At 69.6% G+C, this 55,561-nt stretch carries 56 protein-coding genes and 2 tRNA genes (2 of these 58 running past the window's edge); 42 read left to right on the top strand and 16 right to left on the bottom strand.

Going from position 1 to position 55,561, the window contains the following annotated elements; translation table 11 throughout:
* The 8 genes from proB to ACFO6V_RS10860 form a co-directional block, all read left to right on the top strand.
* A protein-coding gene (gene proB / locus ACFO6V_RS10895; RefSeq protein WP_377135124.1) for a glutamate 5-kinase crosses the window boundary here: on the top strand, positions 1–1,128 show its 3' portion. Its footprint begins 36 nt before the window's first position; only the last 1,128 of its 1,164 coding nucleotides appear in the window; its start codon lies off the left edge, out of view; the stop codon is at positions 1,126–1,128.
* 239 nt (positions 1,129–1,367) lie between these two features.
* Positions 1,368–2,720, top strand: coding sequence for a glutamate-5-semialdehyde dehydrogenase (locus ACFO6V_RS10890; RefSeq protein WP_377135122.1), 1,353 nt, complete (start codon positions 1,368–1,370; stop codon positions 2,718–2,720).
* A 125-nt stretch (positions 2,721–2,845) separates the two neighbouring features.
* Positions 2,846–2,998 carry a hypothetical protein gene (locus tag ACFO6V_RS10885; RefSeq protein ID WP_165827280.1) on the top strand — a complete coding sequence of 51 codons (153 nt, stop codon included), beginning with the start codon at positions 2,846–2,848 and terminating at the stop codon, positions 2,996–2,998.
* Between the two features lie 44 nt (positions 2,999–3,042).
* A complete protein-coding gene (gene nadD, locus ACFO6V_RS10880; protein ID WP_377135119.1) occupies positions 3,043–3,657 on the top strand; it encodes a nicotinate-nucleotide adenylyltransferase in 615 nt (204 codons plus the stop codon).
* On the top strand, positions 3,650–4,870 hold the full coding sequence (locus ACFO6V_RS10875; RefSeq protein WP_377135116.1) for a hypothetical protein: 1,221 nt from the start codon (positions 3,650–3,652) through the stop codon (positions 4,868–4,870). The genes nadD and ACFO6V_RS10875 overlap by 8 nt, the downstream gene beginning before the upstream one ends.
* A complete protein-coding gene (gene rsfS, locus ACFO6V_RS10870) occupies positions 4,867–5,304 on the top strand; it encodes a ribosome silencing factor (protein WP_357448398.1) in 438 nt (145 codons plus the stop codon). The genes ACFO6V_RS10875 and rsfS overlap by 4 nt, the downstream gene beginning before the upstream one ends.
* The gene (locus ACFO6V_RS10865; protein WP_377135114.1) at positions 5,301–5,966 is read left to right on the top strand and encodes a histidine phosphatase family protein; all 666 of its coding nucleotides are present in this window, start codon (positions 5,301–5,303) and stop codon (positions 5,964–5,966) included. The genes rsfS and ACFO6V_RS10865 overlap by 4 nt, the downstream gene beginning before the upstream one ends.
* A gap of 137 nt (positions 5,967–6,103) precedes the next feature.
* Positions 6,104–6,176 (top strand) — tRNA-Ala (locus ACFO6V_RS10860).
* 696 nt (positions 6,177–6,872) lie between these two features.
* Here the strand turns inward: ACFO6V_RS10860 and ACFO6V_RS10855 are convergent.
* Positions 6,873–9,878 (bottom strand): AfsR/SARP family transcriptional regulator, encoded by a 3,006-nt coding sequence (locus tag ACFO6V_RS10855; protein ID WP_377135112.1) that lies wholly within the window; start codon positions 9,876–9,878, stop codon positions 6,873–6,875.
* A gap of 493 nt (positions 9,879–10,371) precedes the next feature.
* Here ACFO6V_RS10855 and ACFO6V_RS10850 point away from each other — a divergent pair, with 493 nt between their 5' ends.
* From ACFO6V_RS10850 to ACFO6V_RS10785, 14 genes are all read left to right on the top strand, one after another.
* Positions 10,372–11,340 (top strand): ATP-grasp domain-containing protein, encoded by a 969-nt coding sequence (locus tag ACFO6V_RS10850; protein ID WP_377135110.1) that lies wholly within the window; start codon positions 10,372–10,374, stop codon positions 11,338–11,340.
* Complete coding sequence (locus ACFO6V_RS10845) at positions 11,337–12,509, top strand: AMP-binding protein (protein WP_377135108.1); 1,173 nt, start codon at positions 11,337–11,339, stop codon at positions 12,507–12,509. Before ACFO6V_RS10850 ends, ACFO6V_RS10845 begins: the two co-directional genes overlap by 4 nt.
* The gene (locus ACFO6V_RS10840; RefSeq protein WP_377135106.1) at positions 12,502–13,869 is read left to right on the top strand and encodes a hypothetical protein; all 1,368 of its coding nucleotides are present in this window, start codon (positions 12,502–12,504) and stop codon (positions 13,867–13,869) included. The genes ACFO6V_RS10845 and ACFO6V_RS10840 overlap by 8 nt, the downstream gene beginning before the upstream one ends.
* 5 nt (positions 13,870–13,874) lie before the next feature.
* Entirely contained in the window at positions 13,875–15,179 is a 1,305-nt protein-coding gene (locus tag ACFO6V_RS10835) for a phenylacetate--CoA ligase family protein (protein WP_377135104.1), read from the top strand.
* A gap of 7 nt (positions 15,180–15,186) precedes the next feature.
* Positions 15,187–16,881 carry a prenyltransferase/squalene oxidase repeat-containing protein gene (locus ACFO6V_RS10830; RefSeq protein ID WP_377135102.1) on the top strand — a complete coding sequence of 565 codons (1,695 nt, stop codon included), beginning with the start codon at positions 15,187–15,189 and terminating at the stop codon, positions 16,879–16,881.
* 7 nt (positions 16,882–16,888) lie between these two features.
* The gene (locus tag ACFO6V_RS10825; RefSeq protein WP_377135100.1) at positions 16,889–17,317 is read left to right on the top strand and encodes a hypothetical protein; all 429 of its coding nucleotides are present in this window, start codon (positions 16,889–16,891) and stop codon (positions 17,315–17,317) included.
* Positions 17,314–17,607 (top strand): acyl carrier protein, encoded by a 294-nt coding sequence (locus ACFO6V_RS10820; RefSeq protein ID WP_377135098.1) that lies wholly within the window; start codon positions 17,314–17,316, stop codon positions 17,605–17,607. Before ACFO6V_RS10825 ends, ACFO6V_RS10820 begins: the two co-directional genes overlap by 4 nt.
* Positions 17,608–17,633: 26 nt before the next feature.
* Entirely contained in the window at positions 17,634–18,602 is a 969-nt protein-coding gene (locus tag ACFO6V_RS10815) for an acyl-CoA synthetase family protein (RefSeq protein ID WP_377135095.1), read from the top strand.
* Positions 18,602–20,092, top strand: coding sequence for an aromatic amino acid ammonia-lyase (locus ACFO6V_RS10810; protein ID WP_377135093.1), 1,491 nt, complete (start codon positions 18,602–18,604; stop codon positions 20,090–20,092). Before ACFO6V_RS10815 ends, ACFO6V_RS10810 begins: the two co-directional genes overlap by 1 nt.
* Positions 20,092–21,381, top strand: a complete 1,290-nt coding sequence (locus tag ACFO6V_RS10805; RefSeq protein ID WP_377135091.1) for an MFS transporter — start codon at positions 20,092–20,094, stop codon at positions 21,379–21,381. Before ACFO6V_RS10810 ends, ACFO6V_RS10805 begins: the two co-directional genes overlap by 1 nt.
* Complete coding sequence (locus ACFO6V_RS10800) at positions 21,371–22,762, top strand: ATP-grasp domain-containing protein (protein ID WP_377135089.1); 1,392 nt, start codon at positions 21,371–21,373, stop codon at positions 22,760–22,762. Before ACFO6V_RS10805 ends, ACFO6V_RS10800 begins: the two co-directional genes overlap by 11 nt.
* The gene (locus ACFO6V_RS10795; RefSeq protein ID WP_377135087.1) at positions 22,752–23,477 is read left to right on the top strand and encodes an MBL fold metallo-hydrolase; all 726 of its coding nucleotides are present in this window, start codon (positions 22,752–22,754) and stop codon (positions 23,475–23,477) included. Before ACFO6V_RS10800 ends, ACFO6V_RS10795 begins: the two co-directional genes overlap by 11 nt.
* Before the next feature lie 54 nt (positions 23,478–23,531).
* Positions 23,532–24,665: a 3-deoxy-7-phosphoheptulonate synthase gene (locus ACFO6V_RS10790; RefSeq protein ID WP_377135085.1), complete on the top strand. Its 1,134-nt coding sequence runs from the start codon at positions 23,532–23,534 to the stop codon at positions 24,663–24,665.
* Positions 24,666–24,734: 69 nt separating this feature from the next.
* On the top strand, positions 24,735–25,457 hold the full coding sequence (locus tag ACFO6V_RS10785; protein ID WP_377135083.1) for an SDR family NAD(P)-dependent oxidoreductase: 723 nt from the start codon (positions 24,735–24,737) through the stop codon (positions 25,455–25,457).
* Between the two features lie 215 nt (positions 25,458–25,672).
* Here ACFO6V_RS10785 and ACFO6V_RS10780 read toward each other — a convergent pair whose 3' ends face one another.
* Entirely contained in the window at positions 25,673–27,343 is a 1,671-nt protein-coding gene (locus ACFO6V_RS10780) for an alpha/beta hydrolase (RefSeq protein WP_377135081.1), read from the bottom strand.
* 233 nt (positions 27,344–27,576) lie between these two features.
* On the opposite strand from ACFO6V_RS10780, the gene ACFO6V_RS10775 reads away from it, so the two are divergent.
* The 3 genes from ACFO6V_RS10775 to ACFO6V_RS10765 all read left to right on the top strand — a co-directional run bounded on the left by ACFO6V_RS10775 (position 27,577) and on the right by ACFO6V_RS10765 (position 29,531).
* Positions 27,577–28,203, top strand: coding sequence for a superoxide dismutase (locus ACFO6V_RS10775; RefSeq protein WP_377135079.1), 627 nt, complete (start codon positions 27,577–27,579; stop codon positions 28,201–28,203).
* Positions 28,204–28,324: 121 nt separating this feature from the next.
* Positions 28,325–28,397: transfer RNA gene (locus tag ACFO6V_RS10770), tRNA-Ala, on the top strand.
* Positions 28,398–28,643: 246 nt separating this feature from the next.
* Complete coding sequence (locus ACFO6V_RS10765; RefSeq protein WP_377135077.1) at positions 28,644–29,531, top strand: HAD family hydrolase; 888 nt, start codon at positions 28,644–28,646, stop codon at positions 29,529–29,531.
* Positions 29,532–29,542: 11 nt separating this feature from the next.
* Here ACFO6V_RS10765 and cyoE read toward each other — a convergent pair whose 3' ends face one another.
* On the bottom strand, positions 29,543–30,493 hold the full coding sequence (cyoE, locus tag ACFO6V_RS10760) for a heme o synthase (protein ID WP_377135075.1): 951 nt from the start codon (positions 30,491–30,493) through the stop codon (positions 29,543–29,545).
* A gap of 183 nt (positions 30,494–30,676) precedes the next feature.
* Between cyoE and ACFO6V_RS10755 the strand changes: the two genes are divergently transcribed.
* Together ACFO6V_RS10755 and ACFO6V_RS10750 are read left to right on the top strand one after the other, a co-directional pair.
* Positions 30,677–31,324, top strand: coding sequence for a GyrI-like domain-containing protein (locus ACFO6V_RS10755; RefSeq protein ID WP_377135073.1), 648 nt, complete (start codon positions 30,677–30,679; stop codon positions 31,322–31,324).
* Positions 31,296–32,606 carry an MFS transporter gene (locus ACFO6V_RS10750; RefSeq protein WP_377135213.1) on the top strand — a complete coding sequence of 437 codons (1,311 nt, stop codon included), beginning with the start codon at positions 31,296–31,298 and terminating at the stop codon, positions 32,604–32,606. The genes ACFO6V_RS10755 and ACFO6V_RS10750 overlap by 29 nt, the downstream gene beginning before the upstream one ends.
* A 27-nt stretch (positions 32,607–32,633) precedes the next feature.
* Here ACFO6V_RS10750 and ACFO6V_RS10745 read toward each other — a convergent pair whose 3' ends face one another.
* The gene (locus ACFO6V_RS10745; RefSeq protein WP_377135071.1) at positions 32,634–33,488 is read right to left on the bottom strand and encodes a LysR family transcriptional regulator; all 855 of its coding nucleotides are present in this window, start codon (positions 33,486–33,488) and stop codon (positions 32,634–32,636) included.
* A 103-nt stretch (positions 33,489–33,591) separates the two neighbouring features.
* Between ACFO6V_RS10745 and ACFO6V_RS10740 the strand changes: the two genes are divergently transcribed.
* From ACFO6V_RS10740 to ACFO6V_RS10725, 4 genes are all read left to right on the top strand, one after another.
* Complete coding sequence (locus ACFO6V_RS10740) at positions 33,592–34,317, top strand: glutamine amidotransferase-related protein (RefSeq protein WP_377135069.1); 726 nt, start codon at positions 33,592–33,594, stop codon at positions 34,315–34,317.
* A gap of 29 nt (positions 34,318–34,346) precedes the next feature.
* A complete protein-coding gene (locus ACFO6V_RS10735) occupies positions 34,347–34,874 on the top strand; it encodes an RBBP9/YdeN family alpha/beta hydrolase (protein ID WP_377135067.1) in 528 nt (175 codons plus the stop codon).
* Positions 34,875–34,961: 87 nt separating this feature from the next.
* Positions 34,962–36,155, top strand: a complete 1,194-nt coding sequence (locus ACFO6V_RS10730; protein ID WP_377135065.1) for a sulfotransferase family protein — start codon at positions 34,962–34,964, stop codon at positions 36,153–36,155.
* A 115-nt stretch (positions 36,156–36,270) separates the two neighbouring features.
* On the top strand, positions 36,271–36,897 hold the full coding sequence (locus ACFO6V_RS10725; RefSeq protein WP_377135062.1) for a DUF6518 family protein: 627 nt from the start codon (positions 36,271–36,273) through the stop codon (positions 36,895–36,897).
* Here ACFO6V_RS10725 and ACFO6V_RS10720 read toward each other — a convergent pair.
* A complete protein-coding gene (locus ACFO6V_RS10720; protein ID WP_377135060.1) occupies positions 36,894–37,496 on the bottom strand; it encodes a TetR/AcrR family transcriptional regulator in 603 nt (200 codons plus the stop codon). The two genes, ACFO6V_RS10725 and ACFO6V_RS10720, sit on opposite strands and share 4 nt — an antisense overlap.
* 107 nt (positions 37,497–37,603) lie before the next feature.
* Between ACFO6V_RS10720 and ACFO6V_RS10715 the strand changes: the two genes are divergently transcribed.
* Positions 37,604–38,491 carry an alpha/beta fold hydrolase gene (locus ACFO6V_RS10715; RefSeq protein WP_377135058.1) on the top strand — a complete coding sequence of 296 codons (888 nt, stop codon included), beginning with the start codon at positions 37,604–37,606 and terminating at the stop codon, positions 38,489–38,491.
* 155 nt (positions 38,492–38,646) lie between these two features.
* Here ACFO6V_RS10715 and ACFO6V_RS10710 read toward each other — a convergent pair whose 3' ends face one another.
* On the bottom strand, positions 38,647–39,813 hold the full coding sequence (locus ACFO6V_RS10710) for an epoxide hydrolase family protein (protein ID WP_377135056.1): 1,167 nt from the start codon (positions 39,811–39,813) through the stop codon (positions 38,647–38,649).
* A gap of 90 nt (positions 39,814–39,903) precedes the next feature.
* Between ACFO6V_RS10710 and ACFO6V_RS10705 the strand changes: the two genes are divergently transcribed.
* The gene (locus tag ACFO6V_RS10705; protein ID WP_377135054.1) at positions 39,904–40,851 is read left to right on the top strand and encodes a helix-turn-helix transcriptional regulator; all 948 of its coding nucleotides are present in this window, start codon (positions 39,904–39,906) and stop codon (positions 40,849–40,851) included.
* 6 nt (positions 40,852–40,857) lie between these two features.
* On the opposite strand, the gene ACFO6V_RS10700 is transcribed toward ACFO6V_RS10705, so the two are convergent.
* Positions 40,858–41,226: a MerR family transcriptional regulator gene (locus tag ACFO6V_RS10700; protein ID WP_377135052.1), complete on the bottom strand. Its 369-nt coding sequence runs from the start codon at positions 41,224–41,226 to the stop codon at positions 40,858–40,860.
* 161 nt (positions 41,227–41,387) lie between these two features.
* On the opposite strand from ACFO6V_RS10700, the gene ACFO6V_RS10695 reads away from it, so the two are divergent.
* Complete coding sequence (locus ACFO6V_RS10695; protein ID WP_377135050.1) at positions 41,388–42,890, top strand: mannitol dehydrogenase family protein; 1,503 nt, start codon at positions 41,388–41,390, stop codon at positions 42,888–42,890.
* Positions 42,891–42,989: 99 nt separating this feature from the next.
* On the opposite strand, the gene ACFO6V_RS10690 is transcribed toward ACFO6V_RS10695, so the two are convergent.
* Positions 42,990–43,931 (bottom strand): sugar-binding transcriptional regulator, encoded by a 942-nt coding sequence (locus tag ACFO6V_RS10690; RefSeq protein ID WP_377135048.1) that lies wholly within the window; start codon positions 43,929–43,931, stop codon positions 42,990–42,992.
* 187 nt (positions 43,932–44,118) lie between these two features.
* Here ACFO6V_RS10690 and ACFO6V_RS10685 point away from each other — a divergent pair, with 187 nt between their 5' ends.
* The 5 genes from ACFO6V_RS10685 (at position 44,119) to ACFO6V_RS10665 (ending at position 48,957) form a co-directional block, all read left to right on the top strand.
* Positions 44,119–45,468, top strand: coding sequence for an ABC transporter substrate-binding protein (locus tag ACFO6V_RS10685; RefSeq protein WP_465264110.1), 1,350 nt, complete (start codon positions 44,119–44,121; stop codon positions 45,466–45,468).
* Entirely contained in the window at positions 45,465–46,412 is a 948-nt protein-coding gene (locus ACFO6V_RS10680) for a carbohydrate ABC transporter permease (protein WP_377135044.1), read from the top strand. The genes ACFO6V_RS10685 and ACFO6V_RS10680 overlap by 4 nt, the downstream gene beginning before the upstream one ends.
* Before the next feature lie 2 nt (positions 46,413–46,414).
* Positions 46,415–47,284, top strand: a complete 870-nt coding sequence (locus tag ACFO6V_RS10675; protein WP_377135042.1) for a carbohydrate ABC transporter permease — start codon at positions 46,415–46,417, stop codon at positions 47,282–47,284.
* A 201-nt stretch (positions 47,285–47,485) separates the two neighbouring features.
* Positions 47,486–48,295 carry an endonuclease I family protein gene (locus ACFO6V_RS10670; protein ID WP_377135040.1) on the top strand — a complete coding sequence of 270 codons (810 nt, stop codon included), beginning with the start codon at positions 47,486–47,488 and terminating at the stop codon, positions 48,293–48,295.
* 164 nt (positions 48,296–48,459) lie between these two features.
* Positions 48,460–48,957: a nitroreductase/quinone reductase family protein gene (locus ACFO6V_RS10665; RefSeq protein WP_377135038.1), complete on the top strand. Its 498-nt coding sequence runs from the start codon at positions 48,460–48,462 to the stop codon at positions 48,955–48,957.
* 8 nt (positions 48,958–48,965) lie between these two features.
* On the opposite strand, the gene ACFO6V_RS10660 is transcribed toward ACFO6V_RS10665, so the two are convergent.
* The 7 genes from ACFO6V_RS10660 to ACFO6V_RS10630 form a co-directional block, all read right to left on the bottom strand.
* The gene (locus ACFO6V_RS10660) at positions 48,966–49,772 is read right to left on the bottom strand and encodes an anti-sigma factor (RefSeq protein ID WP_377135036.1); all 807 of its coding nucleotides are present in this window, start codon (positions 49,770–49,772) and stop codon (positions 48,966–48,968) included.
* Entirely contained in the window at positions 49,769–50,293 is a 525-nt protein-coding gene (locus ACFO6V_RS10655; RefSeq protein WP_357445433.1) for a sigma-70 family RNA polymerase sigma factor, read from the bottom strand. Before ACFO6V_RS10655 ends, ACFO6V_RS10660 begins: the two co-directional genes overlap by 4 nt.
* Before the next feature lie 24 nt (positions 50,294–50,317).
* Complete coding sequence (locus ACFO6V_RS10650; protein WP_377135033.1) at positions 50,318–51,001, bottom strand: YceI family protein; 684 nt, start codon at positions 50,999–51,001, stop codon at positions 50,318–50,320.
* Positions 51,002–51,113: 112 nt separating this feature from the next.
* A complete protein-coding gene (locus ACFO6V_RS10645) occupies positions 51,114–51,644 on the bottom strand; it encodes a cysteine hydrolase family protein (RefSeq protein WP_377135031.1) in 531 nt (176 codons plus the stop codon).
* A 119-nt stretch (positions 51,645–51,763) separates the two neighbouring features.
* Positions 51,764–52,270, bottom strand: coding sequence for a hypothetical protein (locus ACFO6V_RS10640; RefSeq protein WP_377135028.1), 507 nt, complete (start codon positions 52,268–52,270; stop codon positions 51,764–51,766).
* Entirely contained in the window at positions 52,267–52,812 is a 546-nt protein-coding gene (locus tag ACFO6V_RS10635) for an RNA polymerase sigma factor (RefSeq protein WP_377135026.1), read from the bottom strand. The genes ACFO6V_RS10640 and ACFO6V_RS10635 overlap by 4 nt, the downstream gene beginning before the upstream one ends.
* Before the next feature lie 184 nt (positions 52,813–52,996).
* Positions 52,997–53,572 carry a shikimate kinase gene (locus tag ACFO6V_RS10630; RefSeq protein WP_377135024.1) on the bottom strand — a complete coding sequence of 192 codons (576 nt, stop codon included), beginning with the start codon at positions 53,570–53,572 and terminating at the stop codon, positions 52,997–52,999.
* A gap of 77 nt (positions 53,573–53,649) precedes the next feature.
* Here ACFO6V_RS10630 and ACFO6V_RS10625 point away from each other — a divergent pair, with 77 nt between their 5' ends.
* Both ACFO6V_RS10625 and ACFO6V_RS10620 read left to right on the top strand, forming a co-directional pair.
* Positions 53,650–54,027 (top strand): hypothetical protein, encoded by a 378-nt coding sequence (locus ACFO6V_RS10625; protein ID WP_377135022.1) that lies wholly within the window; start codon positions 53,650–53,652, stop codon positions 54,025–54,027.
* 49 nt (positions 54,028–54,076) lie between these two features.
* A complete protein-coding gene (locus ACFO6V_RS10620) occupies positions 54,077–54,547 on the top strand; it encodes a GNAT family N-acetyltransferase (protein ID WP_377135020.1) in 471 nt (156 codons plus the stop codon).
* Between the two features lie 49 nt (positions 54,548–54,596).
* Here ACFO6V_RS10620 and ACFO6V_RS10615 read toward each other — a convergent pair whose 3' ends face one another.
* Complete coding sequence (locus tag ACFO6V_RS10615; protein WP_377135018.1) at positions 54,597–54,821, bottom strand: hypothetical protein; 225 nt, start codon at positions 54,819–54,821, stop codon at positions 54,597–54,599.
* A gap of 88 nt (positions 54,822–54,909) precedes the next feature.
* Here ACFO6V_RS10615 and ACFO6V_RS10610 point away from each other — a divergent pair, with 88 nt between their 5' ends.
* Positions 54,910–55,561, top strand: partial view of a DUF429 domain-containing protein gene (locus ACFO6V_RS10610; RefSeq protein WP_377135016.1) — the 5' portion only. It continues 44 nt past the right edge of the window; 652 of the gene's 696 nt are visible here — the first part of the coding sequence; it begins with the start codon at positions 54,910–54,912; its stop codon lies beyond the right edge, outside the window.

Raw genomic sequence — 55,561 nt, 5'->3', positions numbered from 1 at the left:
GCCCCGAGCGCCCGGTCCGTGATCGCCGACGCCCGGCGCGTGGTGGTGAAGATCGGCTCGTCGTCCCTGACGGGCCCGGACGGGCACCTCGACGTCAGGGCGCTGCGCGGGGTCGTCGAGGTCCTCGCCGCACGGCAGGCCGCCGGAGCCCAGGTCGTGCTGGTCACCTCGGGTGCGGTCTCGGCGGGCATCGGCCCGCTCGGTCTCGGCTCGCGGCCGCGCGACCTCGCGACGATGCAGGCGGCGGCGTCGGTGGGGCAGGGTCAGCTCGCAGGCCGGTACCAGGAGGAGTTCGCGGCGTTCGGGATCCAGATCGGCCAGATCCTGCTCACCGCCGAGGACACCGTCCGCCGCGCCCGCTACCGCAACGCGCAGCGGGCGCTCGAACGCCTGCTCGCGCTCGGCGTCGTGCCGGTCATCAACGAGAACGACGCGGTCACCACCGACGAGCTGAAGTTCGGCGACAACGACCGCCTGGCCGCGCTCGTGTCGCACCTCGTGCGGGCGGACGCGCTGCTGCTGCTGACCGACGTCGACGGCCTGCACGACGCGCCGCCGTCGCGCCCCGGCGCCCGGCGCATCCCGCAGGTCGACGACCTCGCCGAGATCGCGGGCGTCGAGGTGACCGCGCGCGGCAGCTCCGTCGGCACGGGCGGCATGGTCACCAAGCTGGAGTCGGTACGGATCGCCACCGGCGCGGGCGTCCCCACCGTGCTGACGCTCGCGAGCAACGCGGCGGCCGCCCTCGCCGGGGACGACGTCGGTACCTTCTTCTCCGCCACGGGACGCCGCACGTCGGCGCGCCGGCTGTGGATAGCGCATGCGGCCCGCACGGAGGGCCGCCTCCACCTGGACGACGGCGCCGCGCGTGCGGTGCTCGGCGGCCGCGCCTCGCTCCTGCCCGCCGGGATCACGAAGGCGGAGGGCCAGTTCGACGCGGGCGACCCCGTGGAGCTCGTCGGGCCCGACGGCACGGTGGTCGCGCGCGGGCTCGTCGCCTTCGACGCGAGCGACCTGCCCGCGCTCCTGGGGCGCTCCACCTACACGCTCCGCGAGGAGCTGGGGGAGGGTTACGACCGCGTGGTCGTGCACCGGGACGACCTGGTGCTCGACCGGCCCCCGGGCTGACCGGACGCACCGCCTGACGGGCCTGCCGGCTCGAGATCGGTCCGTTGCACCCGGTCCGTCGTCGACTTCGGTCCCTTGCCACGAGATCGGTCATTTGATTGACCGATCTCGTGGCAAGGGACCGATCTCGCCGAGTTCGGTCCCCTGCACAGCGTCTCCCAGGACGTCCTGGCCGAGCCGCCCGTCCGCACCACGGATTCGCGCTCCGTGATCGGGCCCGTCCGACGTACTCTCGACGCATGACGACAGTGAGCCAGGACGAGGCGACACGTACCGGAGGCGACACTCCCGGGGCAGCCACGCCGCCGCCGTCGGGCGCCGCGGAGGTGGACGTCACCGCCGCGGTGCGCGACGTCGCCCGGCGCGCGAAGGTCGCGTCGCGCACCCTCGCCACGGCGAACCGCATGACCAAGGACGCCGCGCTCGGTGCGATCGCGGGTGCCCTGGTCGGCGCCGCGGACCGGATCGTTGCCGCGAACGCCGAGGACCTGGAGCGGGGGCGCGCGAACGGGATGTCCGACGGGCTCCTGGACCGCCTCGCGCTGACCCCGGAGCGGATCGCGCAGATCGCCGACGCGCTGCGCGACGTCTCGGGCCTGCCCGACCCGGTCGGCGAGGTGGTGCGCGGGCAGACCCTGCCGAACGGCCTGCGACTGCGGCAGATCCGGGTGCCCATGGGCGTCGTCGGCATGATCTACGAGGCCCGGCCCAACGTCACCGTCGACGCCGCGGGCCTGGCGCTGAAGTCCGGCAACGCGGTGATCCTCCGCGGGGGGAGCGCCGCGGCGGCGTCGAACGAGGTGATCGTCACGGTGATGCGGGACGCCCTCGTGGCGCAGGGCCTGCCGGCCGACCTCGTCCAGACGATCGACGCCTACGGACGGGCCGGCGGCGTGGCGCTCATGCGCGCCCGCGGCCTGGTGGACGTGCTGATCCCGCGGGGCGGCGCCGACCTGATCCAGACGGTGGTCCGCGAGTCCCTGGTGCCCGTGATCGAGACCGGCGTCGGCAACGTGCACGTCTACGTGGACGCCACCGCCGACGTCGCCATGGCCGTGGCGATCGTGATGAACGCCAAGACCCAGCGGGTCGGCGTCTGCAACGCCGCGGAGACGCTGCTCGTCCACGAGGACGCCGCGGCCGGCTTCCTCCCGGCGGCGCTCACCGCGCTGTCCGACGCCGGTGTGGTGCTGCACGGCGACCCGGCCGCCATGTCCTTCGCCCCGGCCGGAGCCGACATGGTTCCCGCGACGGACGAGGACTGGGCGACCGAGTACCTCGCGCTGGAGCTCGGCGTCCGGGTGGTGCCGTCGCTCGACGAGGCGATCGAGCACATCCGCACCTGGTCCTCCGGGCACACCGAGGCGATCGTGACGCGTGACATCGCGGCGGCCGACAAGTTCGTCGCGGAGGTCGACTCCGCTGCGGTGATGGTGAACGCGTCCACCCGGTTCACCGACGGCGGCGAGCTCGGCCTGGGGGCCGAGATCGGCATCTCCACGCAGAAGCTGCATGCTCGTGGTCCCATGGGACTGACCGAGCTCACCACCACGAAGTGGGTGGTGACGGGGGACGGGCACGTCAAACCGTGACGGTCCGTCGGCGTCCGGAGATTTCCCCAGGATCTCCTTGCGGCCCAGTGCCACGATGTACAGGCCGCAATTCGTCCGTGAGAGACTAAAGCCCACCTGAGCACGTCCGACTGGGAGGAACCCCCGTGCTGCACAACGCTGTCCTGGCCGCCGAGGCCGCTACGGAGCACGCCAACGAGCCGATCGCACCGATCGTTCTCGGCCTGATCGCCTTCGGCTCCCTCGTGGCCGCGCTGGTCGTCACGTACGCGTTCCGCAACGTCGGCAACCGACACTGATCCGCCTGACGGGAGCCTGACGACCAGATGAGTGCACCCACGATATGAGTGCCCCTACTGGGAGCAGGCCGCGCATCGGGGTGATGGGCGGTACGTTCGATCCCATCCACCACGGCCACCTCGTGGCCGCCAGCGAGGCGGTCGCCCACCTGGGGCTGGACGAAGTCGTCTTTGTCCCCACGGGCCGACCAGGATTCAAGCAGGAGCAGCGGGTCACCCAGGCCGAGCACCGCTATCTGATGACGGTGATCGCGACGGCGTCCAACCCCCGCTTCACGGTGAGCCGCGTCGACATCGACCGAGCGGGCCTCACCTACACGGTGGACACCCTCCGGGATCTGCGTCAGCAGCGGCCGGAGGCGGACCTCTTTTTCATCTCTGGTGCGGACGCCATCCAGCAGATTCTTCGGTGGAAGGATGCCGAGAAGCTGTGGGACATGGCACACTTCGTCGCTGTCACACGGCCAGGGCACAAGCTCTCCGTTGACGGGCTTCCTCGGGACGGCGTGACGACGCTCGAGGTGCCTGCGCTAGCCATCTCCTCGACCGACTGCCGTCGTCGGGCCGAGGAGGGGTTGCCGGTCTGGTATCTGGTGCCTGACGGCGTGGTCCAGTACATCGCCAAGCACGGACTGTATCGAGGTCTTCACGATGAGTGACAACAATGGTCGTCCCATGACGCGCCGCGAGATTCGCGAGCGTGAGGCTGCCGCTGCGGCCGCAGCCGCCGGTGGTACCGGTGGCAGCGCCTATCCGCCCCAGGGCGGGCAGCAGCAGCCTCCGCACCGTGGCGCGCCCGCGCCCGAGGGCGGCGGCTGGTCGCCGCAGACCCCACCGGTCGCCCGTCCCCCGCAGGCGACGGGTGGCTCGCGCGGTGTGGACGCGACCGGTCGCCTGACCCCCGTGCAGCAGCCCGGCGGCAACCCGCCGCCGTACGCCCCTGGTGCGCCCGGGCAGGGCCGGCCGGGTGCCGCGCCGTCCGGTCCCGGTGGCCAGGGCGCCCCGCCGGCCGGCCCCGGTGGCTTCGCTCCCGGTCGTGGCCAGCAGGCTCCGGTTCCCGGTGGCCCCGGCCAGCACGGCCCGGGCGGACAAGGCCCGCAGGGCGGGCCGCCCAGCCCGTTCGGTGCTCGCCCGTCCGCTGCCCCGGTGCCGCCCGCCCCGCAGCAGGGTCGCTCGGGGAGGTTCGGCGGGCAGAACGCCCCGCAGGGCCCCGGTCCTGGCATGCCCCCGGCTGCCGGTCGCCCCGGCGACCCCGGCCAGACGTCGCAATGGGGCCCCCCTCCTTCCGGGCCCACCCAGTCGCCCTCGGGCCCGCCGTCACCGTTCGGGGCGCGACCCGGCGCGCCGGCCGGCCTCGGCCAGCAGCGTCCCGGGAGCCTCGCCCCGCCGGCCGGAGGGCCGTCCAGCGGTCCGATGGCCAGCGGCGCGCCCGCGCCCGCACTTCCCTGGGAGTCGGGTGCTGCCTCGGCGGCCCCGCAGTCGCTGCCGCCGGGCGGCGCGCCCCAGGCCCCCGGTTCCCCGTTCCCCGGACGTCCCGGTGCGGGCGGCCCTGGTGGCCCGGGCTCCGGACCGGTGGGCGGTCCCGGACAACAGTTCCCGGGTGCACCCGGTGGCCAGTTCCCTGCCGGCCCTGCCGCGCCGTCCCGCACCTCCCGCCGTGAGGTGGAGGAGGAATGGGACGAGGAGGAGGACGAGGGCCCGCAGTACACCTGGCTGCACTACATCATCCTGGTGGTCGTGGCGTTCGTGCTGGGCCTCCTGATCTGGAACCTGGTGCTCAAGGGCGACAGCGGCAATGTCACGGACGCCGCCGCCCTGCTGGGCAGTCTGCCGGGCAGCTTGCCCGGCTTCAACGGAGGAGATGCGGCATGACCGCTACGGAGCGGGCCACAGAGCTCGCGATCATCGCTGCGCGAGCCGCGAGCAGTGTCAAGGCGCAGGAGATCATCGCGCTCGACGTGAGCGAGCAGCTGGTGCTCACCGACGTGTTCCTCATCGCGTCCGGCGCCAGCGAGCGTCAGGTCTCGGCGATCGTCGACGCGGTCGAGGAGCAGCTCTTCAAGGAGGGCGTCAAGCCGATCCGCCGCGAGGGCAAGGCCCAGGCGCGGTGGGTGCTCATCGACTTCGGTGACGTCGTCGTGCACGTGCAGCACGCCGAGGACCGCACGTATTACGCGCTCGAGCGGCTGTGGAAGGACTGCCCGGCGATCGACCTCCCGGAGGACGCCCAGGGCGGCGGCGACACCGGCGAGTACAGCGACCCCGACGACGGTGCCATCTACCTGGCGGGGGACTCGCGCCGGTGACAGCTGGGACGGTAGTGCTGCTGCGCCATGCGCGCACCGCGTACAACGCGGGACTGCGGCTGCAGGGTCAGATCGACATCCCGCTCGACGAGGTCGGGCGGTGGCAGGCAGAGCAGGGCGCCACGGCCCTCGCGGCGTCGCACAAGGCTTCCCTCGTGGTCGCCAGCGACCTGGGGCGTGCCTCGGACACGGCAGCCGCCTACGCGCGGCACGTGGGCCTGGAGGTCGTGACCGATGCCGGGCTGCGCGAGCGCTCGTTCGGCATCTGGGAGGGCATGACCGACGCCGAGATCGCGGAGCGCTGGCCTGACGAGCACGCGGTCTGGCGGAGCGGCGGGGAGCCCCCGGTCGAGGGGGTCGAGCCGAAGGACGTGGTCGCCCGCCGGATGGAGGAGGCGGTGCTGCGGCACGCCGAGGCGCTGAGCGCGGGGGAGACCCTGGTGGTGGTCTCGCACGGTTCGGCGATCACCCAGGCGATCACGCGGCTGCTGGGCCTCGACCCGGCGACCTGGCGCGGGCTGCACGGCCTGCACAACGTGCACTGGTCGCACCTGCACGCCTCCGCCCCGGGCGCGGCACCGGCATGGCGGCTCGTCGCGCACAACGTGGGCGCCGGATACCCGCTCGACACCTGGCAGTCAGGGCCGGAGGCCCGGCAGTAGGTGCCTGGTTCTCCGGTGTGGTTGTCGGCGTGGTTTCCGGCGTGATGGAACGCACGCAGGTTTTGATTTGGTCCCTGGCGTCGGTCTGCATAGACTAACCACGCTCGCCCGGCCGGATGGCTGGGGGAGACCAATTCGGGGCTGTGGCGCAGCTGGTAGCGCACCTGCATGGCATGCAGGGGGTCGGGGGTTCGAGTCCCCCCAGCTCCACCGGTGTGATGAGTCGGGACATCGTTCATAGATGTTCCGACTCATTGCTTTATGACGGCATGGACCACGGCCTGGCCCGAAGGGCTGTTGGCGCTGATCAGGCCGTGGAGGGCTGCAGAGCTGCCGCCCGGCTCCTGAGCGTCTGGCCCGCGAGTTCCTCGAACGTATTCTGCGGCCGGGCAACCCCGACATGACCTTGCTTGCGCGAGCGTGGTCGGAAGACGAGAAACGACGGCGGCGGGCGTGTCGCTCCGGTGGCGCCGGTAGAGCGTTCCACGCGCCGTCGAGGTCGGAGATCGCCGCTCGTTGTCAGGCGAACCACCTTGCCCACCAGGATGCCGCCGAAGCTGAACCGGGACAGGAATCGATCGGGAAGGAACCGGGAACGTCGCCGTCCAGTGTGGCTACACGAGGGAACGCCGCAAGAGGCGCTCATCGTTCGCGGATCATCTGGGGGGACATAGAAGTATGGACAACTATGTGGCACGAGTGCTCGGTACGGTGGCCGGACTAATTTTGGTGATCGGCGCTGTCGTGACGTCGCACACGACGGCGTCCGACCTACAGGCGAACAACAGCGGACCGGCAGTGATCACACCAGAAAATCCTCTCCAGACACCGGTCTCGCCTCGGTGACGGGCCGAGAGCCAGCTGAACCCGCAGGCTCTCGGCCTGTCACGGAGGCAGGCTTTGCGGTCAGCCCTCCGCAGCTATCCGCTGCTCCGCAGCGACGGACTTCGCGCCCAGCGCTTCGGCTACTGTTGCCAGCCCTTGGTGGGCCGCTGCTTCGTCAGCACGGAATTTCATTGCTGCTGCCAGCTTTCGCGCGTCGCCATACAACGTGCGCGCCGTGTCGTAGTCCTGCCAACCCACGTACAGGCTCCCGAGCAGATTCGACACCCTCACGAGTCGTGCTCGCGAGTTGCTCGACCGAGCCATCCGCAATGCACGGGCTGCCAGGTCACGGGAGTCCGCTTCCCTCCCGAGCCGTTGTTCGACGGTTGCCGAGAGCGCTGCCACCAGGCCCACGTCACCCAAGCTCGACGTCTCGTCACACAGGTCGTGCGCCAGCGCCAGGGTCTGCCGCGCCTCGCCGTACGACTCAAGGCCAATCTGAGCAAGGGCAAGATCGGCCGTCGCCATCAGCTCGTTGTCCCGATAGCCGATCGCTCTACTTGCGACGATTGCTTCCCGTGCCGCAGTCGCTGCTTTCTGGTACAGGCCCTGGCGCTCATAGAGCGTACTGAACGTCGTCAGGCACTCGGCTTCCGTTCGTGGGCTTGGGATTTCCTGCGACAAGACGATCGAGTGCTGCAGGACCGTCAGGGCTTCGGTGTACTGCCCGAATTCCGTCATGAGCAGTCCCATGATCAGGCCGCTGTGCGCCTCGATGCTGCGGTCATGAATGCTGATCGCGACGTCGCGAGCTTCGCTGGCAGCCTGAAGGCTCTCCTCGATCCTCCCGAGCTTCCAGCATGCCGAGCTGAAGTTCGACAGCGTGACACAGAGCACCTCCAGCTCGCCAAGACGCCGTGCCGCGGTCAACGCATGCTGTCCGACGTCCCAGAGATCATCCAGCCGTCCATGGGTATTCAGGTGGAAGTTGAGGTTGCGTGCCAGGATCACCGCATGCCAGTCCCGCTCGCGCTCGACGGCGAGTGCCACGAGCGCGAGCAGTCCCCGGTGCTCGCGCTCGAACCACGCACCTGCCTGAGCAGGCGTCTCGATCGGGGGGAGTTCTGCTGTGAAGTTTGTCGGGGTGGGAAAACGCCGCGCCCTCCCAGGGAAGAGCACGTCGCACGCAGCGTCCGTAGAGTTGGCGTAGTAGTCGAGCAGTCGGTCGATGGCCGCCGCTCCGTCGTCCCCCGCACCACCCACGCTGTGCGCGAAGTTCCGAACCAGGTCATGGAAGGCGTAGATGCCGCTTCCAGGCTGCTGGAGCAGATTCGCGTCGACGAGCGACTCCAGGACATCTTCCGTGTTCTGTGCGCGCATACCCAGCAGCGCGGCGGTCGAATGGAGATCCATCGTCGTTCCCGGGTGAATCCCAAGGATCCGCAGTGCACGACGGTGCGCTTCGGGCATAGCCACATACGACAGGTGGAGGGTCGCCGCAACGCTCCGCTCGTTCGAGCGGAGCTCGGTGAGTCGCCGGCCCTCGTCACGTAACCGGTCCACCATGTAGCGGATGGTCCAGCCGGGCCGACTCGCTACCCGAGCGGCAGCGATCCGCAGCGCGAGCGGCAAATGACCGCAGAGGTCCGCGAGCTCCCGTACCTCAGGTAGTTCGTCCTGAACCCGCTCTGCTGGAAGGATTTCCCCGATGAGGGCCACACTCTCCTCAGGTGACATGTGATCGACTGAGATCCATGCAGCGCCGTCCAGATCCAGGAGCTTCGCCCGACTCGTGACCAGCACCAGGCAACCTGACGAGGCTGGGAGCAGGTGTTGCAGCTGCTGGGTGCCAGCGGCGTTGTCGAGAAGGATGAGCAGGCGCCGGTCGGCCAGGAGTGACTGCCACAGGCCGGACCGAGCTTCGATGTTGTCCGGGATCCGATCGTCAGGAAGCCCGACGGCGCGCAGCAGAACGTTCAGCGCAGCCATTGGCGCGAGCGGCGCCACACCAGGCGTGAATCCTCTGAGATCTACCGCTAGCTGACCATCAGGAAAGTGTTCGCCTACCCGGTGCGCCGCCTCGATCGCCAGGGACGTCTTCCCGACCCCGCCCATACCGTCGATCGCGATGATGCGCGGAGAACGGCCAGCAGGCACTGTGCCGCTATTCATGAGCGCCAGCAGCCTGGCCAGCTCCTTCGAACGACCGGTGAAGTCGCGAAGGCTCGACGGCAGCGTCCTGGCTCGCAGGAACGGCCGATCGCGGACGTCAGCTGACGACTTGGCGGCGACGGGCACAGGCGGTGAGGGTTCGCCGAGGTCCGGGTCCGCATTCAGGATGCTCGCGTGCAGGTCTGCGATCCGGATACCTGGATCGATCCCCAGAGTGTCACGGAGCAGCTCTCTGATCCTGGCGTACTCGTCGAGTGCCTCTGCCTGTCGGCCTGTCCGATAGAGCGCCAGCATGAGTTGCGCCCGAAGGGTCTCGCGAAGTGGGTGCTCGGCGATGAGTGCACGGAGCTCCGGGATGATCGGACCGCACTCGCCGAGGCTCAGGCTCAGCTCAAAGACCTGCTCCGCTGCACTCAGCCGACGTTCGTCGAGGGCCGTCGCCGCAGCCCTGATGACAGGTGCGTCAACTCCGGATACGGCAGCTCCCCTCCAGAGGGAGAGCGCCGACCACAACGCGTTGACGGCAGCTTCCTGCGCGCCGTCCTTGAGGGCTGCCCGGGCGGCGCTCATCCGCTCATCGAACTCCAGAAGGTCCAGCCGACACCTCGTGACGTCCACCCGATAGCCCGGGCCTTCCGTGACGATCACGGCGTGCCCGCACGGAACCCGCTTTCGCAGCGATGCGGCGGCCTTCCGGATCTGATGTGCCGCCGTGCTGGGTGGATCCTCGTCCCACACCGCGTCGACGAGCCGGTCGAGAGAGACGACGTGGCCGGGCTCGAGCAGCAACATCGCGAGGACTCGACGTTGGACGGGCCCACCGATCGAGAGCTGTACATCCCCGACCCGGGCGACTAAAGGCCCGAGTACGCTGAACGCCACCTGTGGGCGCGGCGAGCTATCAGTCTGCGACATGGCCCCTTTTCTCCCTCATGCCGAGATTGCGAGTCGGACGGTTTCAGGACGCCATCGAGCGCGGGGCAGGTCGCGCCGGTCACTGATATCCCTCTGACCTGCCCAGGAGACCTGCACGTTACACGAAGGGTGTGGGCCGAAACCGGGTATTGCAGGCTCGTGCAATCGCTCCCCGGCGTCCACAGAGCCAAGGTCCTGCGGGTATGCGTGCGGTGATGACCTCGTAGGACCGGGCTTTGAGATCCCCGGTTCGCCCGCGCTGGGAACTTGCCCGGTATCGGGATGGGACGGGATCGGGAACGGTCTCGGCGACCGTGAGTCCGTCGCTCGATCACGTACAGGCGGCGTCCGACGATCACAAACGAGGTTGCAACGTGACACTCCTCATGTTTCTCGGCAGACCGCAGTCGTGCGACCGGGCCAGGCACACGAGTCCCGACCGACGTGACCGCCGCATCTCGCCGACCGCGTGCGAACGCGGGATCTGATGGGTATGCGGATCCTCTTCGTCCTCCCGGATCGGGGCAGCGCCCAGGACCGAGATTGGGAGAACACCACGTTCTGGCCCGTATACCGCGCCGCGGCGCTACGAGCTGGCTTCGACCTCGACATCGTCGTGCCTGAGCACATCCAGTTTGCTGAGGGTGAGGCCCGATGGCGGGGAGAGTCGCTGTTGCCAGAGCGGGACATCTTCGTGTACAGCACACGCGCCAACCCGACCCATAGCGTCGATCTGTGGAACGGCATGAGCGCTGTCCGCACCCTTGAGGTGCTCGGGTTCTGGACAGCGATCCCGCTTGAGAGCGCCATCCTGCTCAACGACAAGTACGCGACGGTCGAAGCCCTGCGCGACTCGCCAATCTTGACCATCCCTTCCGTCCGCATCACCACCGGCCGTGATACGCCCCGGTTGGACCTGCAGTCGCTGGTCCCGGACGAGTGGTTTCCGGTCTTCGTCAAGCCTGCGTCGTGGGGTCGAGGCCTCGGGTGCATCTCATGTCCTGATCCAGCGTCCTTGGAAGGTGCGTTGGGGCTCGCCTCCGGCAGTGGTGCTCCGGTCGTGGTCCAACCGCGGATCAGAGATGTCGTCGCAGACACGCGGGTCGTCGTCGTCGAGGGAATGGTCGTCTCGGCGTACGACCGGGTCCCTGCGGCTGAGGGGGGTGTCGGCAATGTCAGTAGGGGTGCTTCCACGCGCCTCCGGACAAAACTCGAGCCGGAGGTCGCCGAGCTCGCCTCCTTGGCATACGAACGGTTCAAGCTGCCGTATCTGTGCATCGACCTGCTCAGGACGGGCGATGGACAGGTCTGGCTTGCCGAGTGCGAGCCGGACGGGGCGATCGCCGGGCTCTTCGAGCACGGCGACGAGGCCGATCGAGTGCTCAGCGCCCGTCTTGCCGCGTACTCGCGTGCACACGCCAGGCACCTTGATGCGCGCAAGGCACAGGACGTGACCGTATGACGTTCACCCCTTCCGCGATCGGCAACGTCGCAGGCAGCGACGTCGCGCGGATCCTCAGCGGCATCGGCTCGGCGAGCACGCTCGCAGACGCTGAGCCATGGACCTTCGTCGAGCTGCAGGACGCGGCGGCCAGGTCCGCCAGTCGGCAGGGGCGTCTCGTCGTCGCGAGCGGCGGGACGACGGGTCTCCCGAAACTGACCGTCATCAGGGGCGACATGGGAATTCCTCAGCTCCTCCGACTCTGGTCGCCGTTGAGGTCCGACGATGTCCTCCTCAACCTGTTCTCACCGGGGCGCCTATGGGGTGCTCACTACTTCTACAACGCGCTTGGACTGAGCTCGGGTGCCGACGTTGTTCCGATCGGGGTGCTAGAGCGCGGCGAAGCGGCCGACTGGGCGCAGGCGCTCGACCAGCTGAACGTCTCGGCGCTCGCCGGAGCACCCAATGTGCTCGCCGCCTTCGCCGATGCGATGCGCGTCGCGGGCACCCGGCTCTCCGTACGAACCGTTATCTGGTCCGGCGAGCCGATGACTCTAGGGCGCATGCGACGGCTGCGGCAGGCTTTCCCCGAGGCCAGATTCTGGGCGAACTACGGGTCTATCGAGACCTTCGTCGTCGGAGTGAACTGGCCCGAGTGCGAGGTCGGGACGCTCCATCTCCTGCCCGGTCAGATCCTCGAGCCGGACGCGGACGGCGCACTCCTGACGCGGGTGGACGACCGATGGCCGGCACCTGCTGTCCGCTACAGGACGGGTGACCTGCTCATCGGCGCTACCTGTGTGTGTGCCCGCCCTGACGCCTTCCGTGTGGGCCCACGAACGAATGACACCGTTAAGCTCTTCGGCACCCGTGTGAGCTGCGCCGACATCGTTGCGCAAGCCCTGTCGACCAGCGACGTCGACGAAGCGCAGGTCGTGCTCGCCGGAGCACCAGGCCCGACGGTGACACCTGACCGGATACGAGTCCGGTACACCGGATCTGCGGAACCGTCAGCCGTGCGTAGCAGCCTCCTTGACAGCCACGTCGGGCTCCGGTTCGTCGCGGGGCACACGCCCGAAGCGGTTGTGGTCGAACGGTCGACGGATCTTGAGCGGAACAGCCGTACCCACAAAGTCCTGACGGTCGCTTATGAGCGATCACGAGCGGAAGCGGAGACCACAGGTGAATGAGCTCGCGATGCTTCGCCGGGAGAACCAACCCACAGCAGACCTCCTGGACAACGTCAGCGCGGCAGTGAGTGACACTGCCACCGCCCCCTTTGCCCGGTTCCGGTCGTGGTTCCCACGCCTGGTGCTCACGCGCCCAGCGCTTCTGACGGAGTCGGAGTCCATGTCCCTCGAGACGGATCTCTCCGGCCTCCTCCGCCTTCTTCAGTCGCTACCAGACCGGCTCTTCGGCGGTGACATGGTGTCGTTCGCCCGGGCGGCCGGCTGGGACCATCCCATGTTGCCGGACGTCCTCCGGATGCTCGGCGGCCCGCCGGTATCGCTCGGCAGGGCGGATCTGGTGCGATCGCCGGGAGGATTCAAGGCCGTCGAGATCAACACGTCGAGCTCTCTGGGATCGTTCGAGTTCGGTGAGCTGTGCCGCGCGTTCCTTGCCGTGCCAGCCTTTGCCCGCTTCGCTGCGCAGGAGTCGCTTCACCACGTCGATCCGCTTGCCGACATGGCCCAGACCTTGCTCGCGTCAAGCGGGTACCTACCCGACGACCGACCGGTGATCGCGGTAACAAGATGGATCACCTCGACCGTCGACGTAAATCCGTCACTCTTTGTCGACCTCATGCGTGACCTAGGGTTCCAGGTCGTCGTGTGCACGGTCGACCAGCTCGCTCTACGGGACGACGGGCTCTACCTCGACGACCTCCGGATCGATGTGATCCATCGTGCCTTTCTCTTGCAGAGTGTGCTGGCAACAGATGGTGCGCTCGAACTCCTCGCTCCGTTGTCTCGGGCGCGGGATGCCGGGCAGGTTCAGGTCTTCGCGGGACTCACCGCAGATGTATATGGAGCCAAGTCGTGCCTGGCGCTGCTGAGCGACCCTCGCAACGCTCACGCGTTCACCGCGGACGAGCGGCGACTCGTTGCGCGGATCCTGCCCTGGACGCGCCGTCTGGTCGACGAGCCCGCTGAGACCGAGGGCGGGACAGAGCCCCTCGTCGCTCACGTGCTCGCTCATCAGGCCGATCTTCTGCTGAAGCCGAGTATCGGCAACGCCGGCTGCGGCGTCGTGGCCGGATGGCTGGTCTCCCGCGAGGAGTGGGAGACCGCGGTCGACTCCGCGATCCGCACGAATGACCACATCGTTCAGCGACGAGTGGTGTCCGTGAGTGAGCGCTACATCATGCCGGGCGAGCCGACCGTCGAGGCGGACTACCTCCTCCACTGGGGCCTCTTCATCACTGCGGACGGTCTCAGCGGAGGTTTTGTCAAGGGCCTCCCTGACAAACCTCAGGACGTGCGCTTCCTCGGCGACGGGTCCCACGTCGGATGCATCTTCCAGCAGCAAGTCGACACCAGGAGGAACTGAGGAACATGATCATCAACTCCCCCGCAAGACTCGATCTACTGATGGCTGCTCGGGCAGAGATTCAATCCGCTCGTCCGCTGCCCGACAGCTCGTTCTACGAGGCCAAGCTCGGCGGAGTCTGGAAGCGCGCCCGGAAGTCAGCCGGCTACCAGCATCTCCCTCCGTACTCGATGAGTGCGTTCGCCGGACTTTCGCCCACCTCCAAGGAACACCTGAAATCCGCGCCTATGGAGTACGTCGTCGGGGATGTGGGTGACGCGTCGCGCTACTACGAGACGACCGGGACGACTGGCCGACCTACCCCGACCCCGCGAACGGTCGAGGACATCGTCTGGAACGCCTCCGCCGTAGCGGACCAGTGGGAGACAGTGCTGTCCCGCGGCGACCGCGTCCTCAGCCTTCTGCCCTCGGACATCGTCCCCGTCGGCGACCTCGTTACCGATGTCTGCGCGATCCTTGACGTGCCCTGCGCAAGGGCGTATCCCTTCGCGACAGGCATCTCCGACTGGGACAGGATCGCCTCCGTCTGGGCCACCTACCAGCCGACCGTCCTCTTCGCCGCACCCGGGGTCTTCCAGCAGATGACCCGGCTGCTGGCGCAGCGCGGGGTGCTCGCCGACCTTGCAGCCTCTGTCCACACGGTCATGCTGCTCGGTGAGGTCAGTGTGCCTGCCCTGAGACGTCGTCTGGGCCGGTCCTGGGGCGCGGACGTCCTTGATGCGAGCTACGGCAGCACCGAGACAGGCACGCTGGCGGCCACGTGCCCAGCGGACAGTCTGCACGTCCTGGCCGGGTCGAACTACTTCGAGCTGGCCTCCGACGATGGAATCGCTCAGCTGAGCGCCGGGAAGACGGGCCGGCTGGTTGTCACGCCGCTCAACCTCCATGCCCGTCCTCTCGTTCGCTACGACACGGGGGACGAGGTCGCCTTGCGAACAGGCTGCGAGTGCGGAAACCCAGCCATGATCATCGAGCCGGCCGGACGAGCGAACGACACCGTCGAGGTGGCTGGATCCCAAGTCCTTCCGCGGCGTCTCGAAGAAGTTGTGTACGAGAACGCCGACGTCACGGGATACCTGGTCGAGGTTGACCCAGACCAGTCGCGGGCGCGGCTCATCCTCGAGCGCAACGTCGGTGCTTCACGGGATGGCGAGGACGCCACGGTCGGGATCATCACCGAGGCAACACGGCGAGCCACCGGCGTGAAGTGGGAGCAGGTCGTGTTCGTCAACACTCTTCCCGCCAGCACGAAGAGCGGCGCCTCCCAGAAGAGCTGGAAGCGGTCGAATGTTCGCGTCACGGAGTGGTGAGGCCGGAATGGCTCCCGATGTGAAACCGGGCGGCGCAGACCTCTGGTGCACGTACGCCGCGGTTCGTACCCATGCCTGGCTGGATCGGACCGACGCTCTCGAAGCACCCGATCTGACCTGTGACTACCTCCTTTCGCACCGAAACTCCGACGGCGGATATGCCTGGTCACGGGGTATGCCCTCGGATGCTTGGGCGACGTTCTACTGCACCGCTGCGCTCAAGGACATGGGGATGTCCGTCCCGGATCCTGACAAGACCCTCGAATGGTTGTGGACCACGTGGTCGGGAAACGCGTTCGCGATGACGCCCGGCCAGGAGCCCGAGGTTTGGGCAACCCACTTCGCTGTCCGGGCGATCATCGAGGTGCTGGACGGAGAGGTTCCGGCAGAGAGCCTGCTTTCTTGGCTCGCTGGACTGCAGACCCCCGACGGCGGTCTGACCTGGTCCCCGAATCATGAGGACGACAGTGCGGACGCGCGGGCGTGCTTCTACGGTGTCGCCGTATGGCGCGCGCTGAATCGGCGTACACCGGTCGCGCCGCCGTGGGACGTGCCCGCACTGGTCTCGTGGTTGCAGCTCCGCCAGCACCAGGACGGCGGGTTTACCTTCAGTACCGGAACACCCACGCCCTGCCTCTGGGCGACATATCGTGCCGTTGGCGCGCTGGCCATGCTCGGCGAGGAACCTGCCGCACCGTGTGCACCGTGGATTCACCAGATGCGCGCCACGGACGGCACCTTCGTCCGTTGGGCGGGCTATGAGGTATCTGACGTCTGGGCAACATTCTGTGCTGTCGGTGCCCTGAAAGCCCTCGGCGAGCCCGTCGAAGAGGTAGCGCTGCCCGTGCTCCGACGGCTGTCGGAGATCGCCTGCCCCACGGGCGGTTACACGTACCGGGAACCTGAGAACGCTTTCAACGCGCTCACGGTCGCCGCTGCCCTCCTCGACCCGGACCGAGCTAGTGGTTCGAATGAACTCACCGGCTGGCTCGAGGCGTGTCTGCTCCCCAACGAGGACGGGATCATGTACATGCCTGGGCGCGGCGCGGAAGTGCGCTGCACGTCCTGGGCGCTCGCCGCCGGCGCATTCGCAGGGGCAGATCAGGAGCGCGCCCGGATCGGTGCATGGCTCAGGTCACTCCAAAACCCCGATGGTGGCCTCGGTTTCTGGGAAGGGCGCGGATCAGACCTGGTCTCCACAGCAGCCGCGGCAGAGGCCGCGACGATCCTGTCGGACGAAGGCCGCACGATGCTGGACGTCGAAGGACTTCAGCGCTTCGTGGACAGTTGCGGCATTGCGGACGGCGCCCTGGCCTGGGCAAACACGCCAGGATCATCCCCGAGCCTGCGGGCGGGCCTGCAAGCACAACGAGTACTGCAGACCTGCGGCAGGCCATCGGCGGGAGCTGCGAAAGAGTTGCTCGACCGGCACCGGGTTCGCAGCGGTGGCTGGGCGAACCAGGGAAACCGGGTCCCGGACCTGCTGTCCACCTACGAGTCCGTCGTCACGGCAGACCGGTTCGCGATCGCGGTCGACCTGGAGCACGTTGGGGCGTTCCTCGACCGGGTCAGCAGCGGGGAGACGGTCGCATGGAGCCCGCTTGCCCCCTTCGGTGAAGACCCGCTGGCCCGCTGCCTTCACCAGTTGCTGACAGCACGAGTGCTGAGGTCGTACCCACTGCCGGCCCTCACCCTGTCGTAGGAGAGTCATGCCCACCATCCTGATCGAGACGAACGCCCTTGCCGGGCCGGAGCAGCGGCGAATCGCCGTGCAGCTGACACGGTGGTTCGCAGACCATGGCATCAGGCCTGACCACGTCGTTGTGCGGTTCACGGTCGCCGACCTGAACCTGGCGTTCAGCGGAGGGCTACCTGTCGCCGCGATGAGTCATCCGGATGCCGTGTGCGCCGCCGCCTGGGTGACCTGCTGCATATCGCCTGACCGCGACGACGAGTTCCGGTCGGGACTCGCAGACCGCATCGCGGCACTCCTGCAGGTCACGAGGCACACAGCCCTGTTCTACGTCGAGTTCCGACCGACCGACCCCCGGCAGGTCTACCTCGCAGGGCGGAGCCCGCTCCACCGAGCAGACACCCGGGTGGAACCCAACCGAGACATCGAAGGAGACGAAGGATGAACGAGAATGAGCTGGCTGCTCTCGTAGCCGAGGTCCGCGACGTGCTGCGAAGGCAGCTAGGCGATGAGGTTGGACGTATCGGGCAGGACGAGCTCCTGGTCGACGTCCTGGGGGGACGCTACGACAGTCTTGCGGCGCTTGAGAGCGTCAGCGTCGTGGAGTCCCACTTCGAGATCGACGTCGACTTCGTCAACCACGATGTCCGTCATACGTTCTCGACGATCGAGCGGATCGCGATATTCATCCGGGGCGAGCTCGAGGACCGCGAGAAGCTGCGTAGCCCGCGATGAGTACGGTCGCACGCACAGCCCCGGACGTGGCGTTCGAGACCTCGGGCCAGTCCGGTCATCCGGTCACCTGGGTCCGTACACAGCACCAGCTCGACGAAGAGGCCGCGCTGCTCGCCCGCACCTTGGTCGGCACAGTTGACGAGGTGGTCAGTTTCGCACCAGCCAGCCACCTCTACGGCCGGCTCCTCGGTGAAGAACTTCCCCGGTATCTGCGGGTACCTGTACAGCGCTGCTGGGAGGATCCCCTCGCGCTGCCCACACTGAACCCGGACCGCCGAACTCTTCTCGTCTGCCTGCCCTCGTCTTGGTTGACGCTCCGGTCCGTCCTGCCGCAGCTTCGCGGGATGTCGGTGGTCGCAGTCCATGGGACAGGGCCGACCGTACCGGCCACCCGCGAGGTGATCGCTGCCCTGGACGGCCCTGCATTCACGGCCTTCGAGGTATTCGGATCCACTGAGACCGGGGGCGTAGCCTACCGACCGCTCACCGGCGGGCGGAGCCAGTCGGACGCATGGCGCCTGTTCGACGACGTGACGGTGGTCGGCGACCGTGGTCTTGAGCAGCGGCTCGCCGTGCGTAGCGCTCGGCTCGCGCGTCGCTCGGACATGGCCCGCCTCCCCGCGGAACTGGCGACGGACGACATCGTCCGGCCGCTCGACGGCGAGCATCTGCAGCTGCTTGGGCGCTCCTCGCGTCTCGCGAAGGTGAACGGCGTCCGCTTCCAGCTCGAAAGGGTCGAGTCGATACTAGGTGAGGCCTTCCCGCATGCCGAATTCACCTGCGTCCTGACCACCGACCATGTGCGTGCCGAGCACTACGAGCTCTACTACGTCTGTGACGAGACGATCCCCGTCTCCGACCTGCATGTCCGGTTAGGCCGCGCAGCGCCGAAGATCCCGATGCCGCGGGACGTCCGGCGCGTGGACTCCTTTCGACGGAGCTCAGTGGGCAAGGTCCAGCTGTCGACGTCGATGACAGCCTGCGGGGTGGTCTGATGTCGGGACACACCGTGGCGTCGCTCGTCGCGCAGGCTGACGTCCGAGGTGGTCTGGAGCTGGATCGCCAGGCGCGGACCAGGATGGTCGCAAGCAGGGCGACGTTGACCGCAGCAGCTCTCCGGCAGCCGGTCTACGGCCTCACGAGGGGGTTCGGACCGCTCGTAGGGTGGCCCGCGAGCCCGGACACCTCTTCCCAGGGGATGCGGCTCGTGGACCACCTGACGACAGGCCAGGGAGATCCATTGCCGGTCCGGGTCACCCGCCTGATGATCTGGCTTCGGCTACGCAGCATGGCTCTGGGTCTCTCGGGTGCAGAACCGCAGGCCTGGGATGCGCTCGCACGGCAATGGAACGCCGGGTTCGTCCCCGTCGTGCCCGAGGACGGTAGCCTGAGCGCCAGCGGCGACCTGGTGCCGCTCGCGCACGCAGCACAGGCTGCAGCGGGCCGCGGTAGCGCCTGGGTGCTGGAAGGCGGTACGTGGACCACTCATCCATCCAGCGATGTGCTGCGGACGCTCGACGTGCCGCCCGTCGAGTGGGAGGCACGTACCGCTCTCTCGTTCGTCAACGGCACCGCAGCAGGGCTCGCCCGCACGATGGTCAACCACCTCGAGCTCGACGCCTTGTGCATGGCGGTCGTCCGGATCACGGCCCGCATCGCAGTGCTTCTCGGGATGAGCCCGGAGCCGTTCAGCGTCACTGTCGCCCGAGCTCGCGGCCACGCCGGGCATGCGCGCGCCGCCACGATGCTCCGAAGCGAAATCGAAGACGACGGTTCCTGGCGGGAAAAAGCACGTCCTCTTCAGGAACCGTATTCCATCAGGTGCACGCCTCAGGTCGTCGGCGCAGTCCTTGACCAGCTCCGGCTCCAGGAGACCGTCCTCGTCACCGAGGCAACGGGTTGCACCGACAACCCGATCGTGCATGGTGACGGCGTGGTACATGGCGGCAACTTCCATGCGGCTCCGGTCTCGATGGTGAGTGAGCAGTATGTGTCGTGCGTCCACCAGGTGGCCTATCTCGCGGAACGTCAGCTTGCTCAGCTGCTCGACCCCGGCTTCAACGGTGGGATGCCGCCCATGCTTGCCTGGCGGCCAGGAGAGAACAGCGGCCTCGCAGGCGTGCAGATTGCGGCCACGTCGCTCCTGGGGGCGATCCGGCAGAACGCCTATCCGGCGTCCTGCACCACGGTGCCGAGCAACCTTGGGAACCAAGATCACACTCCGTTGGCGCTCAACAGCGCCAATGCGGTGTCGTCGATGCTCGACCGAGCTTGGCTCATCGTCGGCTCGCTCAGCCATGCCGTAGCCCAGCTCACCCACCACCTCGATGCACCAGTCCCGGAAGGAATGTGGCGCGAGCTGTCTGTATCGATCCCGCCACTGACCGTCGATCGTCCGCTGTCTGCTGAGATCCGCGATGTCACGGCGCGCGTCCGACACCATGCCAATTCGGCATCGGCCTCCGCACCCCATGGAGCTGCCTGATGAGTAGCGAGACTCAACCCACCCAAGCGGTGCGGACAAAGACCCCGCGAACGCTCTGGCGCGACAGGGCCTTCGTCTCGTATCTGCTGGGCCAGACGGTTTCGCGGCTCGGTGTCCAGATCGCAGGGCTCGCACTGCCGCTGCTCGCCATCGCCGCATTCGATGCCACAGCGATCGAGCTCGGCGTCATCAATGCAGCGCTCTTCGCGCCGTATCTCGTGTTCTCGATGCTGGCGGGCGCCTGGATCGATCGCAGCAGGAAGCGCCCGATTCTCATCACGGCAGACCTCATCCGGTTCGCCGTCCTCGGGCTCCTCGCCCTGCTGGGGCTGATGGGCTTGGTTGACATGGTCACGATCTGCCTGATCGGGTTCGTCATGGGCACGTGCGCCGTCTTCTTCGACATCGCCGGCTCCGCCTACCTCCCCTTGATCATCGGGAAGGACCAGCTCCTCGATGGCAACGGCAAGCTCCAGGCCACGATCGTCTTCTCGAAGTCCGGCGGTCCTGCCCTCGCGGGCGTGCTGGCCGAGCTCACGTCGGCGGCCCACACGTTGTTCGCCGGAGCTGCCACGAGCCTGCTGTCCGTGGGGGCCCTCCTGACGTCACGTCGGTCCGAACCAAAGCCCCCTCCACGCGAAGGCGGCCGCGACATGGTTGCCGAGATCCGCGAGTCCCTCTCATTCATCGCACGGAACAAGTACCTCAGCTTCCTGACAGTCCGGTCCGGGGTGAACAACGCCTTCTTCGTGGCGCGAAACACCCTCCTGCCTCTCTTCGTGCTGAACACGCTCAATTTGAGCAGCACGATTCTCGGACTGGTTCTCGGTGCTGGTGCCATCGGAGCGCTGGTCGGATCGATGATCGCGCGTCCCCTCGCAGAACGGGTCGGCCTCGGACGCACGATCGTCATCGGGTTCGGCGCGGGCTCCCTCATCCAGGTCCTCCTACCTCTCGCTGGAGGACCCCAGTGGGTGGAAATCACGATGCTCACGTCGCTCTTTGCAATCTCGGGTTGTTTCATGACGATCGGCAACACGAATGTAGCGACGCTCCAGCAGATGCTGGTTCCCCAGCGGCTTCTCGGGCGCGCTGTGGCGGGGATGCGCACGGTTACGTGGGGAAGCATGCCGATCGGCGCCCTGCTCGGAGGCGTCCTCGGGACCGTTCTTGGACTGCGAGCGGCGCTTGTCGTCGTCGTCGTCGGATTCCTGGCATCGGCGATCTGGCTCGCGTTCTCACCCTTGACCACGATGCGTGACCCTCTGGAGGCCGACAATGACGACTGAGCTGACCGTGCACCTGCCCCCCACCAACCCCCGCGAAGGGGAGAAGCCCCGAGCATTCGTCCTGGCCGGCGCATTCCGCGTGGTGTGCCGGAACCCACGGTTCGTCACCGAGCTCGCCGAGCGTGGGCTGGCCGTCCTGATCATGACACCGTCCGGCACGGAGGAGCAGGTTGCCGCCGCACTAGAGAGCGGTGACACGGTGTTCGAGCGGATCGCCGAGGTCCGGTATGTCTCCGGCAGCATGGAACGTGAGTCGTCGTTCAACGCCTCAGCGCTGGCACTTGCGCGCGAGTGGCAGCGACGCTTCACCATCGTCGGCTTGTACGCGATGGAAGAGACGCTCGTCGAGCCAGCGGGTCTCATCGGCGATCGGCTCGGACTTCCTGCGCCCGGGCTGCGTGCGAGCCGCGTGTGCAGGAGCAAATACCTGCAAAGGTTCTACCTCGACGAGTACAGCCCGTGGTCGGTTACTGTCCCTCCTGAGGAGCGCGCTCAGCTCGATCTGACCGCGATCTCCTACCCTGTCGTGGCGAAGCCAGCAGGGCGGCATGCCAGCTCGGGCGTGGTGAGCTGCAGGGACGCCGAGGAGCTTGCCACCGCACTCGCGAGCTACCCCGCCTACGAGACGGTCCTCGTCGAGCAGCAGATCCATGGCCCAGAGTTCTCGGTCGAGTCGCTGTTCCAGGACGGCCGGCCCATCATGTCGTCTGTCACTGCGAAGCAGACGACCGAGTCGTCGGGCCGCGGCTTCGTCGAACTTGCCCATACCGTCCCCGAACAGGGCGGCGAAGTCGCAGGCCGCACCATCGATAGCATCTTGCGAGCGGCGAACCTCGAGGTTCACAAGTATCTCGGGTACGAGAACGGCGTCACCCACTCCGAGTGGCGGATCACGCCTTCGGGCGAGCCGTATCTCATGGAAATTGCTTCGCGCACGCCAGGTGACGGCATCACGCTGCTCTACAACCTCGCCTTTGGTGCGTCTCTCGAACCGGAAATTCTCCGCATTGCACTCGGCGAGACTGCCGCCTACCCGGAGCCGAGAAGGGTCGCGCGCCAGGTCTATCTTGAACATCCGCCAGGTGTGTTGGCAGACGTAGTGATCAACTGGCCGGGTACCGACGTCGAATGGGTTCGCGGTTCCGACCGGTGGCCCGCCTTTCGGTCGGGGGCCGTCGGGGATCCGCCGACCCTGCGCTGCGTGCTGGTCCTCAAGGAGAGGGGCGACCGGCTGGAGCCCTTGATGTCGTCGGACGATCGTGCCGTCACTTTCTTTATCGACGCCGAATCTGTCGCCGAACTCGACGAGCTCCAGCGCCAGGTGGCCGCCGCCGTGCAAATCGTCGTTACCGACGGCGAAGGCGCTGCTGGTGCTCATTAGGACAGCCCTCGCAGAAGCCTTCGGGACCAAGGCGTACGTCATCAGCGGCTCCAGCGACGCGGACTGCATCATCGTCGACCCTGGAATCCGAGCCGCAGGCGTGGTTGACAGGGTCGTCCAGGAGTACCGGCTGAACCCGGTGGCGGTCCTCCTCACTCACGGACACCTCGACCACACGCACGACGCCCCGCACATCTGCGACGCCTATGGGATCCCTGCCTACATCCACGAGGCGGACCTACCCTTCTTGGCGGATCCGTTCTCAGCCCTGGGCTCGTTCACACCGCACTTCCAGGCTGCCGTGGGAAAGGACTGGAGTTGGACCATGCCGCACACGGTCAGGCGGCTGGCCGACGGCGAACGGCTTGAGCTCGCCGACGTTCCGATGAGGGTGGACCACGCCCCGGGACATACGCCCGGTTCAGTCTTGTTCAGCCTGCTGGACACGACTGGCGAGCAGTTCTGCCTCGTCGGCGATGTGGTCTACGCGGGCACGATCGGAACCACAGGGATGCCGGGTGGAGATCGTCTGACCGCACTTCGATCGATCCGGGACCGCATCCTGACGCGGCCGGACGAGACCGTCCTGCTGACCGCGCACAAGAAGGACACCACCGTCGGCCAGGAACGACGTGCGAACCCATTCTTCAAGCAAGCCATCGACCTACTGGGAACGGTGGGTAACGGTGAAGACCCTCTCGACGTGCACCAGTGAACGACCGAGTCCGCCGCAGTCTCCCAACCGATCGATCCGAGGAGTGAATCAGCGATGAGTGCCCTGTTGGCGCCTGGCCCAGTCCAGACTGATCCGACCACGAGTGACGACGGCACCACGGGCGAAGCGCCCATCTCCGACCTGCGCATCCGCGCGCTCGACCCGCTGCCTGCCCCGCTGGGCATCCTGGCTGCGCTTCCGCTCGGCGCCCGCCGAGGCGATCTGGTCGCCACGTCCCGCCGAGAGGTGCGCGATATCCTCATCGGCGAGGACGACCGCCTCCTGATGATCGTCGGGCCGTGCAGCGTGCACGATCCAGGGGCTGCCCTGGAGTACGCCGGCCGACTGGCGCCTGTCGCCAAAGAGTTGACCGAGGACCTCGTCGTGATCATGCGCGTCTACTTCGAGAAGCCGCGCACCACGGTCGGCTGGAAGGGGCTGATCAACGACCCACACCTGGACGGCTCGCACGACGTCCGACACGGTATCCGCCTCGCCCGCGAGGTTCTGCTCGGTGTGCTCGACGCTGGCGTCCCTGCCGCCTGCGAGTTCCTGGAGCCGACCAGCCCGCAATACATCGCCGATGCGGTGACCTGGGGCGCCATCGGCGCCCGCAACGTCGAGTCGCAGGTGCATCGCCAGCTCGCCTCGGGCCTCTCGATGCCGGTCGGGTTCAAGAACGCCACCGACGGTGACGTACAGATCGCCGTCGACGCCTGCATCACCGCGACGAACGAGCACACCTTCTTCGGAGCCGATCCCGAAGGCCGCGTGGCCGCCGTCGAGACCACCGGCAATCCGGACTGCCATGTGATCCTTCGAGGTAGCCGGTCCGGCCCAAACTACTCCGGGGCCGACGTCGCGTCCGCGCTCGCCATAGCCGAGGCGTCCGGCCTGCACGGAGCGGCCGGGACCGGCGTCGTCGTAGACGCCAGCCACGGCAATTCCGGTAAGGATCACGTGCGCCAGGCCGCCGTCGTGCGAGAGATCGCCGAGCGGCTCGCCGACGGCGAGCGTGACATCACCGGGCTGATGATGGAGTCGTTCCTGGTCGAGGGCGCGCAGAAGCCAGGCCCTCTCGACACACTGACCTACGGCCAGTCCGTCACCGACAAGTGCATGGACTGGGACACCACCGAGGACCTCCTGCGGCTCGTGGCCAAGGCGGTCCGCGAACGCCGCGGCTGAGGCACCGGTAGCGTCCACAGCGTACGAAGGACCTACTCAGAAGAACATTTCGATCAACAAGGGAGAGCAATGCGTAAGGTTGTGGTTACCGGCGGCGGCACAGGGATGGGACTGGCAACAGCAAAGCGGTTTGCCGGTGACGGCGACGAGGTTCTGATCGTCGGTCGCCGGAGCGACGTCCTGGAAGAGGCGGCAACTGCCTTTCCGGAGCTGATCAGGCCGTTTGCCGGAGATCTCACTGATCATGACGACGTTGCCCGTCTGGTGGCGGAGCTGGCGGGGGATCCGGTCGACGTCCTGGTGAACTGCGCCGGAGGGCTGATCAAGCGATCCAGCAGCAACGACCTTGCTGCTTCGATTGAACAGTATCGCCGCACGATCGACGCGAACCTCGTCTCGGCCATGACCGTAACCGAGGCGCTCTGGCCTTCTCTGCGCCGCCCCGGCGCCCGGGTGGTCTCAATCAGTTCGATCGCTGCTCAGCGTGGCGGTGGGGGCGCGTACTCCGCAGCGAAGGCCGGCCTTCATGGCTGGTCCATGGGTCTCGCTCGCCAAGGCGGCCCGGACCTCATCACCGTCAACATCGTCGCCCCCGGATATGTCCAGGACACCGAGTTCTTCGGTGATCGAGGCCAGTCGGTCCGACACGACGCGCTGGTGGGCGAGACCGTGCTCGGGCGTGCCGGCCGCCCCGACGACGTCGCTGGTGCCGTGCACTTCCTGTGCTCCGACGACGCATCCTGGATCACGGGTCAAGTGCTCTCGGTCAACGGCGGTGCCTACATGACCTGAGTCTGCTAGCGGGAGCGCGGTGGGATGATCAGGACGAGCTGCTCGACGGCATCGACGAGCAGGAGGCAGACCTTCGCGCAGGCATGGTCGGGCTGACCCGCTGCGACCTCGGCGAAATCTGCCACCGGAGCCTCGAACACCCCGTCCTACCCCAGCTCCACCGATACGAGAGCCCGGCCGTCGGCCGGGCTCTCGTTCGTTGTTGCACCGCCGGGTTACCGCCAGGCAGATCCCGGCCCACGGTTCAGCTGGACCAGTGTCTCCGCGCGCTCCCGCCGGCCGACGTCGTCCAACGCGAGGCCCGACGTCGTCGACGCCGCGCAGAAGACGTCCGACTCCGGCAGGTTCCCGTCGAGCAGGAAGCGCGTCGTGGTGTTCAGCGCGCAGGGGTTGTCGTCGTAGACGTAGACCCCGTGCCCGCCGCTGTCGACGCTGACCAGCCGTGCCCGGTCACCGAACTTCTCGCGGGTGATCTCGCCGCCCCGGTGCGGCGTCGCCGGGTCTCGGAGGTTCTGCAGCACGAGGACGTTCTCCGGCCCCTCGTCCGCGAACTCCACCGGCGGGTCGACCGGGTCGTTGTGCCAGTAGGCGCAGGGCGTGATGTTCGCCGCCGCCGCACCGAACAGCGGGTACCGCTCACGGTCGACGGCGACAGCGCGCCGGTAGGTGCTGACGTCCTCTGCCCAGTCGGTGTCGTTGCACGTGACGGCCAGGAACGAGGCCCAGGCGTTGTCGTAGGGCGACGGTGTCGCCGCACCCGGCTGCCGCGCGGCCTCGCCGGCCGCAGTGCTCGGCACCGTGGCGCCGGGCACGATCGCTGCGGGCGCCGTCGAACGCAGCTTCTCCGCCTGGCTGCGCGCAGCCGCCGCGTCGCCCTCGTCCAGTGCCTGCCAGAGCTGCGCGACCGGCCCGAAGCTCTGGTCGGCGTAGAGCGCGACGAACGTGTAGAACCGGAAGGTCGCACCGTCGATGCCGCCGACGGGCTGGTCGTCGAGCCGGCTCGTCTGGGCGAAGTAGGTCTCTCGCACGTCGCCCGGGGTCCTGCCGAGCCCGTAGCTGTCGTGCCGCTCGGCCGCCCAGGCCGCGAAGTCGGGGAAGCGGTCCTCCATGCCGAGCCCGAACCTGCGCAGGCTGCCCCGGTCGAGCGACGTCGCGCCGAGGTTGCTGTCCACCACTATCCGGTCGCCCCGCTCGGGGAACAGCGAGGCGTAGGCGCCGCCCAGCGCGCTGCCGTACGACGCCCCGTAGAAGCTGAGCTTCTCCTCGCCGAGCGTCTCCCGGATCAGGTCCATGTCGCGCGCGGTGTTGGCCGTCGTCATGTGCTGCATCCGACCGTCCGGGTCGTTGGCCGCGCACTGGTCGGCGATCTTCCGCGCGAACCTGGCCTGCTCGGTGACCGCCGCCGCGTCCTCGGCGTATCGCGGGACGTTGCCCGGGTAGTTCTGCTCGACCGTGAAGCCGCAGCTCACCGGCGCCGAGCGACCGACGCCGCGCGGGTCCATGCCGATCAGGTCGTAGGCGTCCAGGACCGTCGACGGCATCCCCAGCGCGCTCATGTCGGCCGGCTGGGAGAGTCCCGAGCCACCGGGGCCGCCGGGATTCAGGAGCAGCACGCCCTGCCGGTCGGCGGGCTTGGTGCTCGCCAGCCGGGAGATCATGATCTCGATCGTCGTCCCGTCGGGCTGGTCGTAGTCCAGCGGTACGGGGACCGTCGCGCACTCCAGCTGCGCCCGCGCGGCTTCCGGCATGTCCGCCGGACAGGCTCCCCACTCCGGCCCGCTCGTCCGTTCCTCGTCGCCGGCGGCCGGCGCGGCCAGCAGCGCTCCGGCGAGCCCCGCCGTCGCCGCGACGGCCAGCCCGGCCCTGATCGTCCGTCGTGCATCCATCTCGCACCCCTCGTCCGGTCGCTCTTGCTCGACACGTGCGAGATCCACTCCAGACCGTGTTCCAGGAACAGGGTCAACCGGTCAGCTCTGTGACGCGGGTCACTGCGCCGACGGCGGGTCGACGACGGATGTGTCCACGATCACCGTCCCACCGACACCGGCGTCATTGACCTCAACCAGGGTTGAGGTTCTAGCGTCGGACGCATCGACATCTTGCGATGAGAGGACCGGAAATGCCTGTCTACACCCTGCCTGACCTGCCCTACGACTACGCGGCGCTCGAGCCGCACATCAGCGGGCGGATCATGGAGCTGCACCACGACAAGCACCACGCCGCGTACGTGGCGGGTGCCAACGCCGCGCTCGACGCGCTGGCCGCGGCCCGGGAGGGCGGCGACCTCGCCGCGGTGAACCTGCACGAGAAGAACCTGGCGTTCAACCTGGGCGGGCACACCAACCACACGGTGTTCTGGCACAACCTCTCGCCCGAGGGCGGCGGCGAGCCGGACGGTGAGCTCGGGGCGGCCATCACCGACCAGTTCGGCAGCTTCGCGGCGTTCAAGGCGCACTTCGCGGCAGTGGCGACGGGTATCCAGGGCTCCGGCTGGGCGGTGCTCGGCTGGGACAGCATCGGCGGGCGGCTGCTGGTGTTCCAGCTGTTCGACCAGCAGGCGAACGTGCCGCTGGGCGTCGCGCCCCTGCTGATGCTCGACATGTGGGAGCACGCCTTCTACCTGGACTACCTCAACGTCAAGGCCGAGTACGTCAAGGCGTTCTGGAACCTGGCGAACTGGTCCGACGTCGCAAGCAGGCTCGACCGGGCGCGCGCCACGACGGGAAGTCTCATCACCGCAGCGTGACCGTGCGCGACGGTGAAGGGTCGCTCTGGTGGGCGGCGTCGGGCAGCGATGGCTCGCTTTGGTCCCAGCGGCCGAGTCGGTCTAGACTGACGACGCTCGCCCACCTGGGCGAACACCTTTCGGGGCTGTGGCGCAGCTGGTAGCGCACCTGCATGGCATGCAGGGGGTCGGGAGTTCGAGTCTCCCCAGCTCCACCGAAAGATCTGGTCAGAGGCCATTCCGGAATCCTGTAACAGGAGGACGGAATGGCCTCTCGCTATGAGTTCACGGCTCGGGATCGAAGCCCGTCCTGGTCGGACATGTTCCGGACATTTGAAATGTCCCCAAGATGGCCCGCGAATGCGGTTACGACGTCCCCCTCTTCGGGGCGAGATTGGGCATACCGACGCAGACCCCCCGGCGTCGGGCGCTCCAGGACTCGTCCCCTACGGGAGAAGACCGTGACCGAGAAAGCCTTGACCGCGTCACCGACGACGCCGCTCGCCACGACAGCGCGCCTGGTGGCGCTCGACGTCGACGGCACGCTCTCGTTGAACGGGCACATCCCGGACGCGACGGTGACAGCGGTCCAGGCGACTGTCGCATCGGGCCATCACGTGGTGATCGCGACGGGCCGGTCCCTGGTCGGGGTGGCGTCGATCGTCAAGCGGCTCGGGCTGCGTCGAGGCCGCGTGATCTGCTCCAACGGTGCCGTGACCGCGTGCATCGTCGACAGCCGTCTGATCGTCGAGGACGCGGTGCGGTTCGACGCCGGCCGTGTGCTGCAGCGTGCGCGCGACGCGATCCCGGACGCGCTGCTCGCGACCGAGGTCCTGGGCAAGGGCTACCAGGTCAACGCCCGGTTCCCGGACGGGCTGCTCAACGGCCGGCAGCAGGTCGTGGGGCGCACGCCTGACCTGTGGGCCGCGCCCACCACGCGCGCCGTGGTGCACGCGGCCGACGTCGCCCGGCTGGGGCGCGAGCTGGGCTGGTTCGACGTGACCGTCACGCTGGGCTCGACCACCGAGCCCGGTGACTGGCTCGACCTGACGGCGCCGAGCCTCTCGAAGGCAAGCGCCCTGGAGCGTGTTCGCCGTCGCCTGCGCGTTGCCCCGGAGCACACGATCGCGGTCGGTGACGGGCACAACGACCTGCCCATGTTCGAGTGGGCGGCCCGCGCGGTCGCGATGGGGAACGCGCCGGCCGAGGTCCGGTGTGCGGCCGGCGAGGTGTGCGGGAGCATCACCGAGCACGGCGTGGTGGACGTGCTGCGTTCGATCGCAGGTGTGCGACGGAGCGCGCCGTCCGCGGGCTCAAGGCCCAGCAGGACTTTGCCTCCGAAGCAGTAGGCCGCGGCCCGTCAGGGCAGCACCGGCCCGACCGAGACCATCAGGCAGAGCGCCAGGACGGCAACGAGTGAGAACCGGAACATCTGTCGCGCCCAGCGGTCGTCGTCGTCCGCCCGGAGCCCGGCGATGCCGAGCCAGGTCCAGTAGGCGCCGACCGCGCCCATCACCACGGTGTAGACGATCCCGACGTAGCCGAAAACGGGCAGGAGCAGGGTCGAGACGACGAACGCCACCGTGTAGGCCAGGATCTGGATCTTCGTGTTCCGGATGCTCCGGACCACCGAGATGACGGGGACGCCTGCCCTGGCGTACTCCTCGTGCCGGTAGATCGCTATCGAGTAGAACTCGGGCATCTGCCAGAGGAAGACGGCGAGGAAGACGAGCACCGCGCCGACGTCGACCACACCGGAGACCGCCACGTACCCGGCGAGGATCGGCGCGGCGCCCGAGACGCTCCCGACCAGCGTGCCGTGGATCGAGAGGCGCTTCGACAGCATCCCGTAGAGCACGACGTAGACGACGAACCCGCCGAGCCCGACGGCCACGACCAGCCAGTTCGTCCAGGCGACGAGCATCGCCATGCCGACGACGCCGAGCACCACGCTGAAGACGACGGCGGGCCGCGCCCCGATGCTGCCGGTGACCGTCGCCCGCTTCCTCGTGCGGTCCATGACGCCGTCGATGTCGCGGTCGAGCACGTTGTTGAGCACGCACGCCGACGCGATCACCAGCGTCGTGCCGACGACGAGAGCGGCGAACAGCCAGAGGTCCACCTGCCCACGGCTCGCGAGCAGGAAGCCCGCTGCCGCCGTCAGCACGTTGCCGTAGAGCACCCCGGGCTTCGTCAGGGAGTAGTAGCGCGTGAGCGTGTCACGGAAGGTCGTGCCGTCGGCCCGGGCCGCGAGCGCGCCGTCGGTCCCGTCGATACCGGTCAGGGTCGGGGGCTGCTTGATCGCGGTCATCCGACGTGTGTCCGGACCACTACGCGGGAGAACCCGCCGTTCGAGCTGAGGGGTGTTCTCGGATCCACCGGCTCAGCCTACGTGAGCGGGCACCGCCGGATGGTTCACTGGTGGCCTGCACGCCCCTCGGAGACGGAACTCGGAGACGGAAAGGCGCGGCTCGCCGGCGAGCCCAGGTGTCGGATGACGGACAAGGTCGACCTCAAGAAGAGCCTCGACGCCTACCGGGCAAAGGTGGGCCGGTTCCGGGTGCTCGACGTCCCCGACCTGCAGTACCTCATGATCGACGGGCACGGGGACCCGAACACCTCGCCCGCCTTCGCCGAGGCGGTGGAGGCGCTCTACCCGGTGGCGTACGCGCTCAAGTTCGCGGCCAAGCGCGATCTCGGGCGCGACTTCGTCGTCATGCCGCTGGAGGGTCAGTGGTGGGCCGAGGACATGAGCTCCTTCACTGCCGAGCGGGACAAGGCGCGCTGGGACTGGACCCTGATGATCATGCAGCCCGACTGGATAGTCGAGGACATGTTCACCGCCGCCGTCGCGCAGGCCGGGACCAAGGGGCCTCCGGCCCGGCTCGAGGACCTCCGCCTGGAGCCGCTGTCCGAGGGGCGGTGCGTCCAGACGCTGCACGTCGGCACCTTCGACGACGAGGCGGACGTGCTCGCGCGGATGCACGACGAGTTCATCCCGGGCAACGGGCTCCGCATGGTCGGCAGGCACCACGAGATCTACCTCAGCGACCTGCGCAGGGTCGCACCCGAGAAGCAGCGGACGATCCTCCGGCAGCCGGTCGCGACGTCCGATCCAGGACTGGCGCGGGACCCTGGCTGAGACATCTGACGAGAGCGTCGCGCGGCCACGGGGCGGCGCGTTCCGGCTGCTCCGCCGCAACCGTGACTTCCGGGTGCTGTGGACGGCGCGCGCCGTGTCGGTCCTCGGCGACTCCCTCGGTCTGGTGGCGCTGCTCGTCCACCTCCAGGCCGAGGCCGGCGCCGCTGTCGCGGTAGCGCTGCTCCTGCTGGCCGGAGACTGCGTGCCGGGCCTGTTCGGCCCTGTCGCCGGCCTCATCAGCGACCGGTTCGGGCTCCGCAGGGTGATGATCGCCTGCGAGGTGGTCCAGGGACTCCTGGTGCTCGCGATCGCCGCGGCGCTGCCGCCGCTCCCGGTCCTGCTGGTCCTGGTCGCCGCCCGGGGGATCGGCGCCACCACCTTCATCGCGGCCTCGCGCAGCGCCGTGCCGCGGATGGTCGACGAGGACGACCTCGAGGCCGCCAACTCCGCGCTGGGGGTCGGCACCTACGGCCTCGAAGCGCTCGGCCCTCTGATCGCGGCGGCACTGTTCACGTTGAGCGGGATCCGCGGCGTCCTGCTCGTCGACGTCGCGACCTTCGCCGTCTCCGCGCTCGTGCTGGCGCGGCTTCCCGCGCTCGGCAGCGCGCTCCGGGCGGCTGCGGGCGACGGTGCGCCGAGCGACGGTGCGCTGGCCGACGGGGCGCCGCCGGTCGGGTGGTACCGCGAGCTGACGGCGGGCTTCGTGCACCTGCGGTCGATCCCCACCGTGCGCGTGATCGCCGCTGGCTTCGTCGGCGTGGTCGCCTTCAGCGGGGTGGACGACGTCGCCCTGGTCTTCCTGGCGCGCGACGAGCTTGGCGGGAGCAGCTCCGACGCCGCGATCCTCTACGCCGGGGTGGGCATCGGCCTGCTGTTCGGCTACCTGCTGCTCGGCCGCGTGGGCGGACGATGGCCGGCCCTGGGGCTGCTGCTCGTCGGGTTCGTGGTGAGCAGCGCCGGCAACCTGGTCACCGGGCTGGCGGGCTCGATAGCCGCCGCCATGGTGCTCCAGACCCTGCGCGGGGCGGGCATCGCGGCCCTCGACGTCGGCGTCAACACCCACCTGCAGCGCATCGTCCCGCCCGCCGTCCTCGGCCAGGCGTTCGGCACGCTCTACGGCGCCATCGGCCTGGCCGCGGGGCTCTCCTACGCGCTGGGCGGCCTGCTGCTCGCCGCGACCGACGCCCGCATCACCTTTGTCGTCGCGGGTGCGGGCGGCCTGCTCGTCAGCGCTGCGGCGGCCGTCGCGCTCCGCCGTGCCGCTCGCCGTCCGGCGACCTGACGGCGGCCCCCTGATCCCGTGCCAGGGTCAGGGCGCCGCCCTCACGGCGTCGGCCAGCGCGAGCACCGCGGCCCGCGGCCCCGCGTGCACCCGCACCTCGATACGGTGCACCAGGCGCGGGGCCGTGAGCGGCACGACCGCGAGGCCGTCGGGCGGGACGGCGCTCGCCGGCGCGGCGTGCAGGCCATGGCCCGCGCGGACGAGCGCCGCGACCGTGTCCGCCGAGGCCCCGGTGTACGCGGTGCCGCGACGCAGGCCCAGCCTGGCAGCGGACGCGAGCTCCGACGTCGAGCAGGTGGTGCCGGTCGTGCCGAGCCACCGCGCGTCGGTGAGCGCCGCCAGATCGATCCCTGATCGTCGCGCCAGTGGATGGACGACCGGGAGCAGCACGGCGAGCGGCGCCTCCCGCACCACCCGTACGACCAGGTCCGGGCCCGAGCCGGGCAACGGGTCGCCCGGTGCGGCGATGCCGTCGACGACCGCCACGTCGGCGCCACCCGACATGAGGGCGGCGGCTGCCGCGGCGGCGTCGACCACGACGACGGAGGCGAGCCGCCCGGCCACGGGAACCAGCTGCTCCGTGGCCGGCGTGACGGCCACCGAGACCGGCGTGTCCTCGTCGCGCCCGGTCACCCGGGCCACGGCTGCCCGCGCGGCCTGCTCGTGCGCCAGGATCTGCCGGGCGTGCCGGAGGAACTCGCGCCCGGCAGACGTCGGGGCGACCGTCGGACGCCGGGTGAGGAGCGGCGTCCCCGCCGTCCGCTCGAGGCCCGCGACGTGCTGCGAGACTGCGGACTGGGTGAAGCCCAGGGCGCTCGCAGCCCGCGAGAACGAGCCCGTCTCGGCGACGGTGGCCAGGCTGAGCAGGGCACGGGTGTCCACGGCGCCAGTATCTCCCGGTGGACGCTCGGGTATCAGTGATCGCGATCCGGGCATCGGCATTCATCGTTGGACGTGATACGCGGGGGCGGCCCAGCATGGGCGCATGAACCCCACGCGCATCGCACTGATCGGGGACCGCTCGACGGCGGTCCGGGCCCACGAACGGATTCCCGAGATCGCAGGCCGGTACGACGACGTCGACCTGCACTGGCTCTCGACCACCGACCTCGCGCCTGCCGAGGCGGCGGCGTTCGACGGTGTCTGGGTGGTCCCCGGATCCCCGTACGCCGACGAGGACCGGGTCATCGAGACGATCCGCACCGCCCGGACGGGCGGGACGCCGCTGCTGGGCACGTGTGGCGGATACCAGCACATGGTCCTGGAGTTCGCGCGCAACGTGGTCGGCAGCAGGGTGCGGCATGCCGAGAACCCGGTCGCGGGTGCGGCGGCCGCTCCGGGCTCGACCGCGCTCATCACCGAGCTGGCGTGCTCGCTCAAGGGCCGCAGCGGGCAGGTCGACGTCGTGCCGGGCAGCCGGGCGGCCGCGGCCCTCGGCGAGCGGAGCTTCGAGCGCTTCCACTGCTCGTTCGGGCTGACCGCCGCCGATGCCGAGCCGCTGGTCGCGGCCGGGCTGCTCGTCTCGGGAACGAGCCCGGAGGGCGAGCCTCGGGTGGTCGAGCTGCCGGGCGACGCGTTCTGGCTCGGCACGGCGTTCCAGCCAGAGCTGGCGGACGCGCAGCCGCACGCCGTGATCGAGGCGTTCGTGGCGGCTGCCCGGGTGCGTGCGGTCCGGCGCGCGGCGGGCGCCGACGTGGCGGTCGTCCGGTGAGCGGTGCGGTGAGCCGTCCGGTGCGGTACGTGACCGTACCCGGGTACGGCGGATCCGGGCCGGAGCACTGGCAGACGCACTGGGAGCGCGACCTGCCGGCCGTCCGGTTCGGGCCTGCCTCGTGGGACGAGCCCGATGCGGTGGACTGGGCCGCCGCGCTGACCCGCGCCGTGTCGGACGGAGGCCGCCCGGTGTTCCTCGTGGCGCACAGTCTCGGCTGCCTGACCGCCGCGTCGTGGCTCGCCGAGCGCGGGCCCGGCGAGGTGGCCGGTGCGCTGCTCGTCGCCGTCCCCGACGCTTCCGGGCCCGCATTCCCTGCCGCGGCGATGGCGGGTGGCTTCGAGGTCGTCCGGCGTCGGCTCCGGGTCCCGGTCACCGTCGTCGTCTCGGAGGACGACCCGTACGCGGACGCGGGCTGGACCCGGGACCTGGCCGCCGTGTGGGGCGCGGACGTCGTGGGGATCGGGGAGGCGGGCCACGTGAACGAGGCGAGCGGCGTCGGCCACTGGCAGGCGGGGCGGGAGATCCTGCGGGGGCTCGTCGCCGGCCCGGCGTGACGACTCCTCGACCGGGGGTCCGTGCCGAACTAGAGTCGACAAGACCTTTGACCGGCCCGCTCAGCCGTCCCCTCCGGAGGAGTCGCCGTGCGACGCACCTCGCTCGCCACCAGCGCTCTGAACGTCCTGCTGCGCCCGGCGACCGCCGGGCTGCGGACACCTGACCGCACGTTCGACGCGCTCGTCGTCAAGGCGGAGCGGAAGACGAGGGCGGACGCGGCGGCGGTCCCGGAGTTCGTCGACGATCTCCGCCTGCTCCTGCGCTCCTTCGCCGCGTGCCCCGGCCTGAGCCCCATGGGCTGGCAGAGCGTCGTCTCCGACGTCGGCGTCCGCCTGGAGAACCGGCTCCGGATAGACCGCCTGATCCATCAGTTCCCCGAGATCGAGGACGAGCTGATAGCGGACCCCGTGGTCATCGTCGGACTGCCCCGGACGGCGACGACGCTGGCGCACAACATCATCGCCGGCTCGGAAGGGCATCGCGGGCCGGCCCTGTGGGAGCTGCTGTTCACCGACATCGACAGGGGGGAGGGGGCCCGGCGTGCCCACATCGAGGACACCCGGAAGATGGCGCGCGCCTTCATGCGGCTCGCCCCGGCCTTCCGGGTGATTTACCCGCTCGACGCCGAGAAGCCCGACGAGTGCAACTACGTGCTGCCCCACGGGAGCTCCCACCTGGCCCGGGCGGACATGCCCGACTACGACCGCTGGCAGCGCAGCCGGCACTACCTGCCGGACTACGGCTACCTCAAGCAGGCGGTCCAGGTGCTGCAGCACGGCCGCCCACGACGCCGGTGGGTGCTCAAGTCGCCCACACACCTCGCCCACCTGCCGGAGCTCCTCGCGGTGTTCCCGGGTGCGACCATCGTGTGGACGCACCGGGACCCGGTAGCGGCGATCGGGTCGGTGTGCTCGATGGTGGAGACCACCCAGGCGCTGCACGTCCGCCGCCCCGACCCGCACGCCATCGGGCGGACCTGGCTGGAGCTCCAGGCCTCGGCCGTCGGGCAGGCGCTCGCGGCGCGCGCCGAGACCCCGGGGACGTCGTTCGTCGACATTCCCTACGCGTGGCTCGCCGCCGAACCGCACGCGCGCATGCCGGAGTTGTACGACCGGATCGGCGCGGCGTGGACGGAACGTGACGCGGCGAACCTGGACGCCGTCCTCGCGCGCACCCGTCCGGGACGCTCGCACGAGTACGAGCTGTCCCGGTACGGGCTGACGGCGGCGGACGTCGGGGCCGCGTTCGGCGACTACCCGGACCGGTACTGCGCGGCCTGAACCAGGTACGCGGCGCCGGGCCGCGGCGTGGCCCGGCGACATGTCCACCCTGGGTACGACGACGATCCGCCCTGGGTCCGATGGCAGGCGCGCTGCTGGTCGTTAGGTTCGGGCCATGACCACGGTTGACCAGGCTCCGCCCCGCCCCGCTGCGCTCTCCCACCCGGCCGCACGGCTCGGGATCGCCCTGGTCCTGAGCTTTCTGCTGGGCGGGCTGACGTCGTACGCGCAGGGGTTCCTGCCGGACGCGTTCGCCTCCTTCGCGAACTCGGCCAGCGGCTGGACCGTGCTCACGGCGGCGCTCGTGTACTGGTCCCGGGCGCGCACCGGCCCCGCGGCGGTGCTGGGGGCCGCGAGCTTCGTGCTCCTTGTCCTCGGGTACATGGTCGCGTCACAGGTGCGCGGACTCGTGTACGACCCGCTGCTGTTCTCCGTCGTGGGTGTGGTGGCCGGCCCGTTCGTGGGTGTCGCGGCATCGTGGCTGCGGGCCACCGGTCTTCGTGCGGCCTTCGGTGGGGCGCTGCTGGCGGGCATCGGAGTGGGGGAGGGCGTCTACGGGCTCACCGTCGTCGGGGATACGACGAGCCCTGTCTACTGGACGCTGATCGGCGTGGCCGGGCTCGCGCTCCTGGCCGGCCTGCTCGTGCGCCGCATCCGGGGTGCTCTGCCGGTCGCGCTCGCGGTCGGCGGCACGGCCGTCGTCGCGGTGGCGTTCCACATCGCCTACACGAGCCTCGGCTAGGCCGGGACCAGCCGGTCGAGGAGCCGGTCGAGGAGCTCGGCGACCCGCTCCCCGGCGGCGTCGTCCACCAGGAGCAGCTGGGCCAGGCCGCTCGTTCCCACCACGATGAGCTCGGCATCGAGCTCTGCGGTCCGCCCGGCCGACGGCGTCGCGTCCCCGCGGACCCGGTGCAGCTGCTCCGCGATCGCCCGGACAAGGAAGCGCGGCGCGCCCAGCGTGTCCTCCGCGGCGACGTCGGGATCGGTGAGCGCCGCGGCGTGGAACGAGTTCAGGACCACCGTGTCCCGCCGCCGGCCGGCGTCCGTCGGCAGCAGCTCGGTGAGGATCGCGCGGATCACCTCGTGCGGGCCGGGGTCGGCGCCAAGGGCGCTCAGCCGGCGGGTGAACCGCGCGCCGGCGTCGGCCACCACCGCCTGGTGGGTCGCGAGCAGGAACTGCCGCTTGGTGCCGAAGTAGTACTGCACGAGCCGCACCGAGATGCCGGCCTCCGCGGCGACGGACTGGAAGGTGGCTGCCCCGAGGCCGTCGCGGGCGATGACGCGGCGCGCGGCGCTGGTGATCTGCGACCGTCGTTCGTCGTGGTCGGCCAGTCGCGGCATGCGGGTACGCCCTCTCGTGCTCGTGATGACAGCCCGTCGGGCCCTCTTGATGGTACGCCTGAACCATCATAAGTGATACGGTCATATCACCAAGGAGAGGTGGGGCCATGGCCAGGATCGGGAAGTTCAAGAACGACGCGGCGCGGGACGCGTATCTGCGCACCTACGATGCGATGGAGGGGCTCTGGCCCCTGCCGTCCACGCAGGTCGACGTCCCCACCCGCTTCGGGCCGACGCACGTGCGCCGGTCCGGTTCTGGCGACGGGGTGCCGCTCGTGCTGCTGCACGGGTTCGGCGGCAACGGCCTGTACTGGCACGACATCGTCGCGGGCCTCGCCAGGGGCCGGGTAGTTCTTGCCCTGGACACCATCGGAACGGCGGGCCGGAGCGTGCAGACCGCGCCGCTGGCGGGCGACGCGGACTACGGCGTCTGGTTCACGGAGGTGCTGGACGGGCTGGGTCTCGATCGTGTCCACGTGCTGGGGGAGTCGCAAGGGGCCTGGCACGCGACCCTGACGGCGTTACATGCTGCGGACCGGGTGGCGAGCGCCTCCCTGATCGAGCCCAACGGGGTGTTCACCAAGATCCCGCTGCGGGTCCTGGCGAAGCTGATCAGGTTCGGGGCGAACCAGACCGACGCGGGCTGGCGCAAGATGACCGACTGGCTGACGCCAGGGGCCGGTCTGACCGACGTCGAGTGGGCGTGCCTGAAGGCCGCGCAGGCCTACCGGCCCGCGGGGGGCTGGGCGCGACCGCTCAAGGATGCCGAGCTGGAGTCGATGGCCCCGCCCGTGCTGGTGATCTACGGTGCCGAGTCCGTCATCGCGGAGCCGGTCGCGGCGCGGCAGCGGCTCGCCGCGCATCTCCCGAGCGCCGAGGTCGAGATCTACCCCGGCGTCGGGCATGGTCTGCGCGGCCAGATCCCGGACCAGGTCACGACCCGGATCTCGGACTTCGTGGCGCGGCACGACGAGGCGGCGCTCACCGGCGGCTGACATCGAGACCGGCGAGGTGTGGAAGCCGGCAGGCCTCGGCATCACGCCGAAGCCCCGCTGGTCGAGCTTGCCGAGACTGGATCTCGACAAGCTCGACCAGCGGGGCGACAAGCTCGGTCAGCGGGGCTCCGGCCGACCGGTGGGTCCTGGTGTGCTCAGGCCTGGCCGAAGAACGTCCGCAGGTCCTGCACCACGAGCTCCGGAACCTCCAGGGCCGCGAAGTGGCCGCCCTTCGGGTACTCGGCCCAGTGCTCGATGCGCGCGTTGTCCCGCTCGGCGAACGCCCGGATGGTCTGGAAGTCGTCGGCGAAGACGGCCACGCCGATCCGGCCGGTGCTCACCACGGGCTCCGCGCCCGAACGCTGCTCGGTGTAGTGGTAGCGCACCGCCGTCGCGGCGGTGTTGGTGAGCCAGTAGAGGCTGACCTGCGCGAGCACCTGGTCCCGGGAGACGAGGCTCGTGCCGTTGCCGAAGTTCTCGAACAGCTCGCTGTACGCGAGCTGTGCCACGGGCGAGTCGCTGAGCCCGGCGGCGATCGTCTGCGGTCGCGAGCCGTTCATGGCGTTGTACCCGCCCACGCTCTGGAACCACTGCATGTGGCCGAGGGCAGCGAACTCCTTGGGCCCGAACCCGTCCATCTCGCCCTCCGCGCCGGAGGGGAAGGAGAAGAGCTGCAGCACGTGCGCGCCGAGGAAGCCCTCCGGGTCGAGCACTGCCAGCTCGCGTCCGATCATGGCACCGCCGTCGCTGCCGTGGATGCCGTAGGAGTCGTAGCCGAGCTGCCGCATCAGCGTGTCGAAGGTGCGGGCGACGCGGGCCATGGTCCAGCTCCCGCCGTCGGCCGGCTCGCTCAGCGGGGTGCTGAAGCCGAAACCGGGGGTGGACGGGACAACCACGTGGAACGCGTCCTCTGCCCGGCCGCCGTGCGCCACCGGGTCGGTGAGGGGCCCGATCACGTCGAGGAACTCGAGGAACGAGCCCGGGTAGGTGTGGGAGAGGAGCAGCGCACGCGCCCCGGGCTCCGCCGAGCGGACGTGGACGAAGTGCACGTTCTGGCCGTCGATCTCGGTGATGAACTGCGGGAAGGAGTTGGCGCGCTCCTCGACCGCGCGCCAGTCGAACTCGTTGCGCCACTGCTCGACGGACTCGCGGAGGTACGACTCGGGCGTCCCGTAGTCCCACGAGTCGCCGGGGGCGGCCGGGGCGAACCGGGTTCGGGCGAGGCGGTCCGCGAGGTCGTCGAGGTCGGCCTGCGGGATCTCGATCCGGAAGGGGCGGATGTCGGCGGCGGTGTTGTCCTGGGCGTTCTGCGTGGTCTCCATGTCTCAGACATTACGAGCCGTTCAGGAACCGTTCGTTCCTCTATTCTCCGAAGAGTGGAGTAATTTCTCGGACAATTTGAAGGAGCCGCGATGAGTACGACGGCGGGGCGCCTGCTCGCCCTCCTCGGCCTGCTGCAGTCCCGCGCCGAGTGGTCGGGGACCGAGCTCGCGGACCGGCTCGACGTCACCGACCGCACGGTGCGCAACGACGTCGCACGCCTGCGCGAGCTGGGCTACCCCGTCGACAGCGTGCGCGGGCCGGGTGGCCGGTACCGGCTGGGCGTGGGCGGCAAGCTGCCCCCGCTGGTGCTCGACGACGACGAGGCGGTCGCCATGGCGGTCGGCTTGCGCTCCGCCAGCGCCGTCGCGGGCATCGAGGAGAGCAGTGCACGGGCGCTCGGCAAGCTGGAGCACGTCCTGCCCGAGCGGCTGCGCCGCCAGGTGGCCGCCCTGCGCGATGCCACGAGCGCCGGGCCGGTGAACACGAGCAGCAACGTGGAGGACCCCGCCGTCGACCCCGGGCTGCTCACCGAGCTGGCCGCCGCGATCCGCGACCACCAGGGGCTGCGCTGCTGGTACCGCGAGGAGCCGCGGGAGATCGAGCCGGCGCGGCTCGTGGCCTGGCAGCGCCGGTGGTACCTGGTGGGGCGCGATGTCGGTTCGGGGGAGTGGCAGCCGTTCCGCGTGGACTGGCTGGAGCTGCGCACGCCGGGCGGACGGCGGTTCGTGCCCACCGACCCGCCCATCGACCTGACGGAGCTCGTGGTGCGCGAGGTGGCCCGGACGGGCTGGGCGGTGCACGCCCGCATCCTGGTGCACGCACCCGCCGATGAGGTGCTCGCCCGGATCAACCCTGCCGTCGGCACCGTCGAGCCGGTGGACGACAGGACCTGCGTCCTGGTCACGGGCGGCGACAGCATCGAGACGGTGGCCGTGTGGATCGGCATGCTCGGTATCGACTTCACGGTGCGAGAGCCGCAGCGGCTGGTCGAGCACCTGGCACAGCTGTCCCGGCGCTACGCGGCGGCGGTCGGCTGAACGGGCTCAGCCGCGCGTGGCGTGGCCCTGCTCGATGACTGTGGTGAGCCGGTCGCGGGTCTCCGCCAGCTCGCGCATCCGCTCGTCGATCCGGTCGCGCTCGGTGGCGAGCAGCTCGAGCATGCTCGTCGAGGCCATGCCCGAGTCCATGCAGGGCATGATGTCGCGCACCGCCTTGCTGTTGAGGCCGGCGCTGTACAGCAGCTGGATCAGCCGGACGCGGTCGACGGCGTCCTCCGTGTAGTAGCGCTGGTCCGAGACGGAGCGCTCCGAGGTCAGCAGGCCCTGCTCCTCGTAGTAGCGCAGCGCGCGAACGCTCACGCCGGTCTGTCCGGCGAGCTCGCCGATCCGCATCATCTCGCCGGTCCGCACCATCGTGTACCCCTCATGCCGCGTGCCCTTACCTCTGACGTCAACGTCAGATCCTACGGCGCGCATCCCTGCGCGGTGCCCGCGCTCATCTGTGAACCCTGGTTCGCTCATCTGTTAATCTGGCCGGACGTTCAACGGAGTCTGAAGGGCGGCGGAGGAGCACGATGACGGCACTCGACGAAGAGACCGTGGGCGGCCTGGTGGCGTCTGCGCCGGACGGCGCGGAGCTGGTGGTCCCCACCTACGACCGGTCCCGGCTGACCACCGGGATCGTTCATCTCGGGGTGGGTGGGTTCCACCGGGCGCACCAGGCGATGTACCTGGACCGGCTCATGGCCGAGGGCAAGGCGCTGGACTGGGCGGTCTGCGGCGTCGGCGTGCTGTCGAGCGACGCCCGGATGCGCGACGCGCTCGCCGCGCAGGACGGCCTCTACACGATGGTGCTCAAGCACCCGGACGGGCGCCTGCAGGCGCGCGTGATCGGGTCGATCAAGGAGTACCTGCTGGCGCCCGACGACCCAGAGGCCGTGCTCGAGAAGATGGCCTCGCCCGAGGTGCGCATCGTCTCGCTCACCGTCACCGAGGGCGGGTACAACATTCACCACGTGACGGGCGAGTTCGACCTGGCGGGCCCGGCGGTGGCCGCGGACCTGGCCGACGGCGCCGTCCCCGCGACGACGTTCGGGCTGGTCACCGAGGCCCTGCGCCGCCGGCGGGATCGAGGCGTGCCGCCGTTCACCGTGATGAGCTGCGACAACATCCAGGGCAACGGCGAGGTCGCGCGGCGCGCCTTCACCACGTTCGCGCGAGCCAAGGACGCGGACCTCGCGGCCTGGATCGAGGAGAACGTCGCGTTCCCGAGCTCCATGGTCGACCGGATCACGCCGGTCACCACGGACGCCGACCGCGCGCTGGTGGCCGAACGCTTCGGCGTCGACGACGCCTGGCCCGTGGTGGCCGAGCCGTTCGAGCAGTGGGCGCTCGAGGACAGCTTTCCCACGGGGCGGCCCCCGTTCGAGGACGCCGGCGTGCAGGTGGTGTCCGACGTCGAGCCGTACGAGCTGATGAAGCTGCGCCTGCTCAACGCGAGCCATCAGGCCCTGTGCTATCTCGGCTACCTGTCCGGTTACCGGTACGCGCACGAGGTGGCGGGCGAGGAGGTCTTCGCCCGGTTCCTGCTCGGCTACATGGACGACGAGGGCACGCCGACCCTGGAGCCGGTGCCCGGCATCGACCTGGACCGCTACAAGCGCACGCTGATCGAGCGCTTCGCCAACCCGCACGTGGCCGACACCCTCGCGCGGCTGTGCGCCGAGTCGTCGGACCGCATCCCGAAGTGGCTGCTTCCCGTGGTCCGGCACCACCTGGCGACGGGCGGGCCGATCGAGCACGCCGCGCTCGTCGTCGCGTCCTGGGCCCGGTACGACGAGGGCGTGGACGAGGCCGGCGAGTCCATCGAGATCGTCGATCGTCTCGCCGACCGGCTGCACCGGGCGGCGCTCGCGCAGCGGACCGACCCGCTCGCGTTCCTGCGCGACCGTGAGGTCTTCGGCGACCTGGTCGACGACGAGCGGTTCACGGCCGCGTACACGGCGGCGCTGGCTTCCCTGCACGAGAAGGGCGCCCGCGCCACGGTCGAGTCCCTGGTGGCTCGCACCGCGAGGTAGAGCGTCTGTCCGCGGACACCCGCTCTACCTCGCGGAACCTAGGTCGCCGAAGTAGAGCGGGTGTCCGGACGCCGGCTCTACTTCGGCGAATCCTGGGGGCTAGTCCAGGAGGGTTTCCAGGGCGGTGGCCGCCGTCTCGTCTATGACCAGGGTGTTGGCGATGCCGCCGCGTACCGCGGCCACCAGGCCCGGCGCGACGGCGGCGCCGTAGCCGATCGCGATGACCTGCGGCGTCGCGGCGAGCTGTTCGAGCGTCACGCCCACCACGCGCTCGTCGAGGCTGGTGCGGACGGGGCGGCCCTCGGCGTCGAACAGGCGGCCCGAGCACTCGGCGATGGCACCGGCCTCGGTGGCCGCCCGCTGCTCCTCGGCGCTGATCTGGGGGAACACCGTGGACGTGCGTTCGGACCAGTGGCCGATCGCGACGACCGCGACGTCCAGGTGATCGGCCCGCGCCAGCGCGTCGGCGATCTCCGGCTGTCGCCGCATGCCCGCGGCGGTGGCGGCGTCGGCCACGAGGAGCGGCGACCACACCGGCCACGTCCGCACGCCCGGCATCTGGGCGAACGTGCTGATGAGCGCCAGCGAGTTGCCGCTGCCCTCGACGGGCAGCGCCCCGACCAGCTGGACGACGTCGCACTGCGGCAGCCGGCCGATGTGCCGTACCGCCGCCTCCACCGTGCGCGACCACGAGACGCCGACCGTCGCGCCCTCGGCGATGTGCTCGCGCGCGGTGCGGGCGAGCTCGACCGCGACGTTCTCCCGGGTGGCAGTGGTGTCCTCGCCGCTCGCGGCGATGAGGACCTCGCGCAGCCCGAGGCGGGCGGCGAGGCGGGCGCCGCGTTCGCCGTCGGCCCGGGGCGGCGTGATCTCTATGCGGACGACTCCCTCGTCCCGTGCCTGCGCGAGCAGGCGCGCCACCTGGAAACGGGAGATGCCGCGGTGGCGCGCGATCTCTACCTTCGACTTGCCGTCGAGGTAGTAGTCGGTGCTCACCTCGACCAGGAGGTTCGAGATGAGGTTCGAATCGGGATGGGTCACCTGCGTCCTCACTCCCGCAGGCGTCAGCGGGAACATCTGAGCGACTTGTCTGGGAGGGCCTTGCTCACCTGAGCATACCGAACTAGTCTGCGTTTGCAGATGAGCAAGTCATATTCTCAAATGAGCGCGGCGGGGATGTCGCGCAGAGGAGAGGACGAGGATGTTCCGACCTCCGAGGGGTACTTCGGTGAGAGCGACGCTGACGGCCGCCACGGCCGCCGTCGCGCTGGCCCTGACCGGCTGCGCCGGGGCGGGCGCCGTGGGCGGCGGTGACGGCGAGCAGATAGTCGTGGCCATCGTGTCCAACCCGCAGATGCAGGACGCGATCTCGCTGCAGGACGAGTTCCGTGCCGCCCACCCGGGCGTGGACGTGCGCTTCGTGTCGCTGCCCGAGAACGAGGCCCGCGCCAAGATCACGGCGTCGGTCGCCACGGGCGGCGGCGAGTTCGACGTCGTCATGATCTCCAACTACGAGACGCCCATGTGGGCTGAGAACGGCTGGATCGAGAACCTGCAGCCGTACATCGATGCCACCGCCGGGTACGACGCCGAGGACTTCGTCCCCAGCGTCCGCGAGGCCCTCTCGCACGACGGCGACATGTACTCGGTGCCGTTCTACGGGGAGTCGTCGTTCCTGGCCTACCGCACCGACCTGTTCGAGCAGGCGGGGCTCGAGATGCCGGCGAACCCGACGTGGGACGAGGTGCGCGAGCTGGCGGCCGAGCTGAACGCTCCTGAGGAGGACTTCTCCGGCATCTGCCTGCGCGGCCTGGCCGGCTGGGGTGAGGTGATGGCCCCGATGACCACCGCCATCAACACGTTCGGCGGCGGCTGGTTCGACGAGGACTGGAACGCGACCCTCGACTCTCCCGAGAGCAGGGAGGCCATCGAGACCTACATCGACACGCTGCAGACCTCCGGCCAGCCGGGCGCCGCGACGTCGGGCTTCGGCGACTGCCTCACCCGCTTCGCCCAGGGCCAGTCGGCCATGTGGTACGACGCGACCTCGATGGTCTCCTCGGTCGAGGACCCCGCGTCGTCGACGGTGGCGGGCAAGGTGGGCTACGCCCCGGCGCCCGTCGCCGAGACCGAGTCGGCGGGCTGGCTCTACAGCTGGTCGCTGGCGATCCCGTCGACCAGCGAGCACAAGGACGCCGCCTGGGACTTCGTGTCCTGGATGACGGACAAGGAGTACATCAAGCTGGTCGGCAACGAGATCGGCTGGGAGCGGGTGCCGCCGGGCAGCCGGCTGTCCACCTACGAGCTCCCGGAGTACGCGGAGGTCTCCGAGGCCTACGCGGACGCGACGCTCGACTCGATGAACGGGGCCACGCAGGCGGGCGCGATGACCCACGAGGTGCCGTACCCCGGCATCCAGTTCGTCGGGATCCCCGAGTTCCAGGACCTCGGCACGCGTGTCGGCCAGCAGATGTCCGCCGCGATCGCCGGGCAGATCACCGTGGACGAGGCCATCGCGCAGTCCCAGCGGTACGCCGAGACGGTGGCGGAGACCTACCAGGCAGAGGAGGGGCAATGAGCACCTCGACCATCGACCGGCTCGAAGGCTCACGCCGGGCGGCACGCAACGAGGCGTCGTCGCGGCCGATCAGCCGTGCGGAGGCGTGGCGCCGGCGTGGCCCGCTGCTGCCCGCGCTGATCTTCACGGTCATCGTCACGCAGCTGCCGTTCCTGCTGACCATCTGGTACTCGCTGCACTCCCGGAACCTGCTGCGGCCCGAGTCCGACCTGTTCGTGGGCCTGTCGAACTACGTCGACATCGCCGTCGACTCGACGTTCCGCCAGACCGCGTGGAACTCGGTGGTCATCACCCTCGGCTGCGTGCTGGTGGCGATGGTCCTGGGGATCGTGCTCGCGCTGCTGCTCGACCGGCCCTTCTTCGGGCGCGGCGTCGCCCGCACCATGCTCATCACGCCGTTCCTCGTGATGCCGGTGGCGACCTCGGTGCTGTGGTCGATCGCGCTGCTGAACCCGACGTACGGCCTGTTCAACTGGACCCTCGGCCTGTTCGGCATCGAGGCGGTCGACTGGACGTCGACCTACCCCGTGATCGCGATCCTGATGGCCCTGGTGTGGCAGTGGACGCCGTTCATGATGCTGCTCGTGCTCGCCGGCCTGCAGGCCCAGCCGAAGGACGTGCTCGAGGCGGCCTCCGTCGACGGCGCCGGCACGTGGCTCACCTTCCGGCTGATCACGCTGCCGCACCTGCGCCGGTACATCGAGCTGGGCGTGCTGCTGGGGATCATCTACGTGGTCAACACGTTCGACCAGATCTACCTGATGACGGCGGGCGGGCCCGGTACGGCCAGCGCCAACCTGCCGTTCTACATCTACCAGCGTGCGTTCCTCGGGTTCGACGTCGGGCAGGCCGCCGCCATGGGCGTCGTCGTCGTGATCGCCACGATCATCGTGGCCTCCGCCGCGCTGCGCCTGATCTTCCGCAGCTTCGAAGTGAAGGAGTGACCATGTCTGTCGCTACTCCCGTGGCCACCTCGCGGACGACCGACGCCCGGCGCGGCGCGAACCGCCGCGTCTCCGGCGGCTTCCTGACCACCCTGACCTGGCTGCTCGCCATCGGGTTCTTCTTCCCGGTCGCCTGGATGGCCATGACGGCGTTCAAGCAGGAGAACCAGGCCGCTTCCGACCCGCCGACGTGGTTCTTCACGCCGACCCTCGACCAGTTCCGGGCGGTGCTCGAGGGCGGCACGATGGTCTACGTGGGCAACTCGGTGATCGCTACCGGGGTCTCGACGGTCCTGGTGCTGCTGCTCGGCGTGCCGGCGGCGTACGCGCTCTCGATCCGGCCGGTGCAGAAGGTCAGCGACGTGCTGTTCTTCTTCATCTCCACCAAGATGCTGCCGGTCGTGGCCGTGATCGTGCCCATCTACGTGATCGCCGGCCAGCTCAAGGTGCTCGACAACATCTGGACCCTCGTGGTGCTGTACACCGCGATGAACCTGCCGATCGCGGTGTGGATGATGCGGTCGTTCTTCATCGAGGTGCCCGGTGAGGTGCTCGAGGCGGCGTCGATAGACGGGGCGGGCCTGATGCGCACCATGCGGTCCGTGCTGCTGCCGATGGTGGCGCCCGGCATCGCGGCCACGGCGCTCATCTGCGTGATCTTCGCCTGGAACGAGTTCTTCTTCGCGCTCAACCTGACGGCGTCCCAGGCGGCGACCGTGCCGGTGCTCATCGTGTCGACCATGACGAGCGAGGGGCTGTTCCTCGCGCGGCTCAGCGCGGCGGCCCTCCTGGCGTCGCTCCCAGTGATCCTGGCGGGCTGGATCGCCCAGAAGCAGCTGGTCCGCGGCTTGTCGATGGGAGCGATCAAGTAGCCCGCCCCGACACCCTGGCCAGATGACCATGCACCTGCTGCCAGGATCGATCTGATCCTGGCAGCAACTGCATGGTCAGGCGCGGTGAGATTTCACCCGGAATTTACGCAAACCGGTCCAAGTTGAGGGGTTTGCGTGGGAGTGTGACTGACGCACCGTCGCCCGCAGGGGGTCGCGGGCCGATTCATACGGAGGTCGACGATGCGCACACGTCTCGGACGGGCTTGGGGGAGCGGGCTCTCCGCACTCGTGGTTGCTGCCGGAGTGCTGGTGGCACCGGGCGCCGTCGCGCAGGAGGACGCCACGCGGACCGTGGCCGCCATCCCGGCCGGCTACTACGACGGCACAGCCGGCCTCTCGGGCGAGGCGCTGAAGTCCGAGCTCAACGACATCATCAGCGGGAACACCCGGCTGTCGTACAGCCAGGTGTGGACCGCGCTGATGGTCACCGACCAGGACCCTGCCAACTCCAACAACGTGATCCTCCTGTACGGCGGCCAGTCGCGTGCGAAGAGCCTCAACGGCGGCGACGTCGGCGACTGGAACCGTGAGCACGTGTGGGCCCAGTCGCACGGCAACTTCGGCACGTCGGCCGGCCCTGGCACGGACCTGCACCACCTGCGGCCCGAGGACGTGCAGGTGAACGGCATCCGCGGCAACAAGGACTTCGACAACGGCGGGAGCGCCGTCAGCGGCGCGCCGGGAAGCCTCACCGACTCCAACTCCTTCGAGCCCCGGGACGCGGTCAAGGGCGACGTCGCGCGCATGATCCTCTACATGGCGGTGCGCTACGAGGGCGAGGAGGGCTTCGTCGACCTGGAGACCAACGACGCGGTCACCAACGGGACGGTCCCGTTCCACGGCAGGATCTCGGTGCTGCTGGACTGGAACAACGAGGACCCCGTGTCGGCGTTCGAGGCCAACCGGAACGACGTCATCTACGAGGACTACCAGGGCAACCGCAACCCGTTCATCGACCACCCGGAGTGGGCGGACGCGATCTGGGGCTGATCCCGACGGAACTGTCAGACCCTGGTGACGCCATGGCGTCACCAGGGTCTGACAGCTCGTGCCTGTAGCCGCATCAGGGCGGGGTAACTACCCTGGGGGAGAGGGCTTGCCGGCGTGGGCAGGGCACCGGGCAGGCGACTCGCACGGAGGGTCGGAGGGTCAGCGTGTCTAACGAACGCAGATCGGTAGTGAACAGGTCCGCGCCGCGGGTGCCGCCGCGGTGGTTCGTCCGCACCATGTGGGGGCTGCATCGCGGCCTGTACCGGATCACGGCCGGCCGGGTAGGGCTCCGCAAACCGCGGGGACGCAGCTGGGGAACGCTCCGCCTGACGACCACCGGGCGCAGCACGGGGTGCGAGCACAGCGTGATCCTCGCCTATGTAGAGGACGGCCCCGACCTCGTCTGCCTGGCGATGAACGGCTGGGCCGACGGCGAGCCGTCCTGGTGGCTCAACCTGCAGGTGCACGCCGAGGCCACGGTGGACCTGGCCGACGGGTCCCGGTTCGTGCAGGCGCACGCCGCGCAGGGCATCGAGCGCGAACGCCTGTGGGCCAGGTGGCAGGAGGTCGACGCGAACCTGGACGCCTACGCGGCGCTCCGCTCGACCGAGACCGCGGTGGTCGTCCTGGAACCGCGGCCCGAGCCGCGGCGGCCGTCATAGCGTCGCCGTCATAGCGTCGCCGTCGCGACCGGATCCTCCTGCCCGTCGACGGTGATCTCGATGCGGTTGACCTCCGTCAGCGGTACCGACGACGACGCGCCCAGGTCCGTCGCCGTGCCACCCGACCACGACCAGGTCCCCGCGACGGTGCGCGCTCCGTCCTGACCGACCAGCACCAGCTCGTACTTGATCGGCTCCGGCGGCGTGTAGTCGGGATCCGGCTGCTCCCCGGGCTCAGGCGGGTAGTCGCAGCTCCACTCGAGGCTCGTGCCCCAGTCGGTGGGTGTGACGACCAGGTCGGCGCGCATCCTGGCGTCGCCCACCGGGCGCAGCTCGATGGTGCGCGCACCGGCAACGGCTGCCGACGGCGGCGTCGTGCCCACACCGTCCGGCGCGAACAAGCCGCTGCCCGCGAGCGTCGAACCGCCGATCGCCCCGGCGACCACCAGGGCTGACGCCGCGACGGCCAGCAGCGACCGGCGTCGGGTGCGGGACCTGCGGGCCGCGCCGGCGAGGCTCGTGAGCGAGACCACCGGCGCAAGCCCGGGGTCGACGTCGTACGGGACCGGCCCGTCGTCGTCGGGCAGACCCGCTCCGGGTACCTCGGCGACGAGCGCTTCCGCGTGCCCCGCTGTCAGCGTGCTGAGCAGGCCTGGCATGCCGGCGAGCTCGGCGACGGCGGCGCGGCACGCGGCGCACTCGGCCAGGTGCCGCTCGTAGGCGCGCCGGTCGCTCGGGCTCAGGGCGCCCAGCACGTACGCCGCGTCCCACTCGGCGTACTGGTCGCCGCCGTGTCCTCCCTCTGCCGGGATCATGAGGTAACTCCTTTCTCCTGCAGGGCCAGGCGCAGCGCGCGCAGGCCGTAGTGCAGACGCGACTTCACCGTTCCGGGTGCGATGCCCAGCTCGGTCGCGAGCTCGGCCACCGAGCGGCCGCCGTAGTAGGCGCCCACGACGACCGCTCGGTGCGCCGGCGAGAGTGACACGAGCGCGTCGGCGACGAGCCATGAGTCGAGCACGGCCTGGGTCGTGTCCCGTTCCTCGCGGTCAGGGACGTGACCTGTGGCCCGCTCGCGGGTGCGCCGGGCGCTGCGGAGGTGGTCGACCGAGAGGTTGCGCGCGACCGTGAACAGCCACGCGCGCACCGACTCCTCCGACCGTTCGAGCACCTCGGGGTGCCGCCACGCACGCAGCAGGGTCTCCTGCACGACGTCGCGCGCCTCCTCCTCGTCGCCCGTGCGGCGCACGACGTACCGGTACAGCGCACCGGCGTGCGTGTCGTGCACCGCGGCGAGGAGCTGGTCCTCGGCGCCCGCGGGCGGGTCACCTGTGGTCACGGTCCCGTCGCCTCCGGGTGTCGGTTACTGTCCGGGCTGCAGCTGCAGCGAGAACTCGATGCTGCCCTCATCTTCCACCGTCACGAACCCGAGCGACGGGGCTTCGACGTCGAAGTCGGCGAACGTGATCGGGATGCTGCCGATGACCTGCACGGGGTCACCGCTGGCCGCGTCTCCCGCGACCTCCGCCTCGAACGTGGCGGGCTGCGTGACGCCGTGGACCGTGAGGTCGCCCGTGAGCTCTACCGACGTGGCGCCCTCCTCGATCGTCGCCGGCTCGGTGAGCTCGAACGTCGCGGTGGGGAACTCGCCGACCTGCAGCGCGGTGTCGCGGAAGTACGCGTCACGGGGGGCCTCGTCGGTCGCCACGCTCGCCATGTCCACCTCGATGTTCGCCTCGGTGATCGCGGCGTCCGCGACCGTGACCGAACCGGTCACGTCCTCGGTGCGTCCCGTGACCGTCACGTCCTCGCCGTTCAGCACCTCGTCGAGGCGGTACCCGGCGAACGACCCGTCGCTGACGGCCCACGTGCCGGCGGCCGCTTCGGCGTCGGGCAGCGGGACCGCCGACGACTCCAGCGTGGGTGCGGCATCCGCGCTCTGGTTCGCCCAGTCCGCGTACAGACCCGGCCCGAAGATCGCCGCAGCCCCTCCGACCACGACTATCGCCGCACCGACACCGACCGCAACCTTTGTCCCTCTGCGCACGTCCGACCCTCTCGCTCGCAGGCCGACCCGTTGCCGACCTCTGCCCCTACTACGGGTGAAAGGCGGGATCGGTTCAATCGGGTTCGAAACTGGGTCGGTCGGGTGCGTCGGGTCAGAGCGAGACCTCGTCGTGGCGGGCGATGCCGAACGTGCTGTCCGGGTAGCGGAGGCCGGAGAAGTACATGTTGGTGTGGGCGACGATCTGCTCGCCGGTGATCCGCACGCCGTCCCACTCGGCGTCCCGGGTGGTGTGGCCGTCGCTCACGAGCGTGACGTCGTAGCCGAGCGCGGCGGCACGCTGCGTGGTGGTCCGCACGCAGAAGTCGGACTGTGCCCCGACGACGACCAGGCGGGTGGCGCCGAGCGAGTCCAGCACGTCGCGGAGACCGGTGTCGGCGAACGAGTCGCGGTACGCCTTGTGGATATGGGCCTCGCCGGGCTGCGGGGTCAGGCCGTCCGCGAGGGCCCAGCCGGGAGTGTCCCGCTCGAGGCCGGGTTCGTGGTGCTGGACCCAGACGACGGGTACGCCCGTGCTCCGGGCGCGCTCGACGAGGGCGATGGAACGGGCGATGACGCCGTCGGCGTCGAAGCAGCCGCGGACGACGTCGACCTGCAGGTCGATGACGAGGACGACAGAGCTCACGGGTACTGGGCCTTTCTGGAGAGGCCGGCGTGGCCCTGGCGTGAACATGTGCTCCGCGAAGTGTGTTGCGGTGAATAGACAATGTCCACTCACCGCAACACCCTTCGCTCGCGACGTGCCTACCTCGGAGCGCCTGGCGACGGATCGTCGCCGGACAGAGCACGTTCACGGCGCAGCAGGGCCGCGCGCCGGGCGTGCGCCCGGACCACCAGCACGGCCGAGACCGCGACGAGGACCGCGACGGTCGCGATCACGCCCCACGTCCCGGTAGCCGTACCGCGCTGTGCGACCGTGCCGATGAGCAGACCGCCCACCAGCACGGACGCCGTCAGGCCGATCCACGCGGCCACCACGCGGTCGGTCGCGAACAGCGGGACCCGGGACCGCAGGAGCCAGGTCCCGTAGGCGGCCCACGCGAGGCACACCAGCGTGAGCAGCCCGAACGCGAGCTGGGTCAGGACCGGTAGGGGACCGGGCTCGGTCCACCACAGCGCCGCGACGAACACGGCGCCGGCGACGCCGACCACCAGCGTGGCCACGGCACGCACGCGGGCGCCCTTCGACAGCGCACCACCCAGCCCAGCGATGACCTCCGGCGCGGAAGCGCGAGACTCCTCGTTCGTCATGTCAGCTCACCTTCTTCCTCGACGTGCTCGCGCAGCATGCGTCGCGCACGATTCAGCCGTGACTTGATCGTTCCGGCCGGGACTGCGCAGACCTGCGCGCAGTCCTCGACGGAAAGGTCCTCCAGGTAGTGCAGGACCAGGACCTCGCGCTCCAGCACCGGGAGAGCCGCGAGCCGGCCGACCATCTCCGCTCGGTCCACCAGCGCGTCGACCGGGTCCGGCCCGGCGGCGTCCGGCCGGTCGAGGCCGTTCCCGAACCCGCCGACCAGGTCGTGCCGGTCGGAGTACTGGCCGCGCAGCCGGTTCAGGGCCGCGCGCCGCACGATCGTGAACAACCACGGGGCGAACCGGTCGGGCTCACGCAGCCTCGGCAGTGCTCGCACGACGGCGATCCAGGCCTCCTGCGCCACGTCGTCGGCGCGTTCGGCGTCGAGCATGCGGCGTACGTAGAGCCACACCGGTCCTTGCCATCGCGCCACGAGGTCCTCCAGGGCGGACCGGTTGCCCAGCTGCGCCCTGACCACCAGCAACTCATCGCTCATCTCGCCTCCTCTCACCTGTGCAGTCGCGGTGCACGGCCGTGAGGTTCACGCCCGGACAGGGGTGCTGAACCACCTGCGAGACGAGCTGGACCGGGTGGTGGCCGAGAGCCGCCGAGGGGACGTGACGAAGAATACGGACGACTGCGTGACGGCGGCCGACGTCGGCGCCGCCTGACGGGCCGGCCTACGCGGCCGGCTCCGCGTACAGACGCTCCCGGAGCTCGACGAGCTGGTCGGCCGACTCGTCCGGGCTGATCCCGTCCGTGTAGACCGTCGCGGCGGCGACCTCGGCGGCCAGCGGGTCCGCCACCCACTCGGCGATCCAGTCGTGACCCTCGATGATCCAGTCCTTCCCACGGCTCGCTATCGCACGCTCGCGCAGCACCGCCACGGAACGCACCGGGTCCGGACTGGGCAGCAGGTGGACGACGTCGGGGACCGGTGCCAGTGCCCGGCGCACCTGGTCGGCGTACTCGGGCCTGGTGAAGCTGGTGTACCCGGCGCCGAAGGCGAGGACCGTCTCCGGGTGGTCCGGCACGGCGCGCTCCACCGCGTGCGCACGGGCGGGCTCCCACTCGCGTTCCGCGGCCACCCAGCCGACCGCCTCGTCCCGTTCGAGGAGCCGGTCCAGGTCCCAGCCGACCTCCGCGCAGTAGGTCCAGGCGATGTCGTCGATGTCGACGAACGCGTGCCCGAGGCGCTGTGCGACAAGTGCGCCGAGCGTGGACTTCCCGGCCGCGAGCGGGCCTACGAGGATCATGGACGGCGCTCCCTTGTGACGGGTGAAACGTCGCTCATTATTGCCCACCGTGCCGGGGGTGACCGTAAGGTCCGCTCATGCTTCGAACCCGGTCAGTGGTCAGGGGAGTGGTGGCGCTCGCGGCGGTCGCCGTGGTGGCTCTGGCGCTACCGCCGTTGTCCCTGACTGTCGACGAGAGCGCCATACCCCCGGCGTCGTCTCTCCCCACGCTGCCCGAGGGCGCCCGGGTGACCGGCAAGGACATGGGCTGCGGCTCGGGAGGCTGCTGGCTGGAGCTGACGGTCGACGCTCCGCCCTGGATGTCGGGCGAGGAGCTGGCGGCCGAGGTGCTGCCCGACGGCAGGGCATGCCCGTTCCAGGGCGCGTTCGATCTGCGGCGAGTCTGCTCATGGGTGATGGACACCGGGGCCGGATCGGTGCAGGTCAACCTGCAGTATGAGCGGTGGGTGGACTAGGCGTACGGGGGACTGTGCTCCGATGCAGGCGGTGTGGAAGTCTGGTCCGATGCCTGTCAGCCTCCGCCACATGCGCGCCGAGCTCCTCCCTGCCTGGATCGAGCGCAGCCGAGCCGAGTACGCCAGAGATCTCGTCGTCCTCGGGGAAACCGCCGAGGAGGCTGACCGGCATGCGGACGAGAGCATGGTCGGCTCCTTCCCCTCCGGTGCGCCGAGCCCGGGTCACGCGGTCTTCGACGTGGTCGACGACGCCGGAGAGCCCGTCGGCTACCTCTGGATCGGACCGGACACGAGCGATGACCCCGGCGCCTGGTGGATCTGGGACATCGTGATCGACGCCGACAAGCGGGGGCGGGGCCTTGGCCGAGCGGCAATGACCCTCGGTGAGGTGTACGCCCGGGCGCAGGGCGCTCATACGCTCGGCCTCAGCGTCTTCGGGTTCAACAGGGGTGCGCACGGGCTCTACGAGTCGCTCGGTTATGAGACGACCTCGGTCAAGATGCGCAAGCGGCTCGGCTGAGGCTCGGGCAACGCTCGCTTGACGACGGTGCGCAGGCTCCGCCCGGCGTTCAACGGCGGGCGTTACGCGGGTGGTTCTTCGCGGTGCGCTCGTTGCCGCGCCGGTAGTTGCCGGTCCAACGTGCCATGACTTCCTGCGGATCATTCAGTTCGACCTCGGCCAGAAACTCCGCCGCCCGGCTCCCGCGCACGGTCGTCGCGGCGCGGCCCCGGTGTGTGATGAGGACAGAGCCGTCCGGGTGGAGCGTGTAGTCGAAGCCCTCAGGAGCAGCCATGTCGGGCATTGTGGCATTCCGTCGCGTACATGCGGCAAGGAATTTGGAATGCGACATTTGCCCTGGCCCTGGTGCCCTGTGACCGTCCGTGGACCACGATGTGTTGATGGTCCGAGCCCTGGGTATCGATGCTGCCGGAAAGAACTGGGTTGCGGTCGCCAGCGATCTGCGCGCCTATGCGGCTCCGACGCTGCTCGGTCTGCTCGAGGTGGCGGACGCTGACGGCACGGTCGAAGTCGTAGGCATCGACATGCCGATCGGTCTGCCCGACGGCGCAGATCCGAGGCTGGCTGACGTACAGGCGCGCCAGGTTGTCGGACCGCGGTGGCCGTCCGTCTTCATGACTCCGCCGCGCACGGTCCTGGCGGCGTCGACCTACGAGACGGCGTCCCTTGAGGCACGTCGGGTGATGGGCAAGGGGATCAGTCAGCAGGCGTGGGCGCTGCGGCATCGGATCCTTGAGGTGGACACGGTCGTGCGGTCGGTGCACCGTCGCATCTTCGAGGTGCATCCCGAGGTCTCGTTCCGTACGCTCGCGGGCCGTCACCTGCTGGCCGCGAAGTCGACATGGGCCGGATTGGAGGAGCGGCGCGGCCTGCTGGCGGCGGAAGGGTTCGTGCTTGCCGCAGACCTCGGGTGGCCTGGGCAGGTTGCCGGTCCGGACGACGTTCTCGATGCCGCCGTCGCGTGCTGGACCGCGCAGCGGGTGGCCGCAGGCATGGCCGTGGCCTACCCCGACC

It is taken from the genome of Promicromonospora alba (assembly GCF_042654905.1).
In the GTDB taxonomy this organism is placed as follows: Bacteria; Actinomycetota; Actinomycetes; order Actinomycetales; family Cellulomonadaceae; genus Promicromonospora; species Promicromonospora alba.
Note: the sequence above shows the minus strand (reverse complement) of the source record. Positions and strands in the feature narration are given on the sequence as shown.

What these genes read in the sequence shown, in the direction of transcription:
- ACFO6V_RS10805 (WP_377135091.1), top strand. Translation starts at nt 20,092, where the DNA reads ATGAGTAGCGAGACTCAACCCACCCAAGCGGTGCGGACAAAGACCCCG.
- ACFO6V_RS10845 (WP_377135108.1), top strand. Translation starts at nt 11,337, where the DNA reads ATGACGTTCACCCCTTCCGCGATCGGCAACGTCGCAGGCAGCGACGTC.
- rsfS (WP_357448398.1), top strand. Translation starts at nt 4,867, where the DNA reads ATGACCGCTACGGAGCGGGCCACAGAGCTCGCGATCATCGCTGCGCGA.
- ACFO6V_RS10720 (WP_377135060.1), bottom strand. Translation starts at nt 37,496, where the DNA reads ATGCCGCGACTGGCCGACCACGACGAACGACGGTCGCAGATCACCAGC.
- ACFO6V_RS10675 (WP_377135042.1), top strand. Translation starts at nt 46,415, where the DNA reads ATGTCTGTCGCTACTCCCGTGGCCACCTCGCGGACGACCGACGCCCGG.
- ACFO6V_RS10890 (WP_377135122.1), top strand. Translation starts at nt 1,368, where the DNA reads ATGACGACAGTGAGCCAGGACGAGGCGACACGTACCGGAGGCGACACT.
- ACFO6V_RS10715 (WP_377135058.1), top strand. Translation starts at nt 37,604, where the DNA reads ATGGCCAGGATCGGGAAGTTCAAGAACGACGCGGCGCGGGACGCGTAT.
- ACFO6V_RS10835 (WP_377135104.1), top strand. Translation starts at nt 13,875, where the DNA reads ATGATCATCAACTCCCCCGCAAGACTCGATCTACTGATGGCTGCTCGG.
- ACFO6V_RS10660 (WP_377135036.1), bottom strand. Translation starts at nt 49,772, where the DNA reads ATGATCCCGGCAGAGGGAGGACACGGCGGCGACCAGTACGCCGAGTGG.
- ACFO6V_RS10800 (WP_377135089.1), top strand. Translation starts at nt 21,371, where the DNA reads ATGACGACTGAGCTGACCGTGCACCTGCCCCCCACCAACCCCCGCGAA.
- ACFO6V_RS10875 (WP_377135116.1), top strand. Translation starts at nt 3,650, where the DNA reads ATGAGTGACAACAATGGTCGTCCCATGACGCGCCGCGAGATTCGCGAG.
- ACFO6V_RS10810 (WP_377135093.1), top strand. Translation starts at nt 18,602, where the DNA reads ATGTCGGGACACACCGTGGCGTCGCTCGTCGCGCAGGCTGACGTCCGA.
- ACFO6V_RS10630 (WP_377135024.1), bottom strand. Translation starts at nt 53,572, where the DNA reads ATGATCCTCGTAGGCCCGCTCGCGGCCGGGAAGTCCACGCTCGGCGCA.
- ACFO6V_RS10615 (WP_377135018.1), bottom strand. Translation starts at nt 54,821, where the DNA reads ATGGCTGCTCCTGAGGGCTTCGACTACACGCTCCACCCGGACGGCTCT.
- ACFO6V_RS10700 (WP_377135052.1), bottom strand. Translation starts at nt 41,226, where the DNA reads ATGGTGCGGACCGGCGAGATGATGCGGATCGGCGAGCTCGCCGGACAG.
- ACFO6V_RS10850 (WP_377135110.1), top strand. Translation starts at nt 10,372, where the DNA reads ATGCGGATCCTCTTCGTCCTCCCGGATCGGGGCAGCGCCCAGGACCGA.
- ACFO6V_RS10710 (WP_377135056.1), bottom strand. Translation starts at nt 39,813, where the DNA reads ATGGAGACCACGCAGAACGCCCAGGACAACACCGCCGCCGACATCCGC.
- ACFO6V_RS10625 (WP_377135022.1), top strand. Translation starts at nt 53,650, where the DNA reads ATGCTTCGAACCCGGTCAGTGGTCAGGGGAGTGGTGGCGCTCGCGGCG.
- ACFO6V_RS10825 (WP_377135100.1), top strand. Translation starts at nt 16,889, where the DNA reads ATGCCCACCATCCTGATCGAGACGAACGCCCTTGCCGGGCCGGAGCAG.
- ACFO6V_RS10830 (WP_377135102.1), top strand. Translation starts at nt 15,187, where the DNA reads ATGGCTCCCGATGTGAAACCGGGCGGCGCAGACCTCTGGTGCACGTAC.
- ACFO6V_RS10640 (WP_377135028.1), bottom strand. Translation starts at nt 52,270, where the DNA reads ATGACGAACGAGGAGTCTCGCGCTTCCGCGCCGGAGGTCATCGCTGGG.
- ACFO6V_RS10755 (WP_377135073.1), top strand. Translation starts at nt 30,677, where the DNA reads ATGACGGACAAGGTCGACCTCAAGAAGAGCCTCGACGCCTACCGGGCA.
- ACFO6V_RS10855 (WP_377135112.1), bottom strand. Translation starts at nt 9,878, where the DNA reads ATGTCGCAGACTGATAGCTCGCCGCGCCCACAGGTGGCGTTCAGCGTA.
- ACFO6V_RS10725 (WP_377135062.1), top strand. Translation starts at nt 36,271, where the DNA reads ATGACCACGGTTGACCAGGCTCCGCCCCGCCCCGCTGCGCTCTCCCAC.
- ACFO6V_RS10790 (WP_377135085.1), top strand. Translation starts at nt 23,532, where the DNA reads ATGAGTGCCCTGTTGGCGCCTGGCCCAGTCCAGACTGATCCGACCACG.
- ACFO6V_RS10740 (WP_377135069.1), top strand. Translation starts at nt 33,592, where the DNA reads ATGAACCCCACGCGCATCGCACTGATCGGGGACCGCTCGACGGCGGTC.
- nadD (WP_377135119.1), top strand. Translation starts at nt 3,043, where the DNA reads ATGAGTGCCCCTACTGGGAGCAGGCCGCGCATCGGGGTGATGGGCGGT.
- ACFO6V_RS10695 (WP_377135050.1), top strand. Translation starts at nt 41,388, where the DNA reads ATGACGGCACTCGACGAAGAGACCGTGGGCGGCCTGGTGGCGTCTGCG.
- ACFO6V_RS10785 (WP_377135083.1), top strand. Translation starts at nt 24,735, where the DNA reads ATGCGTAAGGTTGTGGTTACCGGCGGCGGCACAGGGATGGGACTGGCA.
- ACFO6V_RS10820 (WP_377135098.1), top strand. Translation starts at nt 17,314, where the DNA reads ATGAACGAGAATGAGCTGGCTGCTCTCGTAGCCGAGGTCCGCGACGTG.
- ACFO6V_RS10780 (WP_377135081.1), bottom strand. Translation starts at nt 27,343, where the DNA reads ATGGATGCACGACGGACGATCAGGGCCGGGCTGGCCGTCGCGGCGACG.
- ACFO6V_RS10635 (WP_377135026.1), bottom strand. Translation starts at nt 52,812, where the DNA reads ATGAGCGATGAGTTGCTGGTGGTCAGGGCGCAGCTGGGCAACCGGTCC.
- cyoE (WP_377135075.1), bottom strand. Translation starts at nt 30,493, where the DNA reads ATGACCGCGATCAAGCAGCCCCCGACCCTGACCGGTATCGACGGGACC.
- ACFO6V_RS10670 (WP_377135040.1), top strand. Translation starts at nt 47,486, where the DNA reads ATGCGCACACGTCTCGGACGGGCTTGGGGGAGCGGGCTCTCCGCACTC.
- ACFO6V_RS10620 (WP_377135020.1), top strand. Translation starts at nt 54,077, where the DNA reads ATGCCTGTCAGCCTCCGCCACATGCGCGCCGAGCTCCTCCCTGCCTGG.
- ACFO6V_RS10680 (WP_377135044.1), top strand. Translation starts at nt 45,465, where the DNA reads ATGAGCACCTCGACCATCGACCGGCTCGAAGGCTCACGCCGGGCGGCA.
- ACFO6V_RS10705 (WP_377135054.1), top strand. Translation starts at nt 39,904, where the DNA reads ATGAGTACGACGGCGGGGCGCCTGCTCGCCCTCCTCGGCCTGCTGCAG.
- ACFO6V_RS10775 (WP_377135079.1), top strand. Translation starts at nt 27,577, where the DNA reads ATGCCTGTCTACACCCTGCCTGACCTGCCCTACGACTACGCGGCGCTC.